Genomic DNA, 55563 nt, shown 5'->3' on the forward strand with positions numbered 1-55563 from the left:
CCGGACATAGCGGGCAGAATCCGTCGGACCAGTGACCCGAACGTATGGGCAGTGACCCCAAAACCACCCCCGGCCCCGGCAGGAACGTTTCTGCAAGCCCCACCCACAACGCGTACCCGGGAACGGCGCCCGGCCCGGACCTGGCTCCCCCGCTGCTGTTGGCCCGCGAGCGGAGCGAGCAGCAGCAACAAGCCACGGGCGTGTCATCCGGCATCGGTGGCGCCATGTAAGTAAGCCACCTACAGCTGCCGCCGGCCCGCAGCGACGCCTCGCCTCCCCCACCCACCGCCCGCCCTGCCCACCCCCGCTCCATGGGAAGGTAAAGTCCCTGTACAGCCGTACCAGTCCCAGTCCCAGTCCCCGTCCCCGTCCCGTACGCCGTTCCCGTCCCCGTACATCGTCCGTTCGTCCCAGGAGGCTCCCGGGTGGAGGTTCAGGAGACGCGAGTCCAGACCGACCGCGTGTTCACCATCCCCAACGTGCTGAGTATGGCGCGGCTCGTCGGTGTGCCGGTGTTTCTGTGGTTGGTGCTCTGGCCGAAGTTCGGGGGGCCGCACAACGACGGGTGGGCGATTCTGATCCTGATGGCGAGCGGGGTGAGCGACTACCTGGACGGGAAGCTCGCTCGGCGGTGGGGGCAGATCAGCCGTCTGGGTCAACTGCTCGATCCGCTCGCGGACCGGTTGTTCGTGCTGTCGACGATCGTCGGGCTGACCTGGCGGGGCATCATGCCTTGGTGGCTGACGGCGCTCCTGCTCGGTCGGGAGGTGTTCATCGCCTCGCTGCTGCCGGTGCTGAGGCGGCACGGGTACGGACCGCCCGGGGTGAATTTCCTGGGGAAGGCGGCTACGTTCAATCTGATGTACGCATTCCCGTTGCTTCTGCTCACTGAGAGGAGTGACTGGCTCGGGAGTGTGGCATTCATCATCGGATGGGCGTTCGTCTGGTGGGGTACGACGCTGTATTGGTGGGCAGGGATCCTGTACGCGGTTCAGACCCGTCGTCTGGTACGGACGGGCACCGCGGTCGACTGACCGCCGGGTGGCCCTTGGGCGCCCGCGCCGGGGTCGGCCGTCGGATGACAGCTCCGCCTAGGCCACAAGGAGGAACCACCCGACATGAAGGCCGTTGTGATGGCCGGAGGCGAGGGCACGCGCCTCCGCCCTATGACCTCGAGCATGCCCAAGCCCCTGCTTCCGGTCGTGAACCGACCGATCATGGAGCATGTGCTCCGTCTGCTGAAGCGACACGGGCTGACCGAGACCGTTGTGACTGTGCAATTCCTTGCTTCGCTCGTCCGGAACTATTTCGGGGACGGCGAAGAGCTCGGTATGACTCTTACCTATGCGAACGAGGAGACCCCGCTCGGGACCGCGGGAAGCGTCAAGAACGCGGAGGACGCGCTCAAGGACGATTCCTTCCTGGTGATCTCGGGTGACGCGCTCACCGACTTCGACCTGACCGAGCTGATGGAGTTCCACCGCTCGAAGGGCGCGCTGGTCACCGTCTGCCTGACCCGGGTCCCCAACCCGCTGGAGTTCGGCATCACCATCGTCGACGACGAGGGCCGGGTCGAGCGCTTCCTGGAGAAGCCGACCTGGGGCCAGGTGTTCTCGGACACGGTGAACACCGGCATCTACGTCATGGAGCCCGAGGTCTTCGACTACGTGGCCGCGGACACCTCCGTCGACTGGTCCGGGGACGTCTTCCCGCAGCTGCTCAAGGAGGGCAAGCCGATCTACGGCTTCGTCGCCGAGGGCTACTGGGAGGACGTCGGCACCCACGACAGTTATATGAAGGCCCAGGCCGACGTGCTCGAGGGCAAGGTCGACGTCGACATCGACGGTTTTGAGATCTCCCCCGGGGTCTGGGTGGCCGAGGGCGCCGAGGTGGATCCCGACGCGGTGCTGCGCGGGCCGCTCTACATCGGCGACTACGCCAAGGTCGAGGGCGGGGTCGAGCTGCGGGAGAACACCGTGCTCGGCAGCAATGTCGTGGTGAAGCGCGGAGCGTTCCTGCACCGGGCGATCGTGCACGACAACGTCTACATCGGGCCGCAGACCAATCTGCGTGGCTGCGTCATCGGCAAGAACACCGATGTGATGCGTGCGGCCCGGATCGACGACGGGGCGGTGATCGGGGACGAGTGCCTGATCGAGGAGGAGTCGATCATCGCGGGCAATGTCCGCGTGTACCCGTTCAAGACCATCGAGGCCGGCGCGGTCGTCAACACCTCGGTGATCTGGGAGTCCCGCGGCCAGGAGCACCTGTTCGGGGTGCGCGGCGTCTCCGGGATCATCAATGTCGAGATCACGCCGGAACTGGCGGTCCGGCTCGCCGGCGCCTATGCCACCACCCTCAAGAAGGGCGCGATGGTCACCATCGCGCGTGACCACTCCCGTGGTGCCCGTGCGCTCAAGCGCGCCATGATCTCGGCGCTGCAGGCCAGTGCCATCGATGTGCGCGACCTGGAGAACGTGCCGATGCCGGTGGCCCGGCAGCAGACGGCCCGAGGCAGTGCCGGCGGCATCATGCTGCGGACCACGCCCGGGGTGCCGGACTCGCTGGACATCCTCTTCTTCGACGAACGCGGTGCGGACCTCTCCCAGGCCGGCCAGCGCAAGCTCGACCGGGTCTACGCCCGGCAGGAGTACCGCCGGGCGTTCCCCGGTGAGATCGGCGACCTGACCTTCCCCGCCAGCGTCTTCGACTCCTACGCGGGAACGCTGCTGCGGGCCGTGGACACCAGCGGGGTGCCGGAGGCCGGGCTGAAGGTGGTCATCGACGCCGCGCACGGCAGCGCGGGCCTGGTCCTGCCCAGCATCCTGGGCCGGCTCGGCATCGAGGCGCTGACCGTCAACCAGGGCATGAACGAGGCCAGGCCGACCGAGACGGCCGAGGAGAGGCGGGCCGGGCTGGTGCGGCTCGGGGAGCTGGTGGCCTCGTCCAAGGCGGCCTTCGGGGTGCGGTTCGACCCGGTGGGCGAGCGGGTGTCCTTCGTGGACGAGCGCGGGCACCTGATCGAGGACGACCGGGCGCTGCTGGTGTTCCTGGACCTGGTGGCGGCCGAGGGCCGGAGCGGCAAGGTGGCGCTGCCGGTGACCACCACCAGGATCGCCGAGCAGGTCGCCGCCTACCACGGCACCCAGGTGCAGTGGACGACCACCTCGCCGGACGCGCTGACCAGCGCTTCCTCCGCGGAGGGCACGATCTTCGGCGGCGACGGCCGCGGCCGCTTCGTCATCCCCGAGTTCAGCGGGATCTTCGACGGCGCCGCAGCCTTCGTCCGGCTGGTCGGGCTGGTCGCCCGGACACAGCTGACGCTGAGCCAGATCGACGCCCGGATCCCCAAGGCGCATGTGCACCGCCGCGACCTGGCGACGCCGTGGTCCGCCAAGGGCATGGTGATGCGCTCGGTGGTGGAGGCGGCCGGGGACCGGCATGTCGACACCACGGACGGGGTCCGGGTGGTGGAGACCGACGGCCGCTGGACCATGGTCGTGCCCGATCCGGCCGAGGCGGTCACCCACCTGTGGGCGGAGGGTCCGGACGACGTCTCCACCCAGGCGCTGCTGGACGAGTGGAGCGCGGTGGTCGAAGCCACCGACCGCGACTGAGCGGACGCCGCGGCACCGGTCGCCCGACCCCTCGCGTGATTGTCACGATCGTGTGCCGGGTTGGCCGGGCGCGGCGCGAGTTGTGTCGGTGACTCCGACGCGACGTGCGACGATGTGGCCCATGTCGACGACAGGGGCGGATGGTGAACGGGCTGCGTATTCCACGGGAAACTGGAGTGCGCGCCCCGACGCGTCCATGTCCCTGCTCACCAATGTCATGGAGCACGCCCTCGACGACGGCTACGCGGATGCGGCCCGCCGCCGGGGCCGCTACGGCACCAGCCGGATGCCCGGGACGCTGCGCGGCAAGCTCGCCCTCGGCGGCGGGCTGCTGCTCGCGGCGCTGGTGCTGACGGTGGGGGCGGTGCAGGTCAGGGCCTCGGCGCCGGTGGCCGCCAAGGAGCGGCAGGAACTGATCGCGCGGGTGGTCACGGCTCAGGCCAACGCCGATCAGGTGCAGCAGGAGATCGACCGGGACCGGGCCCGGCAGAAGCAGCTCCAGCAGCAGGCGAAGTCGAACGGCACCGCCGCCGAGGACACCGCGCGGCTGCAGCTGTTGCAACTGGTCTCCGGCGCGGGCGCGGCCTACGGTCCCGGTATCCGGGTGGTCATGGACGACGCGGTCTCGGCCGGCACCGACGGCGGGAGCAATCCGCGTACGGCGGCCGGGTTCAGCGACACCGGGCGGGTCCGTGACCGGGACGTCCAGTTGGTGGTCAACGCGCTCTGGCAGTCCGGCGCGGAGGGCATCGCCATCAACGGCCAGCGGCTCACCGCCCTCTCGGCGATCCGGGCGGCCGGCGACGCGATACTGGTCGACAACCACCCCTTGGCCCTCCCCTATCAACTGGACGCGGTCGGGGGCGCGGGGCTGGCGGACGGATTCCGGCAGAACGTCGACGGCGGCGTCTACCTGGACCAGCTCAAGGCGGACTACGCCATCAGATTCAGCATCAGCAGTGAGGACCGGGTGGATCTGCCTGCGGCGGCCAGGAGCGGCCTGCAGTACGCGACCCCGTCCGGCAGGGGAGGAGCAACACCGTGATCGCCGTACTGGGCCTCGTCATCGGGGTCGTCGTCGGGCTGGTGGTCCAGCCGGGCATCCCGACGGGGCTGGTGCCGTACCTGCCCATCGCCATCGTGGCCGCGCTGGACGCCGTCTTCGGTGGGATCAGGGCCATGCTGGACGGCATTTTCGACGACAAGGTCTTCGTGGTGTCCTTCCTGTCGAACGTGGTGGTCGCGGCACTGATCGTGTTCCTGGGCGACCAGCTCGGGGTGGGGTCCCAGCTGTCCACCGGCGTGGTGGTGGTGCTCGGCATCCGGATCTTCTCCAATGCCGCGGCGATCAGACGGCATGTGTTCCGGGCTTAGCCCGGTGCTACGGCCGGGTAGGACGGATGGCAGGATGATCGGCGCAGGTCGGAAGCGGCGGGAGTGACAGGTGGGCCAGCACGAGGAAGCGTCGGGGGAGCAGCCCCCAACGCCGCTGCCGCCTGCCCGGGATCAGCAGGCGGAGGGGCCGGGCGACGATTCCGAGCGGTTGACCGGGCGTCAGCGGCTCGCTGCCGCGCTGTGGCCGCCGCGACTGTCCCGGGCCCAGGTCGTGGTCGCCCTGCTGCTGTTCTCGCTGGGGCTGGGCCTGGCCATCCAGGTGCGCTCCACCAATACCGAGTCGCAGCTGCGCGGCGCCCGCCAGGAGGACCTGGTGCGGGTGCTGGACGAGGTGGACGCCAAGCAGCAGCGGCTCCAGGACGACCGCCAGCAGCTGCAGGAGTCGCTGGCCACGCTGCAGAACAGCTCGCAGCAGGCCGCCGAGGCGCAGAAGCAGACCCGCACCAAGGAGCAGCAGCTGGGCGTGCTCGCGGGCACGGTCGCGGCGACCGGGCCGGGTATCGTCCTCACCGTCAACGACCCCGGCGGCAAGGTGCAAGCAGATATGCTGCTCAACACTTTGGAGGAGCTGCGCGCAGCGGGGGCGGAGGCGGTGCAGATCAACGATGTACGCGTGGTCGCCGGCACCTGGTTCTCCGACGCCGATCCTGGCACCGTCGTGACCGGCGGTACCAAGGTCACCCAGCCCTACCGCTTCACCGTCATCGGGAACTCGCACGACCTCGACGTCGCGCTGGGGATCCCCGGTGGTGTGATCCAGTCCGTCGACAAGCTGCAGGGGGCAAAAGCCACCGTCTCCGAGCAGAAGTCGCTGTCGGTGACGGCCTTGATCCCGTTGAGCACCCCTGGCTACGCTCACTCGGCGCAGCCATGAGGTTCCGGCGGGTCGCCCACGGCCCTGTCGACAGCAGTTCTCAACTATCGTCCATGATGGCTTCACCCTGCCCCTCGGGCAGGCTCGTGTCACGCAAGGGGAATCGTCCGTGAGTCTGTTCTCGAAGCTGTTCGGTCGTAAGTCCCCTCAGGGCGCGGTCGAGGCGCCCACCGCACGCCACCGGGCGGTGCCGGGCATGCGCGGCCCCGACGAGGGCGACTCGCTGGCGCCGGTCCAGGAGCGCCCGATGTACCGGGAGGACCAGCGACACGCCGGTTTCGGCGGTGGGGCGGGCATAGCACCGGGAGCGGTACCCTCAACCTCAGCTGGAGGGTTTGGTACCGATCCGTATGCGCAGGCTCAGACAGGCGATCCGCGACAGGAGGCCGCAGGGATGACGGTGTGCACCCGGTGTGGCAACAGCAACCCCGAGGCCAGCCGGTTCTGTTCCAACTGCGGCGCCCCACTGCGAGCCCGGGGTCAGGCGGAGGGACTGTCCGAGCAGACGTCCACCATCTCGATCTCGGGCCTGGAAGCCTATGACCCCGAGGTGACGTCCACGCAGGCCACACCGGTGATCTCGCCCGAGGCGCAGGCCGCCGTGGACGCGCTGCCACCGGGCTCGGCGCTGCTGGTGGTCCGTCGCGGGCCCAACTCGGGCAGCCGGTTCCTGCTGGACACCGAGCTGACGACGGCGGGCCGGCATCCGGAGAGCGACATCTTCCTGGACGACATCACCGTGTCCAGGCGCCATGTCGAGTTCCGCCGCACGCCCACCGGTTTCAGCGTGGCCGACGTCGGCAGCCTGAACGGCACCTACGTCAACCGCGAGCGCATCGACGAGGTGCCGCTGAGCACGGGTGACGAGGTCCAGATCGGCAAGTACCGGGTGGTCTTCTTCGAGAGCCGCCGGGGGTTCTGAGCAGGGGGATGTTCCGCCGGGACCGACTGCGGCCGGGCTCGGCGCACAACGGAGGAGCGATCCTGTGCAGGGCGACAACGGCACGTCCCAGATCGGTACGTCCCAGATCGGTACGTCTCAGACCGGCACGGCCCACGTCGGCGCAGTCGACCTCGGCACGGCCGAGGCCGGCAGGCAGTTGCTGAGCATCGGCGCGGTGCTCGGGGTGCTGCGTGACGAGTTCCCCGAGGTGACCATCTCCAAGATCCGCTTCCTGGAGGCGGAGCGCCTGGTCGAGCCGCAGCGGACGCCCTCGGGCTACCGCAAGTTCAGCCGTGCCGACGTCAGCAGGCTCGCGCAGGTGCTGCGGATGCAGCGGGACCACTACCTGCCGCTGCGGGTGATCAGGGAGCACCTTGACGCCCTGGACGCGGGCGAGGAGCCGCCGGCGCTGCCCGGCGCTGAGCAGCAGTACGCGATCGAGCCGTCGCCCCAGCCGGAGGTGTTCGTCCCCGGCCCCCGGCTGGGGCGGGCGGAGCTGCTGGCGGCGGCCGGCGTCGCCGAGCAGCAGCTGGCCGACTGGGAGTCGTACGGACTGGTGGTGGCGACCCCCGAGGGCGGCTACGACCCCGAGATGCTGCAGGTCGCCCGGTTGGTGGCGGAGCTGGGCCGGTTCGGCCTGGAGCCGCGGCACCTGCGCGCCGTCAAGGCGGCGGCCGACCGGGAGGTCGGGCTGGTCGAACAGGTGGTCGCGCCGCTGCGCAGGCACCGGAACCCGCAGACCCGGGCCCATGCCGCCGCACTGGCCCGCGAGCTCGCGACCCTGTCGGTGCGGCTGCACGCCGCCCTGGTCCAGGCCGGACTGCGGGCCCGCCCCGGAGCCTGAGCGGGCTCCGGGCGGGCTCCGGGCGGGCTCCGGGCGGGCCCCGAGTGGGCCCTGAGCGGGCTCCGAGCACCCCTCCGAAACCAATCAGAACTGGAGTATCGGGGCGGTGCGCCCTAGGGTTGCGAGTGTGAACGAGCTAGACGTCGTGGGTGTCAGGGTGGAGATGCCGTCGAACCAGCCGATCGTGCTGCTGCGCGAGGTCGGGGGCGACCGGTACCTCCCCATCTGGATCGGACCGGGGGAGGCCACGGCCATCGCCTTCGCGCAGCAGGGGATGACCCCGGTGCGCCCGCTCACGCACGACCTCTTCCGCAATGTGCTGGAGGCCGTCGGCCAGCAGCTCACCGAGGTGCGGATCACCGACCTCCGCGAGGGGGTCTTCTACGCCGAACTGGTCTTCGCGAGCGGCGTGGAGGTCAGCGCGCGTCCCTCGGACGCCATAGCGCTGGCGCTGCGCACCGGCGCACCGATCTACGGCAGCGACGGCGTGCTGGACGAGGCGGGGATCGCCATTCCGGACGAGCAGGAGGACGAGGTCGAACGGTTCCGGGAGTTCCTGGACCAGATCTCGCCGGAGGACTTCGGCAGCAGCAGTCAGTAGCGCCGCGCCGGTGCCGCCGGTGGGCAAGGGAACCCCCCTACCCCCGGCCAGGACACGCCAAACCACTCATCGGGGCGACATCACCCGCCGTGCCCAGCGTGGCGATCGTTGACGCACGTCGGCCAACTGCCTACCGTCGGTTGTGGACGTCCGGGGTGCACCACCTTGCCCCTGAGCGGCGGATCCGGAGGACAAGTGGAACGGAGGGCCGTGTGAGCAGCACCGGCGACGGCACGGCCGCAGGTGGTTCCTGCCCCCTCCATCCGACGCGGCATGCCCTGCAGCGGTCGATGCGGGCGGCGCGAAGCGGATGGGAGGCCCTTCCGGCCGTCGTCCCGCAGCAGGGCGGTGCCGGGCCCGACGGTCCGGGCCACGCGGCGGACGGACCCGCGGAAGCGACGGATCCGTTCTCCGAACTGGTCGGCTACCGCGGCCCCACCGCCTGCGCGGCGGCCGGCATCACCTACCGCCAGTTGGACTACTGGGCCAGGACCGGGCTGGTCGAGCCCAGCGTCCGGGCCGCGCAGGGGTCGGGCACCCAGCGGCTCTACGGGTTCCGGGACGTGCTGCTGCTCAAGGTGGTCAAGCGGCTGCTGGACGCCGGGGTCTCGCTGCAGAGCATCCGCGCCGCGGTGGAGCACCTGCGGACCTGCGGGATCGCCGACCTGTCCGGGATCACGCTGATGAGCGACGGGGCCTCGGTCTACCAGTGCACCTCGCCGAACCAGCTGGTGGAGCTGCTCCAGGGCGGCCAGGGCGTCTTCGGCATCGCCCTGGGCGCGGTCTGGCGCGAGCTGGAGGGCTCGCTGGGCCGGCTGCACGGCGAACGCGCCGACACCGGAGAGACGCTGGTCGGCTTCGACCCCGGCGACGAGCTGGCACGACGCCGCAACCGCGCGGGCTGACCACGCGTCCGCAGTGATCAGAGCCCTGGGGAGGGGCTCGGAGAGCTGTGGGGTGGCGGATGGTACGGGGACGGTTGCGCTCGTTGGCGCGGGTGCTGCGGACCCGGCGCGGACAGCGCTGGGCCTTCCGGGTCGTGGCGGCGTCGGCGCTGCTGGCGCTGCTGCCGTCGGCCTGGCTCTACGTCGAGGAGGGGCAGCGGCTGCGTACCGTCGCCGACGCGCCGTCCGAGCCGGTCGCGGTGGTCTTCGGGGCGGGGCTGGACCAGGGCGTGCCCTCGCCCTACCTGGCCCACCGGCTGGACGCCGCGCTGGCCCTCTACCGGGCCGGGAAGGTGCGGGCGGTGCTGGTCACCGGCGACAACGGGCGCACCGAGTACGACGAGCCCGACGCGATGCGGACCTACCTGGTGCAGCACGGGGTCCCGGCCGACCGGGTGGTCCGTGACTACGCGGGCTTCGACACCTGGGACTCCTGCAGCCGGGCCCACCGGATCTTCGGGGTGGACCGGGCCCTCCTGGTCACCCAGGGCTTCCACATCCGCCGCGCGCTGGGGATGTGCCGTGCGGCGGGGATCGACGCCTACGGGATCGCGGTGGACGAGCGGCGGGACGCTACCTGGTACTACGGCGGGTTCCGCGAGTTGCCCGCGGCGGGGGAGGCCGTGCTGGACGCGGTGCTTCAGCCAGACCCTTCGCTGCTCGGACCGAAGGTGAGCACGTTGGCTCGGTGGCGCTGAGTTTTCGGGTGCGGACCGCAGGTGGCTTGTCGCGCAGTTCCCCGCGCCCCTGGGGTGCTGCACTTTCTCGCAGTGGGTCAGTTGCAGCCACCAGGGGCGCGGGGAACTGCGCGAACAACCAGGCACACGCCGCAGCCAAGAGCCCACGGAACCCCGCGTTGTCAGTGCTGTCGGCGACGATGGGAGCATGCGGTCCGTGCCGACGATCCTGCACCTCGACATGGACGCCTTCTTCGCGGCGGTGGAGCAGGCGTCCAAGCCGAGCCTGCGCGGGAAGCCGGTGGTGGTCGGCGGCCTCGGGGGGCGGGGGGTCGTCGCCACCGCCTCCTACGAGGCGCGGGTGTTCGGGGTGCACTCGGCGATGCCGATGGCGCAGGCACGGCGGCGGGCGCCCAACGCCGCGTACCTCATCCCCAGGTTCGAGCTCTACCGCCAGGTCAGCGATCTGGTGATGGGCCTGCTGCGGGAGCTGTCCCCGCTGGTGGAGCCGCTGAGCCTGGACGAGGCCTTCGTCGACCTGGAGGCCGGTCCCTACGGCGAGCTGCTGCGCGAGGGGTCGGTGGCCGAGGGCGTGGAACTGGTCCGGGCGCTGGGGGAGGACCTGCGCGCGGACATCCTGGCGGCGGTCGGCCTGACCGCCTCGGTCGGGCTCTCCGGCACCAAGTTCCTGGCGAAGATCGCCTCCGAGCAGGCCAAGCCGGACGGACTGGTGCTGATCGAGCCGGGCCATGAGCGGGAGGTGCTCGACCCACTGCCGGTGCGGGCGCTGCCGGGGGTCGGGCCGGCGACGGCGGAGACGCTGCGCAGGCTCGGGCTGATCCAGGTCTCCCAGGTCGCGGCCACGCCCGAGGACGAACTGGTGCGGCTGCTGGGCCGGGCGCACGGGGCCGGCGTGTACGCGCTGGCGCAGGGGCGGGACGAGCGCGCGGTGGTGGCCGAGCGGGACGCCAAGTCGGTGTCGGTGGAGGACACCTTCGAGGTGGACCTCGGCGACCGGGAGCTGATCCGCGCGGAGCTGGACCGGCTGGCCGACCGCTGCGTCCGGCGGTTGCGTGCGGCGGCGCGGTCCGGGCGGACCGTGGTGATCAAGGTTCGGCGGTTCGACTTCACCACGCTGACCCGCTCCGAGACGCTGCCGGCGCCCACCGACGATCCGCTGGTGATCTCCGCGATCGCCCGACGGTTGCTGGAGGCGGTCGAACTCACCGGGGGAGTAAGGCTGTTGGGCGTCGGAGTGACCGGGCTCGCCGACTTCACCCAGGAGGACCTGTTCGCCCAGGCGGAGCGGGAGGCCGCAGGGGCGGCGGACAGCACGGACGAGGACTCGGGTTCGGAGGCGGCAGGCGAGGGGGAGGCCGCCTACGGCGGACCTGACGGGCCCCGGGTATTCCACCCGGGTTCACGTGGCGGTGTCGGCACGCTGCTCACCGTGCGGCGCTGGATGCCGGGTCAGGATGTCCGGCACGCCGAACTCGGCCACGGCTGGGTCCAGGGCAGCGGGGTGGGCCGGGTGACGGTGCGTTTCGAGACGCCCTGGAGCGAGCGGGGGCCGGTTCGCACGTTCGCGGTCGACGACCCGGAACTGGAGCGGGCCGACCCGCTGCCACTGGTGCGCGGGTCGGCCCTCACCGGGGAGAATGTCGTGGAGATCGCCGGGGACTGAGCGGGTGTCAGGCGCCGATGGCGTGGCCCGGGAGATCCGGACGGCCGGGCGGAGGCGTGGACGGAGCCGCGGTCGGGGCCTGGCCCGATGACAGCTGGTCGGCGGGCTGGCCGGTGCCCGGCACCGGGGTCGGGCCGGCCGGCCGGGTGCTGTCCTGCACCTGGATGTGCTCCCGGTGCAGCTCGTCCCGGACGATCTCCTCCTCGGTGAACCGCTCGGTCACCAGCCGGATCCGCTCGACCGGGACGACCGCCTTGCGGACCACGACCCGCTGCTCGTGGAGGGTGACCTCCTCGGTGCTCTCGGTGATCTCCTGCTCCGTCAGCTGGGCGCGCTCCTCGGCGCCGACCGGGACCCGCTCGACCCTGATCCGCTCGCGGATCACCGGGACCCGGCGCTCCACCTGCTCGGCCGTGACGTACTTGCGCAGCCGGGCCTTGCCGAGGACGCGCCACTCCGTGGAGATGTCCAGCCGCTCCTCGCGGCAGACGAACTCGATCGGCTCGGGGACCCCCGCCTGGGCGGCCTGCGTCGCGGCCGTCGCGGTGCCCGGCAGCGGATCGGTGAGCGGGTCCGTGTGGTCGCTCTTCGTCAGTGACGGGGCCGGCTCGGCCGGTGCTGACGTCCGTGCCGCGGTGGTCGGCGGGACGGAGGCGGTCTGGGCCGGCGGCGGCGCCATGAACGCGGCGGTGCGGCTGGTGCCGGCGGTGGGGGTGGAGCCGGTCGCCGTCGTGGTGGCCGTGGTGGCCGCGGCGGCGGTGGTGGTCACCACCGGCATGGCCTGCGTGGCGGCGGGTCCGGCGGGCGGTACGACCGGAGCGGCCGGAGCGGTGGGGGGCGCGGCCGGAGTGGCGGGGGTGGCGGCGGACGAGGCCGCGTCCTTCGCGCTGCCGCTGCCCGAGCCGTTGCCGCCGCTCGGGACCTCCAAGCCGTAGTAGCGGTAGAGCTGGAGCTCCTGCTCCGGCGAGAGGTGCTGGCCCACGCCGAAGTCCGGGGAGTCCTTCACCTGGGACTTGTCGTAGGGGATCCGCAGTTCGTCGCTGACGAACTCGCTGGTGGCCAGCGGCACGAAGGCGTCCCGGCCGAACAGCCCGGTACGGACCGCGGCCCACTCCGGCTTGCCCGTCGCGTCGTCGAGGTACACCTCGTCCACGGTGCCGATCTTGTCGCCGTTGCGGTCAACGGCCTTGTGGCCGATCAGGTCCCTGGGGTCGATCTCGGTCTGCACGGGCGCGTCCACTCCTCGCGGCGGAAAAGATCACAATGCGGTCAACTCATACGAAAAGGCATAAAGATCGATTTGTCGAATGGCCACGGCGATTGCGGGTGTGTCACTGCTCCATTCGATGCACCCGGGGGTCACGCTGGTACTCTGACGGCGACCGGTCGAGTGCGCGCGGGAGAGACCGTGCACCGCTGCGGCGCCGAAGGAGCAACTCCTCCCCGGAAACTCTCAGGCATCCGTACCGCGCGCGCGAGGTCACTCTGGAAAGCGGGGCCCGTCCGTGAGGGTCCACACCGACGGTGAAAACCGGCCGACACCGGCCGGTGAAGCTCTCAGGTTCCATGACAGAGGGGGAGGTCGTCCCGGCACGCCCACCGTGCCAACCGGGTCCGACCAGGAGGCTCCCCCGCCATGACGTCCCCCTTCCACGAGCGGCCCTTCGAGCAGCGCCATATCGGTCCCGACGCCGACGCGCAGGCCAAGATGCTGGCCCAGGTCGGTTACAGCAGCCTGGACGAGCTCACCGTCGCCGCCGTCCCCGCGGCGATCCGCAGCCTGGAGGCGCTGGACCTGCCCGACGCCCGCTCCGAGGCCGAGGTGCTGGCCGAGCTGCGGGCGCTGGCCGGACGCAACCAGGTGCTGCGCCCCATGATCGGCCTGGGTTACCACGGCACCTTCACCCCGCCGGTGATCCTGCGCAACGTCCTGGAGAACCCCTCCTGGTACACCGCCTACACCCCCTACCAGCCGGAGATCTCCCAGGGCCGGCTGGAGGCACTGATCAACTTCCAGACCGTGGTGTCCGACCTCACCGGGCTGCCAACCTCGGGCGCCTCGCTGCTGGACGAGAGCACCGCCGCCGCCGAGGCTGTTGCGCTGGCCCGCCGGGTCGGGAAGGTCAAGGGCGGCGTCTTCGTCATCGACGCGGACACCCTGCCGCAGACGATCGCGGTGATCCGGACCCGCTGCGAGCCCACCGGTGTCGAGACCGTGGTCGCCGACCTCTCCGCCGGCATCCCGGCGGAGATCGCCGAGCGCGGCGTCTTCGGCGTGCTGCTGCAGTACCCGGGCGCCTCCGGGGCCGTGCGCGACCTGGCGCCCGTGATCGAGCAGGCCCACGGGCTGGGCGCGGTCGTCGCCGTCGCCGCCGACCTGCTGGCGCTGACCCTGCTCACGTCGCCCGGCTCGGCGGGCTCCGACATCGCCATCGGCACCACCCAGCGCTTCGGTGTCCCGATGGGCTTCGGCGGTCCGCACGCGGGCTACATGTCGGTGCGCGCCGAGTACGCCCGCAGCCTGCCCGGACGCCTGGTCGGCGTCTCCGTCGACGCCGACGGCAACCGCGCCTACCGGCTGGCGCTGCAGACCCGCGAGCAGCACATCCGCCGCGAGAAGGCCACCAGCAACATCTGCACCGCGCAGGTGCTGCTCGCCGTGATGGCGTCGATGTACGCGGTCTACCACGGCCCGGACGGGCTGAAAGAGATCGCGCTGCGCACCCACCGCTACGCCGCGGCCCTGGCCCAGGGGCTGAGGCAGGGCGGGGTGGAGATCCTGCACGGCGCGTTCTTCGACACCGTCACCGCCCGAGTGCCCGGCCGGGCCGACCAGGTCGTCGACTCGGCCCGACTGGCCGGAGTCAACGTGCGCCAGGTCGACGCCGACACCGTCGGCATCAGCTGCGATGAAACCACCACGGTCGCTGATCTGGTCGCGGTCTGGCGGGCCTTCGGCGTCTCGGCGACGGCGGGTGACCTGGAGGCGTTGAACACGGCAGCGGGCGACGTGCTGCCGGATTCGCTGCTGCGCTCCGACGACTACCTGACCCACCCGGTCTTCCACGGCCACCGCTCCGAGACCGGCATGCTGCGCTACCTGCGCAAGCTCGCCGACAAGGACTACGCGCTGGACCGGGGCATGATCCCACTGGGCTCCTGCACCATGAAGCTCAACGCCACCACCGAGATGGAGGCGATCACCTGGCCGGAGTTCGCCGACGTCCACCCCTTCGCGCCCGAGCAGCAGGCCGCTGGATACCTGACGCTGATCCACGAGCTGGAGGACCGGCTCGCCGAGCTCACCGGCTACGACAAGGTCAGCCTGCAGCCCAACGCCGGATCGCAGGGCGAACTGGCCGGGCTGCTCGCGGTCCGGGCCTACCACCGGGCCAACGGCGACACCGGCCGTGACGTCTGCCTGATCCCGTCCTCCGCGCACGGCACCAACGCCGCCAGCGCGGTGATGGCCGGGATGCGGGTGGTGGTCGTGAAGACCCTGGTCGACGGGGACGTGGACATCGAGGACCTGAACGCCAAGATCGAGCAGCACCGGGACCGGCTCGCGGTGCTGATGGTCACCTACCCGTCCACCCACGGCGTGTTCGAGGAGAACATCACCGACATCTGCGCCGCCGTGCACGACGCCGGCGGGCAGGTGTACGTCGACGGCGCCAACCTCAACGCCATGGTCGGCCTGGCCAAGCCGGGACGGTTCGGCGGCGACGTCTCGCACCTGAACCTGCACAAGACCTTCTGCATCCCGCACGGCGGCGGCGGCCCCGGCGTCGGCCCGGTCGCGGTGCGCTCGCACCTGGCGCCGTACCTGCCGAACCACCCGCTGCAGCCCTCGGCGGGGCCGGAGACCGGCGTGGGACCGATCTCGGCGGCACCCTGGGGCTCGGCGGCGATCCTGCCGATCTCCTGGTCGTACGTCCGGCTGATGGGCGGCGAGGGTCTGAAGCGGGCCACCCAGGTCGCGGTGCTGAGCGCCAACTACATCGCCAAGCGGCTCGCGCCGTACTACCCGGTGCTCTACACCGGCCCGGCCGGGCTGGTCGCCCACGAGTGCATCATCGACCTGCGGCCGCTGGCCAAGGCCGCGGGCGTGAGCGTGGACGACGTCGCCAAGCGACTGATCGACTACGGCTTCCACGCCCCGACGATGTCGTTCCCGGTGGCCGGGACGCTGATGATCGAGCCCACCGAGAGCGAGGACCTGGACGAGATCGACCGCTTCTGCGAGGCGATGATCGCGATTCGCGGGGAGATCGACAGGGTCGGCGCGGGCGAGTGGCCCGCCGGCGACAACCCGCTGGCCAACGCCCCGCACACGGCCGCGGTGCTGGCCGCGGGGGAGTGGGAGCACCCGTACACCCGTCAGGAGGCGGTCTTCCCGGGCGGGTTGAACCCGGCGGAGAAGTACTGGCCGCCGGTGCGGAGGATCGACGGGGCGTTCGGCGATCGCAATCTGGTCTGTTCCTGCCCGCCCCTTGAGGACTACGAGGGATAGAGCAGACCTAAGGGGCGCGAGGAACTGCGCGACCAGCCGTGCACCGAGGTGCACCCGCTGGCGAACAGCTCCCCGCGCCCCTTTCTGCGTTCTATGCTGCGGCGAGAGTGCGGTGGGGGGCGATCACCCGACCATCAGGGAGGATCTCGCCGGTGTCCTCGAAGAGGAGGACCCCGTTGCACAGCAGGCTCCACCCCTGCTCGGGGTAGCTGGCCACGACGACGGCGGCCTCGCGGTCGGTGGAGTCGGCCGACGGGCAGTCAGGACGGTGCTGGCACATAGCTCGTACCCTCGATTCGCAGTTGCTTGTCACCGCGCGGTCCGCCTCAAGAGGTGTGAACCGCCTGCTTCCCGGGTAGAAGCTGAAGCCGCCCGCGCTGGTTCCCAGTGTCGACGGACGAGGACAGTCTCGCAGCCATTTGGTGACATGCGTCACCGGACTCGGGTACGGACCACCCTTTCGGACGTCGGGGCACACCGAAGTGACCATGCTGGGCATGGTCACTTCGGGTGAGACAGCAGTGACGCCGGTACTCAGGTGGTCACGGTGAGCAACTTTCCGCCGCCGAGGGAGAGCAGCGAGAGCAGTTCGTCCGCGTCGTGCGGCAGGTGCGCGGTGATCCCCAGGGGGGCGGGGGCCAGCGGGATCAGTACGTCGGCGCTCTGCGCCCGGTCGAGTACCGGGTGCAGCCAGAGCGCCGTCATGTAGTGGCCGGGCACGGAGAGCAACCGGGGCAGGAACACGGTCTGTGACGCAGCTGTGTGCTTCCTGGCCTGTCTCAGGGCGCGCAGGGTGGCCAGCGGGTAGGGGCCGCCGGCGAAGTGCGAGAAGCCGTGCCCCGCCTCGGTGGAACGGGTCTCGGCCGCCGCGACCACCTCGTCGCCGTCCATGACCAGGAACCGCCAGCCGGTGCGCCTGGTCTCGGCCAGGGCGGCGCTGCTCGCCGTGGCGGCCGTCGCGGTCGCCGGATCGAGGAGGTGGACCGGGAGCGCGTGGGAGGCCACCGGCACGCCGCCGCGGCGGCGTCCGGCGGTGGTGTGCAGCGCGCGGACCGCGGTCGGGGAGTCGAGGGCGGCGCGGACGGCTCGCAGGGCGGCGGCGGGAGGCTGGGGCATCGTCAGTGGCATGAGGGATCGCCTCTCAAGGCAGAGACAGGCGGAGCGGAGACGTACAGCGAAGCCTTCGGTGCGAGGGGAGGGCACCGGGCTCCGGGGGAGCTCAGACGCTGATGCGGTTGATCGATCGGGTGCTCGATGCGGACGAGCGGTCGGACGAGTTTGCGGTCAGAGGCATTCGCACTCACCCGTGGGGGCGAGTCTATACGAACGGATGCGCGCCGTGACTCTTCTACTACCCACCGTATGGGGCCGCAAGGCAGGTTTGAGGACGTTCGTATACACAACGTGAGGTTGGCACATGCCCCGTCAGCGGGCTATCGATCTCCAGGCTGGGCATGATGCCTGCGCCGACGCCGACCGAGGAGGACATCGCGTATGGGGGAGAAGGTCGCCGCCGCAGGCTCCGATCTGGCGGACCGCCAGCTCTACCGCAGGAAGCTCCGACAGTGCCTGGAGGCACTGGAACTGATGCTGGGTGAGCGGCGCTTCGACCGTCCCAGAGCGGTGATGGGCCTGGAGATCGAGCTCAACCTCGCGGACGAGTCCGGGCATCCGGCGATGCTGAACGAGCAGGTGCTGGCGGCCATCGCCAGCGGCGACTTCCAGACCGAGCTGGGCCGGTTCAACATCGAGGTCAACATCGCCCCGCACCGGCTCGGCGGCCGGGTGCTGGAGACCCTCCGGGAGGAGATCGACACCGGGCTGCGCTACGCCGACCGGAAGGCTGCGGAGGTGGGCGCGCGGATCGTCACCGTGGGCATCCTGCCCACCCTGACCAGCGACCACGCGGTGCTGGACAACATGTCCAGGGGCGACCGCTACCAGCTGCTCAACGACCGCATCCTGGCCGCCAGGGGCGAGGACATCGCCCTGGACATCGACGGGGTGGAGCGGATGCGGGTGGACTCGATCTCGATCGTGGCCGAAGCCGCCTGTACCTCGCTGCAGCTGCACCTCCAGGTCACCCCGGACCGCTTCGCCGCGGTCTGGAACGCCGCCCAGGCCCTGGCCGGACCCCAGGTCGCGCTGGGCGCGAACTCGCCGTTCCTGTTCGAGCGGGAGCTCTGGCGGGAGACCCGGCCGATCCTCTTCGAACAAGCCTGCGACACCCGTCCGGCGGAGCTCAAGGTCCAGGGCGTACGGCCGATCACCTGGTTCGGCGAGCGCTGGATCGACTCGCCGATGGACCTGTTCGAGGAGAACCTGCGCTACTTCCCCTCGCTGCTGCCCATCTGCGACGACGAGGACCCGTTGAAGGTGCTGGCGGCCGGCGGCATCCCGGGGCTGCGCGAGCTGAGACTGCACAACGGCACCATCTACCGCTGGAACCGCCCCGTCTACGACGTCGCCGACGGAGTACCTCATCTGCGGGTGGAGAACCGGGCCCTCCCGGCCGGACCGACCGTGGTGGACACCCTCGCCAATGCGGCCTTCTACTACGGACTCGTACGTGCTCTGGCGGACCAGCCGCGGCCGGTCTGGAACCGGCTGCCCTTCGCGCTGGCCGCGGAGAACTTCCACCAGGCGGCCAGACACGGCCTGGACGCCTCGCTGTGGTGGCCGCGCGGAGGGCGCTTCGGGGCGCGCGGGCCGGCCGTGCGGGCCGGGGGCGGGGTCTCCAGGGTGCCGGTGCGGGACCTGGTCCGCGACGAGCTGCTGCCGCTGGCCAGGCAGGGGCTGGACGCCTGGGGCCTGGAACCGGTCGACCGGGACCGCTACCTGGGGATCGTCGAGGACCGCTGCCGGACCGGGATGAACGGAGCTGCGTGGCAGAGCGCCGTCTTCCACGACCTGCGCGACCAGGGCGGGCTCGACCGCCGGTCCGCGCTGGAGCGGATGACGGTGCGCTACATGGAGCTGATGCGGCTGGGCGAGCCGGTGCACACCTGGCCGGTGCGCTGACGGCGGCAGGCCCAGGCTGCTGTGCGATGATCGTCCGATCCGACCGTCCAGCCTGCCAGCGCCCGCGTGGGAGACGACACCTCGTGACCACTCCGTTTCGCCTCGTAGAGCGTGCCCGCATGAGGATCACCGGCTGGGGGTCGCGCGGGAGTACGGGGGGGCGCCCCCCGGGAGGTTGGAGTACCACTGACACCCTTCCCGCGCCGGTCCTACTGACTCGCCGGCTGATCGGTGTGGAACTGCTCATCGTGCTCGGCCTGTCGCTGGGCGCCAGCGGGGTCAGCGCGCTGATCAGCTTCATCGGGTCGCTGACCGCGCCGGCCGCGCTGAACACCCAGACCGCGACCCTCAACGGCTCGCTCGCGCCGGGTCGGCCCTGGCTGGACCTCAGCTGGCAGCTGTTCGACATCGTCACCCCGCTGGTGCCCGTGGTGCTGGTCGGCTACCTGCTGCTGCGTGAGGGCGCGTCACTCCGCAACCTCGGCTTCGACCTCACCCGGCCCGGCTGGGACTTCGGCCGCGGTGTGCTGATCGCCGCCGGCATCGGCGGTTCGGGACTGCTGCTCTACCTGGGCGCGCACGCGGCCGGCTTCAACCTCACCGTGGTGCCCAGCTCGCTGCCGGACGTCTGGTGGCGGATCCCGGTGCTCATCCTCTCCGCCGCGCAGAACGCGGTGGTGGAGGAGGTGATCGTGGTCGGATACATGATCCGCAGGCTGTCCATGCTGGGCTGGTCCTGGCCCGCGATCGTCGCCGCGAGCGCGCTGCTGCGCGGGTCGTACCACCTGTACCAGGGGGTGGGCGGCTTCCTCGGGAACGTGGTGATGGGCGTGATCTTCTGCCTGCTCTACCAGCGCTGGCGGCGGGTCGCGCCGCTGGCGATCGCGCACACGCTGATCGACACGGTGGCGTTTGTCGGGTACGTGCTGCTGGCCGGGCATGTGAGCTGGCTGCCGACCTGACCGGGTGCCGCGGTACGTGTTCGGCACCTGTTCGCTGAGGGCTCAGCACGGTCCCGGGCCGAGCTCTTGGCCAGGCCCTGTAATCATGTAATGGTGATTTCATGACTGGTAGCGGCAGGACCGGGGAGTCGGTGGCGGCGTGGTTCGCCGAGCGACTGCCCGAGGGGCTGTTCGAGGAGACGCCGGAGATCCAGGCCGACCGTGAGGAGATCACGGTGGTCGGCCGGATTCCGGCTGGGGAGTCCGCGGAGCGGGCGGTGGCGGAGTTCCGGGAGCGGACCCGGGGCGAGCGGATGGCGGTGGCCAAGCAGGCCGAGCGGCGCTACGGGCGCAAGGTGTCCTGGGGTGTGCTGCACGGGGACGAGCGGGTGATGTTCACCCACCTCGCCGTCCCGGCGATGACCCGGCTGCGGCAGCCCGAGCGGCAGGTGCTGGACACCCTGGTCGCGGCGGGCGTCGCCCGCAGCCGCAGCGACGCGCTGGCCTGGTGCGTCCGCCAGGTCGGCGACAACGCCGACGCCTGGCTCGGCGACCTGCGCGAGGCGCTGCGGCATGTCCGGGACGTGCGCGAGCAGGGACCTGACACGGCGCCGCCGGCTGACGCCACACCGGAGTGACGGAGGCCGACTCGCCGTCGGAAGCGCCGTCAGCCCTCGGTCGAGGACGCTGACGGCGCTTCCGTAGGTATCCGGCGTCAAGCTTCGACCTGCAATGTCATGTGATCGTCAAGAATTCTTAACCCACGAGACCTATCCATGGCTGCATCTACGCGCGAATACTCCAAGTCTACGCGCGGATACTCCCGTCCGACGCGTCGTCAACTCCAAACGGAGGATGCACTCATGACGGGTGTTCGTAAGGATCGGCGGCTGGTCGCTGTGTTCGCCGCAGCCATCACGATCGGTGCCGGGCTGGTGGGCGTCACCGCCATCGCCCCCACGGCGCACGCGGCCACCAAGTACAACGTGCTGTTCGACGACGGCCACGCGGAGACCGCAGGCAACGCCGACTGGATCATCAGCACCAGCATGCCCGACCCGCTGGCTGAGAACGCCAACCCGTCCGTCGAGAGCGACTGGACCGGCGCCCTCTCCAGCTGGGGCGTCGCCCTGCAGAAGACCGGTTCGTACAGCCTGAAGACCACCAAGAGCGCGCTCAGCTACGGCACCAGCGCCAGCCTGGACCTGAGCAACTTCAACGCCGTCGTCATCGACGAGCCGAACACGCTGTTCACCGCCGCGGAGAAGACCGCGCTGATGAACTTCGTGAAGAACGGCGGCGGCCTGTTCCTGATCTCCGACCACACCGGCAGTGACCGCAACAACGACGGCTACGACTCCCCGGCCATCATCAACGACCTGATGACCAACAACACCGTCGACAGCAACGACCCCTTCGGCTTCTCCGTCGACCTGCTGAACATCGTCAAGGACGTCCCGAAAGCCATCACCGACAGCACCGACCCCGTGCTGAACGGCAGCTTCGGCACGGTGAAGAGCAGCAACATCTACAACGGCACCACCGAGACGCTGAAGCCGGCCGACAACTCCTCGGTCAAGGGCCTGCTCTACCGCACCGGCTACAGCGGCAACACCGGCGCGTTCTTCACCACCAGCACCTTCGGCTCGGGGAAGGTCGCCATCTGGGGCGACAGCTCCGCAGCCGACGACGGGACCGGGGAGTCGGGCAAGTCCCTCCACGACGGGTGGAACGACACCGCCGGCACCAACCCCGCTCTTGCCTTGAACGCCACCGCCTGGCTCGCGGGCGCGAGCGGCACCACCTCCACCAGCTCGCCCACTGCCTCCGCGAGTGCGTCGGCCAGTGCTTCCGCCAGTGCTTCGGCGAGTGCCTCCGCCAGTGCCTCGGCCAGCCCCACCGCCACCGCCACGGCGACCGGCAGTTGCACCTCCAGCCAGCTGCTCGGCAACTCCGGCTTCGAGACCGGCTCCGCCTCGCCGTGGGTCGTGAACGACAGCAGCAGCATCTACAGCGGCACCTCGGAGCCCGCGCGCACCGGTAGTTACGACGCCTGGCTCGACGGCTACGGCACCACCACCACCGACACCCTCGCCCAGTCGGTGACCCTGCCGAGCGGCTGCTCCAGCTACGCGTTCAGCTTCTACCTGCACATCGACACCGCGGAGACCACCACCAGCACGGCCTACGACACCCTGAAGGTCCAGGTGCTGAACAGCTCGGGCACGGTGCTGTCCACGCTGGCCACCTACTCCAACCTGGACGCCGCCTCCGGGTACACCCAGCACAGCTTCAGCCTGGCCTCGTACGCCGGACAGACCGTCACCCTGAAGTTCACCGGAGCCGAGGACAGCGTCGACCAGACCTCGTTCGTCGTGGACGACACCGCGCTGAACGTCGGCTGATCACCGTCGTCCTGACTCCCCGCGGGCGCGGGCTGTGCCACTCCGTGGCCGGCCCGCGCCCTGCGGCCTGCTGAGGCTCCGTCAGACGGGATCCGAGGGTCCGCCCGGGGAGATCAGACCGGTCTCGTAGGCGAGGACCACCGCCTGGACCCGGTCGCGCAGCCCGAGTTTGGAGAGGATCCGGGCCACATGGGTCTTCACCGTGGTCGCGCTGAGGGTGAGCCGGTCGGCGAGCTCGGCGTTGCTGAGGCCGGTGGCCAGCAGCCGCAGCACCTCCAGCTCACGGGGCGTCAGCTCGGAGAGGTCGCGGTGCACGGTGGACTTGGCCTCGTCCCGGGGTGCGAAGCGCTCGATCAGCCGGCGGGTGATGGTCGGGGCGAGCAGGGCGTCGCCGGAGCGGACCAGGCGGACCGAGGCGACCAGGTGCTCCGGGGTGACGTCCTTGAGCAGGAAGCCGCTGGCGCCGGCGGTCAGCGCCGCATAGACGTAGTGGTCCAGGTCGTAGGTGGTGAGGATGAGGACCCTGGTTCCGTCCGCGCCGCCCGCCATGATCTGCCGGGTGGCCTCCAGGCCGTCCAGCTCGGGCATCCTGATGTCCATGAGGACCACGTCGGGCCGGGTACGCCGGACCGCGGCGACGGCGTCGGCTCCGTTGACGGCCTCGGCGACCACCTCGATGCCGTCGGCGGCCAGGATCATCCCGAAGCCGGTGCGGACCAGCGCCTGGTCGTCGGCGATGACGGCGCGCAGGGGCGGTTGGGTCACGCGGTGCTCCTCATACTCTCTGCCTCATACGGTCTGCCTCATGCTGTGTTCCAGGGGGATGCGGGCCTGGACCCGGTAGCCGCCGCTGATCGTACGCCCGGCGTCCAGCGTTCCGCCGTAGACGGCGAGCCGTTCGCGCAGGCCGAGCAGGCCGCGGCTGTTGCCGGTCAGGGACTGGAATCCCGGAGTGCCGCCGGTGTCGACGACCTCGATCTCCAGCAGTCCGCCGGAGTGGCCGACGGTGACCGAGGAGGATGCGCCGACCGCGTGCTTGATGGTGTTGGTCAGTGCCTCCTGGACCACCCGATAGGCCGTCAGATCGATGCCTGACATGAGTGGTTCGGTCGGCAGCGACACCGAGACGGCGACCGGGATCCCGGCCGAGCGGACCCGGTCGACCAGGGCCGGGAGTTGGCCGAGGCCCGGCTGCGGCACCAGCTCGTCCGCCGAAGGGCGGCCGTCGCCGAGGCTCTTCTGCGGGCCGGTTCCCGAGGCCGCCAACAGGCCCATGACGTGCCGGAGTTCGGCCATCGCCGCCCTGCCGCCGGCCTCGACGGCGAGCATCGCCTCCTTGGCCAGCTCCGGCGAAGTGTCCAGGACCGTTCGGGCCGCGCCGGCCTGAATCACCATCACGCTGACGTTGTGGGTGACCACATCGTGCAGTTCGCCGGCGATCCGGGAGCGCTCCTCCTCGACGGCCTGGCGCATCGCCGCCTCCTGGGCCTGCTGGATCTCGGCGGTCCGGAGCTGGGTGGCGGCCACCCGCATGCGCCAGAGCCGGGTGGTTCCGCCGAGCAGGCCGAGGACCAGCATGAGGATGAGCACCGGCGGCACGGCCGTGGCGGCGCTCTTGAACATGGTGGTGGTCAGCAGTGCCGCCAGCGTGAAACTCCCCAGCACCGGGACCAGGTTGCGGCTGTGCAGGACGGCGGCGCAGATGGCGATGCCGCTGATCAGCAGGGTGACCGCGACCGGCAGGAAGTTGTCGGCGCGCAGAGCGATCAGCACCACCCAGAAGGTGGCGAGCGGGAACCGCCGCCGCGCCGCCAGGGCCAGGCCGGCCGCAGCGCCGGTGAGGTACTGATGCCAGTCCGGGCTGGCCGGGACGGCCGTCAGGTCCGATGCCGGCGGCGGGACCGGAGCCGTGGGCGCAGTGGGGTACGCCGGCTCGACCCCCTGCCAGGCGATCACGCTGTGGCGCATGGAGAGCAGCACGAGGACGGCGACCAGGACCGCGAACACCGCGTCGGCCCATTGGGACCAGCGCGGCAGCCGGACGGCCTGCCCCTCGGGACGCAGCACGGTGCGCAGATATCGGCGCAGGTCACGCCCTCCTACGAGTTCCATTCAGCCTCTCCTTGCGAAGTCCGTGCGCCGGAGGCCGCCGACCACGTATTCACGTGGGGGTACGGGGGGTCGCCCCCCGGGGAATTGGAGCATGGCGTCATTCTGCGGCAGTTCTGGCTGCGGGCGCATCCATCTGGCTGATCATTCCGGCCGCCGCGCGGAGTACATCGCAGGGATGACCCCCGGCCGGGGTCGTCCGTGCGGCCGAGGAAAGGTCGCTTCGACGGCCGATGCGGCCCAACAGGCCACGCTCCTAACGTCGTTGCTGCCGGGGGACAGCCGCGGCGACGACAGCTGGACGAGATGACAGGGACGGGCCGGGGCATGGCGAATGTGATCGAACTGGAGGGCGTGGTCAAGCGCTACGACAACGCCGGTGCACCGGCGTTGGGGCCGGTGACACTGACTGTCGCCGAGGGAGAGGCGGTGGCGGTGACCGGTCCATCGGGGAGCGGCAAGTCGACCCTGCTGAACCTGGTCGCGGGGCTGGACCGGCCGAACGAGGGCCGGGTGTCCGTCGGCGGACTGCAGATCGACGGACTCGGCGAGAAGGCGCTGGCGCGCTTCCGGCGCGAGCGGATCGGGATGGTGTTCCAGTTCTTCAACCTGCTGGACGACCTGACGGTGCTGGACAACATTTTGCTGCCGGCCCAACTCGCGGGCAGCGCACGGGGGAAGGCGGCCACCAGGGCGGCCGAGCTGATGGGGGTGCTGGGCATCACCAGGCACGCCGACGCCTATCCGGGGCGGCTGTCCGGCGGGGAGCGGCAGCGGGTCGCGGTGGCGCGGGCGCTGATCAACCGCCCGGCCCTGCTGCTCGCGGACGAGCCCACCGGGGCGCTCGACACCGCGTCGGGGCACGAGGTACGGCAGTTGCTGGTCGATCTGCACCGCAGCGGCCAGACCGTCGTCCTGGTCACCCATGATCTGGTTCTCGCCGAGGCCTGCGCCGAGCGGACGATCCAGCTGGTGGACGGGCATGTCGCGGTGGACCGCAGCAAGAACGCGGAGGTCGTCCGATGAGTGACAGCACCGGGCGTATGAAGTGGGGCCGTCACAAGGGCGGCAGCGGTGGACGGATCCGGCTGGGCCGGGTCGGCCGGCGGCGGGTGCAGACCGTCGTGATGACGCTGTCGGTGCTGATGGCGGTGGCCTCCGCGGTGGTGGCCGGGTCGCTGATGGCGGGTGCGTCCGCGCCGTTCGACACTGCCTTCGCGCGGCAGCACGGCTCACAGCTGACCGCGCAGTTCGACGAGAGCAGGACGACGTCCGAACAGATCGCGGCCACCGGGCGATTGGCCGGGGTCACCGCGAGCTCGGGCCCGTACCAGGTGGTGCAGATCGACCCGCCCGGTCCCGGTGGCGCCGACCTCCAACAGGCCGAGACCATCGTCGGGCGGCCCACGGCCGGTGGCGGCGTCGATGACATCACCCTGCGGTCAGGGCGTTGGGCGACCGGGCCGGGGGAGATCGTGCTCTCCACCAACGCGAACTCGGTGGGTCCCGACACCAAGGTCGGCAGCACCATGAAGGCCTCCAGCGCGGCCGGGAGCCCGACCCTGACCATCGTCGGTCTCGCCTCGTCGGTCACCGACAGCGCGGACGGCTGGGTGGTTCCGGGCGAGATCGACGCACTGCGGACCTCCGGTGCAGCGGCCGGCGCGCAGATGCTCTACCGCTTCAGCTCCGCGGCGACCACCGCCGAGCTGAACGCCGACCGGGCCGCGATCGCGGCCGCTCTGCCCAAGGGCGCGATGGTGAGCGCTCAGTCCTACCTGGACGTGAAGCTGGCGGCCGACGAGAACTCCGCACTGTTCGTGCCGGTGATGCTGGCCTTCGGCGTGCTCGGCCTGCTGATGTCCGTGATCATCATCGCCAGTGTGGTCAGCGGGGCGGTCGGCGCGCAGATCCGCAGGATCGGCATCCTGAAGTCGATCGGCCTGACACCGGGTCAGGTGGTCCGGGCGTATCTGGCGCAGGCGCTGATCCCTTCGGCCGTCGGCGCACTCCTGGGCGTCCTGCTCGGCAATCTGCTGGCGATGCCGCTGATGGGCGACGCCGCGCAGATGTACGGCAGCGGCTCGTCCGGGGTCACCTGGTGGATCGACCTGGCGGTGCCGGCCGCGGCGCTGGTCCTGGTCGCCCTCGCGGCGCTGGTTCCCGCCCTGCGGGCGGGCCGGCTGCGCACCGTCGAGGCGCTCGCGGTGGGGCGCGCGCCCCGTACCGGCCGGGGCCGGTGGGCGCAGCGGCTCGCGGCCCGGCTGCCGCTGCCCAGGGCCGTGACCCTCGGGCTGGCCTCGCCCTTCGCCCGTCCGGTCCGCTCGGCGGCGCTGCTGGCCGCGGTGGTGTTCGGCACCACGGCGGCGACCTTCGCGATCGGGCTGACCTCCTCCGCGAGCGCGGTGACCAGCGCAAGGCACCCCCAGCAGTCGATCCCGGTGTCGGTGTTCATCGGCGGTGGCGGAGGGCCGGTGCCCCAGGGCGTCGCCGCGTCCCCCGCGGACCCGGCGAAGGTGCGTGCGACCATCCAGGCCCAGCCGGGCACGGCCGGGACCATCGGGCAGAGCCAGGGCCTCGTCAGCGTGGCCGGGGGCACCGGGACGATCCGGGTGCGCCTGTACCAGGGGCCGTCCGGGGCCGAGGCCTTCGCCCTCATCTCCGGCCGCTGGTTCGACGGTCCGGGGGAGATCGTGGTGCCGACGCACTTCCTCGCCACCACCGGTACCCGGGTCGGCGACACCGTCACCCTGGTCGACCAGGGCGTCAAGGTGCCGGTACGGATCGTCGGCGAGGACTTCGACCCGGGCAACGCCGGGCTGACCATCAATACCGACATGGCCACGCTGGCCGGGGCCCAGCCCGGGCTGCACCCGGACTTCTACGACGTGGTGCTCAAGCCGGGCACCGATGTCGCGGGTTACGTCACGGCACTGCGCACCGCGCTGCAGTCGACCGACGCCCAGGTCGAGGCCACCCAGGCGGGGCACCTGAACCCCACCGTGGTCGCCTTCGACGCCATGTCGGTGCTGCTGACCCTGATGCTGGTCTCGGTCGCCGGGCTCGGGGTGCTCAACTCGGTGGTCCTGGACACCCGGGAACGCGTTCACGACCTGGGGGTCTGCAAGGCGGTCGGGATGACGCCGGGGCAGACCGTGGCCCAGGTGCTGTCCTCGGTGGCCGGGGCCGGGCTGGTCGGTGCGGCCATCGGCGTCCCGGCCGGGCTCGCGCTGCACGACTTCATCATCCCGCTGGTGATGCGGGCGGCGGGCAGCGGCACCCCGGCGCAGGTTCAGGACGTCTACGGGCTGCTGGAGCTGGTCCTGCTCGGGGTGGGCGGGGTGGCGGTCGCGGTCTGCGGGGCGATGCTGCCGGCCGGCTGGGCGGCGAAGGCGCGGACGGCCACGGCGCTGCGGACCGAGTAGCCCCGGTCACCGGTCGCTGAAGATCTTGAGATTCGGCCTTGCCGAACGACTACTACCGATATATCGTTGAGGCATCGAGACCACTCGATACAAGTCGTTCATGAAAGGACGAAGATCATGCGTTCAGGAATTCCATTCGAAGGCGCGCAGCCCGAAGGCCGACCCGGCCGGGGCGGGCGCGGAGAACACGGTCACCGGGGGCGCGGTCCGCGCGCCGAGTTCCGGCAGGCGTTCGGCGGGTTCGGCCCGCCCCCCGGAGGGCCCGGCTTCGGCCCGGGACCGTTCGGACCCGGCTTCGGTCCCTTCCGGGGCGGAGGCCCCGGTGGGCGCGGCGGCCGTCATGGCGGCCGGGCCCGGCGCGGCGACGTCCGCGCATCGCTGCTGGCCCTGCTGAAGGACCGGCCGATGCACGGCTACGAGATGATCCGCGAGATCGCGGAGCGCTCGGGCGGCAGCTGGAAGCCCAGCCCCGGATCGGTCTACCCCACCCTCCAGATGCTGGAGGAGGAGGGACTGATCAGCAGTGAGGAGACCGGCGGCAAGAAGCTGTTCCAGCTCACCGACACCGGCCGGGCCGAGGCCGACAACGGCCCCGAGGCCCCGTGGGAAGAGGCCGGGCAGGGCGAGCACTGGCAGATCGTCAGGGAGTTCGGCCAGGCCGGCGGCGCGGTGCAGGACGCACTGCGGCAGGTGGTGCTCACCGGCAGCCCCGAGCAGCGCACCAAGGCGCTCGCGGTGCTGGCCGACGCCCGCAAGAAGCTCTATCTGATCCTCGCCGAGGAGGCGTGACCCGGTGACCGTCCCCGTCAGACCAGGGGGCGGATCGGGGGCTCGCGCAACAGCCGGTCCACATGGGATCGGCGCAGACCCTGGCCCGGGTCGACCGGAAGCAGTAACCGGTCGGCCCGGGCCTCGCTGTCCCGCAGCACGGCGTCCGGGATGAGGTCGTCCACCCAGGCGAAGGGCCGGCCCGCGGCATGCCGCACGATCGGCAGCCAGTCGCCGCCCGGCCGGCGTCCCACCGGAACGAACGGCAGCTCGGGAAGGTGCAGCAGCGGCGCGATGCAGAGATTGGCGTAGGCCTCCCAGGTACTGGCCCAGACGAGCTGGTAGACCTCGGAGAGCTCGCGGAGCCAGGCGCCGTGCCGGGCGGATATCAGCACCGTGCTGCCCTGGATCCGGTAGATCGTGAAGTCGCCCTCGGGGCGCGGGCAGACGGGGTTGAGCACGCCGTCCACGTCCAGGTACAGCAGCGGCTTGTCGGTACGGGCCGCTCGGTGGCGCGCGGATCCGGCGGCTGCGGATCCGGCGGTGAGGCGCGGCGCTGGTAAGGGATCGATGGAGGGCTCCGGGAACGGCGGCGGCGCGGTACGGGTGTGACCGTTGTGGTGTCCGACGTGTCGCGGACGGCCGTGGTTGCGGTCGATCGGGGGCGCGGGGTGTTGCCGCACGCCCGGTCGTGCAACCGTGCGCCGGATGGCGAATGGCGGCGCAAGGGGTAGCGCACCTGTGGAACACGGCAGTTGGGGACGGCCCTGGGGGAGCGGGCGACGCCTGCGGGCGGCCCGGGAAAGGGGAGTGGACGGTGGGACGATCGTATCTGTGGGTTGACTGTTGCTCACGCTGCGCAGCAGACTTCGACGTGGCGACCGGCTGCCGGCCGCTGCTCATCTGCCCCGTCCCTGCTGACGATGTGGTGGACCACGTGTTCCCTGACCTCCATGGCGCCGAAGATCTCCGCGGCGCCGAACGCGGGCGCCGACGCCCTGAACCGGCGGGTGCGCTCGCGCCCGTCCTGGCGCGCGCCCGCCGCCGGGCCGTCCGTGCCGGTGACGTCGAGATCGACAGCGGGCATCTGCTGCACGCCCTGCTCGAATGCGACGAGCAGGTGCTCGGCCTGGCCGCTCCGCTGCCCACCCAGGCAACGCGGCTGATGGGGTATCTGGCCCAGCGCAGCATCGGCTTCGGGCGCGACTGGCTGCAGGGGGAGGGGGAGAGCGCGGACGACGGCGTCGGCATACCCAGGCAGCGATTCGCGCTGCCGCCAGGACTGAGTGATGCCGCGGAGGCCGCCGTCGACCGGGCCCAGGTCGCCGCGCTGCTGCGGGACGCCGCGGAGGCGGACCCGCTGGACCTGCTCGCCGAACTCGCCTCCGACCCGGACAGCCGGGCCGCGAAGATGCTCAAGGGCGCGGGCGCGGACCCGTCCGCGGTGGCCGACCGGGCACGGCAGCGCTGAACGCTTCTGGGGGCGGGGTGGATCCGGGGGTTGGGGTGAACGGGGCGGGACGAAGGGGGACGGGTGTGGCGAGACCCGGGAGCGGTATCCATCTCCCGGGCCTCTGGTGATGCCACCCAATTGCTGGCGCCAGCACATTTAAGAGTTGCGGATCATTTTCAAATCGCCGTGTTCTGCCTTTGAACTACCTCTGCACGCTGGAGCAGGGGGCCGGACTTGAACCGGCATCCGACGATGGTCGTCCGCACTCGTTCGATCTGGCGCTCGGCGGCGAATGCTGAATCTGGAGCGAGAGTCTGAGATTGATCACGGCTGCCTCTGCCAGCTTGGGCTACCCCGGCCTGCTGGTGCCGGGGGGAGGAGTCGAACCTCCACTGGACCGCGTCGGTCACGACAAGCTTCAGGTTCAGCTTGCGCTCCTCGCGCACCCCGCCCGAAGACGGGGGGACTGTGGGGCTACCCGAAGAGGTAGCCGAACACCCTGCCACCGACGCGCTGGTCGGTGACCTCCGCGCCGTTGGCCTCCTCGCGGGCGTACTTCACCGCCTGCTGCAGCTTCTCCACCCGCTCCAGCAGGTCGTTGACCCGCTTGGCCGGCAGGGCTCCGGAGAACTTGACGGTGGTCCAGTAGCCGACGGCGACGTCCTCCGTGTAGACCTCGACCTGCGCCGGGTGCTTCTCGGTGGCTTCGGCCTTCACATGGTTCCGCATCACCTTGCGGGTGCGGATGGTCCGGGTCGGCTCGGTGCGCCAGGAGTCCGTCGACTCGTCCCGCGACCAGGCCTCCGAGGCGTCCAGCACCGGCAGCTTCTTCACGAAGGTGTGCAGATCCACCAACTGCTTCTCCAGGAACAGCAGATAGCTGACCGGCGCGCCGTCGACGATGACGTTGCCGTCGACCACCACGTCGGCCTTGGCCGTGCAGTTGGCCCAGTCCTTCGTCGCGGTGACGTCGAAGAGGCGGGTCAGCGTGGCGGCGGTGGACCTGAGCACGTCCTCGGCCTTGACCTGGACCCGGGTCGACTCGGGCGGGAACTGGTCGCCCTCCTCGTCCTTGGGCTGGTAGGTCCGGGAGATGCCGGCCAGCAGCGCGGTCTTCTGGACGTCGTGATGCGCCTGGGTGAGGTCGGCGAAGGACTTGGACTTGACGCCCTTCTCCACCGCGATGATCTGATTGAGCTTGGTCACGGGTCGAACGCTAGCACGGAGATCGCGTGGGGCAGTTGGGATTTATCGGGCTTCCGGGCGGCCTGGCATCATCGGTCGCGCATCAACTTCGAGAGGACGTCCGACCATGGACTCTGCCGACGTGACGGTCGGTTATCGGCGCTCGACGGGATCGCGGCGCGGCGAGGCTCGGCGCCGGGACCTGCTCGACCGGGTCACCGACGACCTCGCGGTGAACGGTCTGGTGGACTTCTCGCTGCGCCGCGCCGCACGGTCGGCCGGCACCACCCACAAGGTGCTGCTCTACTACTTCGACGGGGTGGAGGACCTGCTCAAGCAGGCGGTCTTCCAACTGCGCGGACGGCTGATCGACAACGCGCTGGCCGGCACCGGGAATTCGGACCGGCAGACGCTGGTCGGCCGGGTGCGTGCCATCTGGCCGGTCCTCATGGGGGAGGACAACGGGCTGCGGCGGGTTCTCGACCAGGCCATCGGCCTGGCGATGTACGACCCGCTGCGCTACGCGGAACTCGGGCGGGGCGCGACCACGCAGTATCTGCCCTCGCTGCTGTCCATCTGCCCGGAGGGCTGGTCCGACCAACGGAAACTAGAGGTCGCGGAGATGATCCTGGCGACCCTGCGCGGTTTCGTCATGGACCGCGCGACCGGCAACGGGGACATGGCGGGGGCCGACGCGGGGTTCGAGGCCCTGGTCCGCGCGCTGGAACGGGAGGAGGCGGCGGGCACGTAGCTGTCTCGCCGTCGCCGTCACGCGGTCGGCACGCCCAGGGTCAGAAAGGCGAAACCGAGGACACCGCGGTGGCCGCGCAGCCAGTTGGCCCGGTGCTCGTCCAACTGCGAACGCACCTTGTCGACTTCGGGGTGGTCGCCGTTGGCGAGCAGCCACTCCTCGGAACCCGCCATGAATCCGGACTCGAACTCCTCCCACTCGTTGCGGGTGGCGGTCTCGACCCGCAGCGGGCGGAAGCCGGCGCTGACGGCCAGGTCGACGAGATCCGGAAGGTACAGGCAGGCGTCCTCGGTGATGCCCGGCCACATCTTCGCGAGCTGCTCGGCGGTGGGGGGCCGTTCCCAGATCTCGGCGGCGAACAGCAGCCGTCCACCGGGGTTCACCAGCGGACGGAGAGCGTCGAGCGCATCGGACACGGTGCCGAAGACGTGATAGGCGCCCGAGTTGAGGACCAGGTCCGCCGCGGTGGTGGGATGGTCGGCGGCCGACGCCTCGACGAAGGTCACCCGATCGGCGAGTCCCCGTCGGGCGGCGTTGGCACGCCCGCGTTCCAGATCCGGGCCGTGCGTGTCGATCCCGACGCCGTGCGCCCCGGGCACGGCCTCCAGCACGCGCAGGAGCAACTCGCCCCAGCCGCAGCCGAGATCGAGCACGGTGGCGGGTCGCCCCGCGGCGAGGTCGCCGACGAGCCGGTCCGCGCGCCCGCCGGACAGGGGCGAGTTGAAGGTGAGACGGCTGCCGGAGCCGAAGCCGGAGGGATTGGTCATGGACGGACCGTAGTGATCCCGACCGGTTCGAGCGAGTGGATTTCTCGGCGGCGGCCGGGCTAGCTGACGCTGAAGCCGTGCTTGCTGCCGAGCGTGGTCAGGCTGGCCTGTCCGGGGATGCCGTTGGCGTCGGCGCCGCTGAAACCGAGGCGGCGCTGCCAGGCGGCGTAGGCGGTCACGGTGTCGGTGCCGAAGGAGCCGTCGACCCGCTGGGCGGGGAGCAGCCCCTCGGACTCCAGGGCCTGCTCGACCGGGAGCACGTCGGCGCGGTGGGCGGCGCTGCCCTGCGGGGCGGGTCCGTCGCGGTGGGCGGAGTCGATGACGTTGGCGAGGCTGACGGTGACCGCCGGGCCCGACGGGCCGGACCAGCGCCAGGACGCGACCGCCGTGCCGCCCCGGTAGTCGTGCGGATCGGCGGTCGGCGGGCACTGCCCGTCCGGGAAGCGCGGTGCGAAGTAGCCGGTCACATACGTGCTGGTGCGTGCGTGCGCGTGGCTCCAGACGCCGTTGCCCTGACCGTTGTCGACGGCGCCGCTCTGGATGCTGTTGCCGCCCTTGGTGTAGACGTTCGCCGCGTCGAAGCCGACGACGATCTCGGTGTGCGCGCCGTCGCCGAAGTCGACCTCGGCCCCGACGCTGGGGTACTCCGACCACTGGCCGTTCGCCTTGGCGTGCGCGGCGATCGCGGAGACGTTGTCGACCTTCGGTACGATCGCGTCCAGGCCCACGTCATGGAACATGTCCCAGTCGAAGATCGCACACCAGCTCACGCCGTCCTCGCCGTACTCCTGCCCGAACCGGGTCCGGTTGTCCCAGCCCTCGCCGCTCACCCAGGTCTCGTACACCCGCTCCGGGATGGACATGACGTGGTCGGTGAGCTGCTTCCACTGCGGTGTGGTCATGCTGGGGGCCTCCCGGTCGGGTACGACGAGCCGGGTGACATCATCGCCGCCCTGGCATGGGCAGCGTTTCGAAGTCCGGCTCGGCCGGCCAGGAGCGACCCGCACATGATCGGTAATTGCACCGACCGTTGCGGGTACTGATCCACTTTTGATCAGTGGCGTCCGAGAGGTGTGCGGCCGTCGCTCATGAGGTGGTTCGGTGCTCCTCGGCGGCGAGGCCGAGCAGGTCGTCGACCGACCACTGGTCGCCCGCGTGCTTGCCGTACTTGCAGGCGGCGATCCGTCCGTCGCCCGTGATCAGGAAGTCGGCGGGCAGGCCGAGGCGGCCGCCGGAGGGTCGGGCGGCGGGGAGGTGTCCTCGGCGGCGCAGGACCGCCCACAGTCCATGGGCCACGGCGCTCACCAGGATCGGCCAGACCCGGGGATCGAGCAGCGCACGGGGTGCGGACTCGACGCCGAACTCGCGGTACAACCGCTTCCCAGGGTCGCCGACGACGGCGAATGGCAGGTCGGCGACGTGCGGGAGCAACGCCGGCGCGCCGGCGTGGAAGACGGCCACCTCGCGTATCCCGGCTGCCCGGATCTCCTCGTGGCGCACCGCGATCGAGCGCAGGTGCAGATTGCAGATCGGGCAGCCGGCGAAGCGCCGGAACTGCAGATGCGTCAGCCGCTCGTCGGCGTCCGGCAGGTTGACGCGCTCGCCGGTGACGGTGTCGAGCGAGCGCCCGGTGATGACGTCCCCCGGCTGGAACTTCCTGTCCGTGGTGCCCTTGACTCCCATCGACATGGTGCCGCCCCCTCATAGGTGTATGGCGTACGCTTACGACGCTATGCGCGTATGTTGTACGCTGTCAAGCCATGCCGCGCCCCCGCTCTTTGACGCACGACCAGATCGCCGCCGCCGCACTCGCGGTCATCGACCGGGACGGACTGGCAGGCCTGTCGATGCGCGCGGTCGGCAGCGAGCTGCAGATGAGCACGATGGCGCTCTACCGCTACGTCCAGGACCGCGAGCAGTTGGAGGGCCTGGTGGTGGCCGGCGTCCTCGCCGCCGCCGAGCTCGCCACCCCGCCGGAGGCGCCCTGGACCGAGCGGCTCACGCTGCTGGTCGAACGGGTCCGCGCGGCCGTCGCCGCACACCCCTCGGTGGTGCCGCTGCTCCTGCTGCACCGGCATGACTCCATGGCCTCGCTGGCCTGGGGCGAGGCCATGCTGGGCGTCCTGACGGAGGCGGGCTTCTCCGGAGCGCAGCGGGTGGTCGCATTCCGCTGCATGCTCAGCTACCTGATCGGTGCGATCCAGGTCGAGCACTTCGGACCGCTGTCGGGGACGGGCACCGTCGCGATCGCCCAGCTGCCCTCGGCGGACTACCCGCACCTGGCCGCCACCGCCCGCGACGCCCGCTCCGTCCCTCCGGAGCAGGAGTTCGGGCAGGGCTTCGCCATCCTGCTCCGGGGGCTGGAGAGGCAGCCCCCGGACGAGGCATTCCCGTGCGGGAGCGGAGCGGCCAGGTGAGGATCACCGCCGCCTATCGCCTGATCTTGGCCTGACCGCCCGGCCTCACTTCAGGTGCCGGCCGAAGAACCGGTCTCCGTCCTCCACCTCGAACCACGGGGTACCGACGTGCCCGCCCAGATTGGCGTGCAACGTCTTCTCCTTGCTGCCGAAGGCGTCGAACAGGTCCAGGGCCCGTTCCCGGGGGTTCCCTTCGTCGTCCCACTGCAGCAGGAACAGCAGCGGAACGGTGAGCTGCCGGGCCTCCTCGCGCTGGGCGATGGGCACGTAACCCCCGGCGAAGAGACCGGCGGCCGCGATGCGCGGTTCGACCACCGCAAGGCGGATGCCGACGGCGGTCCACCCCGAGTACCCGACCGGGCCGCCGATCTCGGGCAGCGAAAGGAGGGCGTCCAGGGTGGTCCGCCATTCCGGGACCGCCTTTTCCACCAGCGGGCCGATGAAGGACTCGAAGATCCCATCGACCGGCTCGCCGGCCTGCATCGCCCGGCGGAGGTCGGCGCGCGCCTGCTCGTCGACGGCGGAACGGGGCCGGTCGCCGCACCCGGGAGCGTCGATGGTGGCCACCGCGTAGCCGTACGCCGCGGAGTGCCGGGCCCGGGCCACCAGTCGGGCCTCCCCCTTGGGCAGGCCGTTGTTGTGGGCCATCAGGATCAGCGGGGTGGGTTCAGCCCCGGAAGACCCAGCAGAGCCTGGTGTCCACAGGGTGCCGGGGATCTCGCCGAGGGTGAATTCGCGTTCGAGGACGCCGTCGTCGAAACGCTGCTCAGAAGTGAATCGCATGGTCGTGCCTTTCGGGAGTGCTCATGAACGGCGCTCCCGGACGACCTATCGCCCGACCATGACCCCGGAGGGGAGCACCCATGTCGATACTGCGTTCACGGGTACCACCTCCTCGTTCTCTCGCACGGCCTCCGGCAAGGTATCAGCAGTCGCCGTGGCCCGCCAACGGGTTTTCGCGGTCACACCTAGTTACGCGGCGTGACTGGTTGCTGGGTCGCGAGGAACTGCGCGCCGTCGGATGATCGGATCATGGACGACGTGAGCGGTCGTACCGCGAAGGTGTGGATCAAGGATGAGGTCGAAGGTGAGGCCGATCCGAAGCATGTCGTGATGCAGGTCTACGACCCCCGGAAGCACGCTCTGAGCGCCGAGGTCGTGGTCCGGACCAGGCGTGACGTCATCGCTGTCGCGGACGAGTACGGGGTTCGGCTGGACCAGGTGCGGTTCCTCGGCGACAGCGCGGTGACCGTGGAGGAGAACTCAGGTCCGGCGCGCAGCTGACCCGTGCCGTCGCCCGTCCGGCCGTAGCGCGGACCCGCGCTGTTCCCCGGTGTCCGGAGAGTGACCTTCACCCAGGAGCGGGAGGCCGCAGTGGACCGCGAAGAGCTTCGAGCGCTGTTGGAGGCCGAGGGCATCCGGCGCAACGCCTACTGCCTGGACGGCGGCCTCCCTGACAACGCCTACTGCCTGGACCGCGACGGCGCCGACTGGATCGCCTACCACTGGGGCCGCGGCAGCTGCTCCTGGCTCCGCCGCTTCCGGGACGAGTCACCGGCCTGCGAGTATCTGCTGGGCCTGCTCCGCGAGGACGCCCGTGCCCGAGAGGCGCCTCGCGCCCGCTGACGGCGGTGTCCCGGCCCGGGACGGGGCTCTACCCGCGCTCCATCACCCGCTTGAGCGCGATGAGATCGGCGAACACGGCATCCGCATCGCGCTTGAAGTCCTCGTCGCTCGTCCCCGGCTGGCGGCGAAGCGTGAACACCACCTCGCACCCGGTGCCGTTCACGGTCACCCGCATCGGGTTGTGGAAGGTCTCGCCCGAGGCCAGGGTGACGTCGTGATCGAGTACGCCGAACTCGTTTCTGGCGGCAAAGGCCACCACGACCCGCCCCATGGGCGACTCCACGATCCATTGCCCGTCGACCAATTCGACGGAGCTGCCCAGCCCGGGAGCCCATGCGGGCAGATTGGACGGGTCCGAGGCGTAGTCGTAGACCTCTTGGGCGGGCCGGTCGATGTGCGTGCTGATGTGCAGTGAATCCGAGGCCGTGGTGTCCATGGCAGCGACGTTATCGGGCCGCTGCCGACACCGTCTTGAACGAATCGGTCACGTCGGCCCTCCGTAGCGCTGACAGGAATCGAACCTGCAACCGACGGTCCCTCAGACCGCCCCCTCTGCCAGTTGGGGCACAGCGCCATGTCATGCGTAGCGTCGGTGCGATTCGAACGCACACTGGACCGGTCCTGAACCGGCTCCCTCTGCCGTTGGGGTACGACGCCTTGGTGCAATGACCGTGCGCTGCCGAGGAATCGAACCTCGCAAGCCCGAAGGCGCAGGGGTTACAACCCCACTCGTGTCCCAGCACTCAACGCTTGGTGGCGGGTACGGGATTCGAACCCGTGACCTAGGGCTTATGAGGCCCCCGCGCTGCCGACTGCGCCAACCCGCTCACTCATCGTAGGAAGCGAGCGATCCGAGAGCCAACGAATTAACGGCCGTGCAGTCCCAGAATTCGTGGTCCAGCACGGCCGATCTGTTCACCTTGCTTGTGCTGGGTTCTGTTCCCACGGCCACTTCGCGTTGAGGCCACTTTCGAGCAAACTCACCATGCTGAAAGCGGCATCGGTCAGGCCGCCGAAGGTGTGCCGGTTCCGACCACCTGACGGGGCGTGACCCGCCTGGTAGCCGGCCAGGTTCCAGGTGTACATCGGCACGGTCTCGGGGATGGAGTGGCTGATCCCGACAGGGTCCGCCCCCGCCTGCTCGTCGGTGACGATGACCACCCGGTCATGCCCCTTGAAGGTCACGCGCAACGCTGCAGCCGTATCGGTGCCGCCGCCGAGGAACCAGCCGCCGTCCTTCCACCGCTTCACCGCGCTGAGCACCGACTCGCCCTTCGCCAGGGGGAAGTCCTTGACCTTCGCACCGGGTTTGTCGTTGACGTAGTACTGCGCCGACGAGAACGAGACGACGTCCGCGTCCTGGCAGCGTCGGCCCAGGGCTATGCCGAACAGGGCCGCGGCGTCCCAACGCATCAGCGTGCCGTCCTTGGAGAACCCGGCGTGCATGGAGGAACTGGTGTCCACCAGAATCAGCGTGCGGCCGTCCAACTGGGAAATGTTGGCGAGCGACGCGGTCAGGGCCTGCTCCAGCGGCCACGCCCAGCGCAGCGAAGGAGCCGCGTTGTAGGCGGAGTAGAACCGCATGGGCAGTTGCCGGGAACGGGCGACCTGCTCCGGGTCGGCGAGCTTCGCCGCGACGTCGGCGGCCACCGCGTCGGACACCCCGGCCTGGTCGAAGTTCCGCAGGTTGCGGGTCAGTGCCATCAGCCCCATGGACGGAATCATCGCTTCCCAGGCCTGGGCGTCCATCGGTCCCTGGAGCCAGCCCGCAAGGGCCTCCCAGGTGACGCCGGCGTCGGCGAGGAACTCGACCCCCTGGACCTGGGTGAGGACGGCCCGTCGCTCCTCGACGGGCAGCGCGAACAGTTCCTCGCGGGCGCGGACGATCCTGAGCTGTGCGGGAATGTCGTTGCCGCGGCCGTGGCGGCGGTCGATGGCGTGCTTGAACAGGTCGTGCTGGTAGGGCTTGGCAGGGGCGGCGTGGACGAGTTCGAGGACGTCGCCGAAGCGGTATCCCTTGCTGGGTGTGTCGTACTTGAGCAGCGCCCGCTCGGTGTAGAGCCGACGGACGGCGTCGGCGATGCCGCGCTTGACCGGCTTGGGCAGGTTGCGCCCGTAGCGTGCGGTCCAGTAGGCGAGGAGCTCGCCGGGCTCGTCGGCGCGCTGCAGGACGGCGTCGATGACCTGCCGGGACGCGCCCGGCCGGTCCGCGTCGAGGCGGGCCTTGGTGAACTCGGCGGCGCCGACCAGCGAGGCGGTGCGCATGTTGCCGTCACCACGGAGCCAGCGGAGCAGACCATCGGTCCACACGGGGTCCTCGACCGCGAGGTGTCGGACGAGTTGGGTGTAGCGGTCGTCGCGGTCACCGCCCCTCTCGTAGAAGGTGTCGGTGCCCACGAAATTGGCGACCGCGAGAAGGAACAGCTCGGACTTCGCGTCACGGAGGTATCCAGTGCCGCCCTCGAAGGTTTCGACGGTCTGCCCAGTGGTGCCCACGGGCGAGGTGCCGGAAGGCGCGGCGGTACGGGTGTTGAAGCGAGACATGGAAGAGCCCCTCACACGGAGGGGAAGACGTGCCGTGGGGGTGCCCGAGGTCAAAAGTCGGCGACGGTGGGTCTTTTCACAGCGTCGGGCCGCACATGTGCGGTGGCCTCGGCTCCAAGGAGTATCCGTTGCCTGCGCACCGGGCACCCCCGATGCAGGTCCTCCCGAGATCAAGGTCGACACCGGTCGGTTTCGTTGGAGGAAGGAACCGGGGTCGTCGCACCGGGAGGTGCAGATGAAGTTGTACGTCCAGAGGTCAGAGTCGGTGGAGGTGACAATGCGCTCTGGCCACTGAGCCACACCGACCCGAAGTCGATGACGGGATTCGAACCCGCGACCTCACCATGGAAAGTGGAAGTAACCCCCGCCTTCGCACCTGGACGCCGCCCACGGTACCGGACTTGGGGCACAGCACGGCACTGGATTATCCGCGGGTCAGTGGTTGCCCGCGCAGCAGGGACCGCGGTCGGAGCGACCGCTGCTAAAGGCCGTACTTGGAGCCATCGACGACCTCGGCTGCGGGCGGCGGGGTGATTTTGACGCCAGCGCTGTACTCCATGTTCATCAGCCCTGGCTCGGTGGCCGTGCCGGTGGCACGTACGACCTCGTGCGGCTTTGCAGTGGTGACGCTCAGGACCGACTTGTCGGACGTGTCGGTGAGGGCGATCACCTGGACACCGTTGACCGTGCTGAGCCCGCCCTTGGTGTAGGTGTCCGTCTCCTTCTTGACGGACTTGGCGAAGCTGTCCAGGTCGCAGAAACTGGCGACGCTGGACAGGGAGGAGCCGCTCGTCTTCGTCTTGACGTACTTGCCGCTGAGGGTCTTTGTGGCTGCACTGCTGCCCATGCTCTTCAGGAAGGTGGCGTCCATTTTGAGCCAGACCGTCTTACCCAGGACCACCATCGCAATGGTGCCCTGGCTGCCCTCGCCCACAGTCCCGGTGCATCCGACGCCGCGGACGATGGTCAGATCCATCCTCATCTGCTGGCCGGAGTCCGTCATCGTGCCCTGCAACCGTAGTGTCGGCACCGTCTTGAGCGTGGCATCCGCGGCATTGACGATCTGCGTCCCGGTCATCCCGTCGAAGGGATCCACGGATGCGGACGCAGCCGCCGATGCCGAGGAGGAGGCACTGCTTGTTGCGGTAGCGGCACCGGCGGTCGCGGCACCCTTTCCGCCACAGGCAGCGGTGCCGGCGACTATTGCGCTGCAGAGCAGGACAGAAGCGGCTATCTGGTGACGATGGTCCACGAATTGACTCCTGAAGCAGGCGCGGTGGGACTGAAGAGTACGCGCATGATGGCACACAGGAAGATCATCGCCAAATCACATATACACCCGGCCCCAGGTCTGGACGGGGCATCAGATCTGTCAGCCCATGGACTCCAGGGTGCGGCCCTTGGTCTCCTTGATGCAGAAGTAGACGAAGGGGATGGAGAGCAGGGCGAAGCAGGCGTAGATGACGTAGGTCGCCGACAGGTTCCAGTCGGACATGGTCGGGAAGCTGACGGTGATGGCCCAGTTGGCGATCCACTGGGCCGCTGCGGCGACGGAGAGGGCGAGGGCGCGGATCTTGTTGGGGAACATCTCGCCGAGCAGGACCCAGACCACGACGCCCCAGGAGAAGGCGAAGCAGAGGACGAAGACATGGGCCGCGACCAGGGCGACGGTGGCCTGGGTGTTGGGGAGGGTGGCCGTGGTGCCGGTGCCGTGGCGGTAGGAGAAGGCCCAGGCCGCCAGGCCGAGGGCGACGGCCATGCCGGCGGAGCCGGCCAGGGCGAGCGGGCGGCGGCCGATGCGGTCGACCAGGGCGATGGCGATGACCGTGCCGACGATGTTGACCAGCGAGGTGGACACGCTGATCAGCAGCGAGTTGCTGGCGTTGATGCCGACCGACTGCCACAGCAGCGAGGAGTAGTAGAAGATCACGTTGATGCCGACGAACTGCTGGAACACCGAGGCGCCGATGCCGATCCAGACGATGGTCTGGAGCCCGGCCCGGCCGCCCAGCAGGTCGCTCAGGGTGGCCTTGTGCTCGGAGGCCATGACCTGCTGAATTTCCGCGATCCGGGCGTCCGGGTCGCTGCCCTCGCCCTCGACGTCGAGGAGCACCTGGCGGGCCCGGTCCATCCGGCCGACGGAGATCAGGAAGCGCGGGGACTCGGGGATGGCATAGGACATCAGGAAGTAGATCAGCGCAGGGACGGTCTCCACGCCGAGCATCCACTGCCAGGCCTGGATCCCGGCGATGTGGTCGTTGGGGCTGCCGCCGGCGCCCTGGTTGAGGGCGTAGTTGACCAGCTGGGAGATGAAGATGCCGAGCACGATCGCGCCCTGCTGGAAGGAGGCGAGCCGTCCGCGCACGGCGGGCGGGGCGACCTCGGCGATGTAGGCGGGGGCGATGACGGAGGCCATGCCGATGGCGATGCCGCCGACCACGCGCCAGACGCCGAGGGTGAAGATGTTGGGCGGGAACATCGAGCCGGCGCCGCTGATGGCGAAGAGGACCGCGGCGATCTGCATGACCCGGATGCGGCCGATCCGGTCGGCGAGCCAGCCCGCGCCCATGGCTCCCGCGGCCGAACCCAGCAGCGCGGAGGAGACCACCAGCGCGGTCTCGCCGCTGCCCACGCTGAAGTGCTTCTGGATGCCGGTGACGGCGCCGCTGATGACGGAGCTGTCGTAACCGAAGAGGAATCCACCCATCGCGGCGGCCGCGGCGATGAAGATGACGTGACCGAGGCTGCCCTCGCCGGAGGCTGACTGCTGAGATGTCGCTGAACTGGTCAGTGGAGGCTCCCGGGAGTGCGACGGGCCGCAGCGGAGGCCGCGTCCCCGAACTGATGGTCCGTCCGACCAGCCTAGGAACGCGGGCCGAAGGGGGACGGATGGCAGGCCGTTCCGTGGGCCGTCCGGGTGGATGCCTGCCCCGGACGGCCCATGGCATTGGGGAGTCGGCGGATCAGTGTTCGATCGGGCAGGTCTCCGGGTCGGTGAGCTGAGCTTCGGCGAGCCGGGCTTCGGTGAGCCGGGCTTCGCGGCGCCGCAGCAGTTGGGTGCGGGCGCCGGGGTCGCCGGGGCGGTCGCGCAGCAGCAGTTCCTCGGCGACGGCGGCCTGGAAGTCGGTGGACTTCTTGTCGTCGTACTTGAACTTGGGCCGCACCTCCTCGATGTGCAGCCGCAGCCCCCGGATCGCGGACAGCATCCGTCCGAACGGCGGCTCGCCGGGGACGATCGGCCGGTGCGGCACGTCCGGTTGGAAGTGGGCGGTCTGACGGTCCAGCAGGGCGGCCTTGGCGACCGGGTCGTCGACCGGTTCGGCGGTGCAAACCAGGTGGACGGAGGCGTAGTAGGTGGTCGGGACGCCGTCCTCGGGCGGGGTGTCGGCGGGGGCGCGCCACGGGCCGGGGACGAAGGCGTAGTCGTCGGTGACGGCCAGGGTGAGCCGGGGGTTGGCCTCGATGGCGGCCCAGACCGGGTTGGGCCGGGCCAGGTGCAGCAGGACCTCGTTGCCGCCCCCGTAGACGAACTGGGTGGGCACCAGGACGGGCGCGGCGCCGTCCGGGCCGTTGGCGGCGAGGACGCCGAAGTCGCGGGCGGACAGCCAGGCGCGCCACTCGTCGTCGCTGCCGCGGTCCCAGGGGTTGATCAGCATGGTCGAGACACCTCGCGTCGCGGTCGATTGCGGTCGACAGAAGTTATGCACTAGTGCATAATGTTCTTTGTGCTAGGAGATTATCGGATCACGGGACGCCGGGCCACTGAGATCGCGGCCGACATCGAGCACGCCGTCGGCTCCGGCGCGCTGGAACCGGGGACGGCCCTGCCTCCGCTCCGCGACCTGGCCGCCGAGCTGGGCGTCAACCCCAACACCGTGGCCGCCGCCTACCGGCTGCTGCGGGACCGGGGTGTGATCGAGACCGCCGGGCGGCGCGGCAGCCGGATCCGCTCCCGGCCCTCGCTCACCCCCCGCGACGCCTCCCGGCTGGCGGTGCCCGCGGGCACCCGCAATCTCGCCGACGGCAACCCCGACACCGCACTGCTCCCCGGCCTGGAGGCCGCGGTGCGCGAGGCCGCGCTCGCCGATGCGACCGATCCGGTGCTGTACGGGGGACCGGCCATCGACCCCCGGCTGCGCGCCCTGGCCGAGGCATCCTTCGCCGCCGACGGCATTCCGGCCGCCCCGGTCGGCGTCGCCTCGGGATCGCTGGACGCCATCGAACGGATCTTCCTGGCCCGGCTGCGCCCCGGTGACGCGGTCGCGGTCGAGGACCCGGGCTGGGGCAGCCTGCTCGATCTGCTGCCCGCCCTCGGCCTCAAGGCCGTGCCGGTCGCCGTCGACGACGAGGGGCCGGTCGCCGCCGACGTCGCCAGGGCGCTGGACGAGGGCGTCCGCGCGCTGGTGGTCACCGACCGCGCCCAGAACCCCACCGGGGCCGCGGTCAGCGCCGAACGCGCCGCGGTGCTGCGCGGGCTGCTGGCGGACCACCCTGGGGTGCTGCTGGTCGAGGACGACCACGGCCACGGCATCGTCGACCTGCCCTTCCACCCCCTCTGCGTCGGCCCGGACGGCGAACCCACCACCGCGACCTGGGCGGTGCTGCGCTCCGCGGCCAAGTCGCTGGGGCCCGACCTTCGGGTGGCCGTCCTCACCGGCGACCCGGAGACCATGGACCGGGTACGCGGCCGTCAGCGGCTCGGCGCGGGCTGGGTCAGCCATCTGCTGCAGCGCACCGTCGCGGCGCTGTGGCAGGCGGAGGACACCGCCCCCGCGGCGGCCTCCTACCGGGTCCGGCGGGACGCGCTGCTCCGGGCGCTGGCGGAGCGCGGGGTGCGGGCGCACGGCCGCAGCGGCCTGAACGTCTGGATCCCGGTGCCCGACGAGACCGCCGCTGTCGCCGGGCTGATCCAGCGCGGGTGGGCGGTGGCGCCAGGTTCGCGGTTCCGGCTGGGCTCGCCACCCGGCGTACGGCTGACGGTCTCGCCGCTGACGGAGGATGAGATGCCGCGGCTGGCCGAGGACATCGCCGCGGTGCTGCGGGGGAGGGACGGCGACGTCCGGGGGGTGTGAACCACCCGGCCCCCGGCCCCCAGCCCCCAGGCTCGCTTCGACGACGGGTCAGCCGATGAGCAGGCCCTTCGCCCTGGCGTGCTGCAGCCAGTCCGCGTACCCGGCGGTCATCAGGTCGTACAGCTGCTCGTCGGTGAGGTTCGCCGGGTCCTGGACGCAGAAGAAGTCGGCGTTGTCGATGTAGCGGTGGGGCAGGTCGTCCAGCTCCTCCAGGAAGCGGAAGGTGCCGTCGCCCCAGTTGGCGGCCATCGCCGAGAACCGGCGGGCGAAGCGCGACTGCTTGCCGGGCGGCGGCGCCGCCTGGGCGACCTGCGGTGCGTCGACCGACTTGGAGGACCGCCCGATCCCCATGAACTGCCAGAACAGCGGCTCGTAGCTGGAGGAGAGGACATGGGCCTTGGTGGCGGCCTCGCTGGTGGTGTGACCGTCCGTCACGAACATCACATAGACCGGCTGGCGGTCCGAGATCGGCTTGTGGCGCAGGTCGGCCGAGCCGAAGTACTGCTGGCGGATCAGCTCCATGGCGGCGGCGTAGTCGGTGCCGCCCTCCAGGCGCCACTGCTGGAGCATCCGGTCCGTCCAGCCCTGGTAGCTGTCCATGCCGACGCTGCCCGCCTCATGGCCGCGGGCCCCGAAGAGGAACACGTCGACCTCGGCGTTGTCGTCGAAGCGCAGCCCCAGCGCCAGCACCCGCTCGACCAGTGACTGCACTTTGCCGGAGCGGTAGAGGCCGCCCATCGAGCCGGAGATGTCCAGGCACAGGGCGACCCGGGCGGTGTGCTCGGACAGGCCGCGCTTCTCCAGGCTGACCGCGGCGCGCTTGGTGAGGTCGAGCAGGTTGCGGTCGCCGCGGTCGGCGAGCTGCTTCTCCAGGTTGATGAGCTTCTGCTTCTTGAGGCTGATGGCAGCGCCGCCCGGCGCGGACGACCCCGCGGGCACGGGCGATGGGGGCGCGGGCTGCTGGTACCGCGGCTGCTGCTGGTACTGGGGCGGGGGCGGGCCGAAACCGACGGGCGGCTGCGGAGCCGGGGGGTGGTAGGGCTGCGGGGCGGGCGGTCGGTAGGGCTGCGGGGCCGCGGCGGGGGCCGGCTGTGCGTCGCCCTCGACGGAGATGCCGAAGTCGGTGGCCAGCCCTTCGAGGCCGGAGGCGTAGCCCTGGCCCACCGCGCGGAACTTCCACTCCCCGGCCCGCCGGTAGAACTCGCCGAACAGGAACGCCGTCTCGCTGCTCGCGCCCTCGATGTCGAACTCGGCGACGCTCGCGCCGTCCTGGGTCATGACCCGCAGTCGCAGCCCCGGCACCTGGCCGAAGGTGCCGCCGTCGGCCGAGGCGCCCACCACGATGCGGTCGACCGCGGGCTCGACCGCCGCCAGGTCCAGCAGCACGGCGTCCATCATCTCGCCCGGCTGCGGCCGCTTGCCCTCGTGCCGAACCGCGCCGGAGGCGTGCAGGGGCTGGTTGTAGAAGACGAAGTCGGCGTCCGAACGGACCTTGCCGGAGCTGTCGAGCAGCAGCGCGGACACATCGACGTCCGGTGCGGGCGCATCGGTGCGCCAGCTCACCACCGCGTGCAGGGCGGTCGTCGGTACGGGGCAGTTCGAGCCCTTGCGCATCGAGGTCATAGGGACATCCTGCCTCGTGCGGCCCGTCTGACAAGGCATCCGTACCGATCCGTGACGCCCTCGCACCGGTGTCGCGAAGGTGTCGCGTCGGCTTCGCGTCAGCCGGTCGTCCCCACGGGTGAGGGGCGGCGACCGCGATGGTCGCCGCCCCTCACCGGTACGCGCGTGGCCTCAGCCGCTCTTGCGGCGGAAGTCGCGCTGTCCGCCGGACTTGCCGTGGGCTCCGTGGATCTTGGACGTCTCGGAGCTGCCGCCGGCCGCGGCGGAGTCGGCGTGCTGGCCGCTCTTGCGGGCCAGCGCCTCGCGGAACTTGCGCTTCACATCCTCTGCCGCGTCGTTCGAGCCGGTCGCAGTCTGCTGCTCGGACGCGGCATCGGTCTCAGCCTCCGGCGCTGTCGCGTCGCCGGGGGTCTTGTCGGCCACTGCGTCTTCAGCCATGGGGGCCTCCTATCGTGGATCAGGCACAGCCGGTTCGGGTGCGTGCCCAGTCTGGCACGGGACGGCGGCCCGGTTTGATCAATTGCCGGCGACCGGGGCCCCGGGGCCGGCAGCGCCGCCGGTGGCAGCGCCGACGGCGGCGTCCAGGCGGTCGGTGAGGCGCTGCAGCATTCCCTGCAGGACCTGGAGTTCGGCCGGGTCCAGGCCCACGCTCGCGGCGCAGGCTCGGAGGGCCCGCTGGGCGTCCGTCGACAGGGTGGCCCCCTTGCCGGTGAGCTTGACGTCGACGGAGCGCTCGTCCTGGGTGCTTCGGGTGCGCTGGACCAGTCCGGCCGTCTCCAGCCGCTTCAGCAGCGGCGACAGGGTGCCGGAGTCCAGGCGCAGCAGTTCGCCGATACGTTTGACCGGGAGTTCTCCGTGCTCGGTCAGGGCCAGGAGCACCAGGTACTGCGGGTAGGTGATCCCGTGCTCCCGTAGGGCGTCGCGGTAGAGGTCGCCGAAGGCTCGGGAGGCGGTCTGCAGGGCGAAGCAGACGTGGTGCTCCAGGCGGAGCAGGTCGTCAGCGGTTGCGGTGGGCTGCGTCGGCATGTCTCAAGGGTACTACTTAGTTGTGCACAATTGAATTGTGTGTGATGCTTATGGAACAGGGAACGCCGGAGAGCAAGCCATGAGGAGACTTTGATGGACGCCATCTACACCGCCGCAGCCACCGCCAACGGACGCGAGGGCCGCGCCGTGAGTTCCGACGGGCAGCTCGACCTCACCCTGGCCATGCCGCCCGCGCTGGGTGGCGACGGCAAGGGCACCAACCCCGAGCAGCTGTTCGCGGCCGGCTATGCGGCCTGTTTCGCCAGCGCCCTCGGTCTGATCGGCCGTCAGGCCAAGGTCGACACCAGCGAGGCCTCGGTGACCGCCGAGGTCAGCATCGGCAGCAACGGCCAGGGCGGCTTCGGCCTGGCCGTGGTCCTGCGGGTCGAGCTGCCCGAGGCACTCCAGGGCGAGACCGGCAAGAGCCTGGTCGAGCAGGCCCACCAGGTCTGCCCGTACTCCAACGCGACCCGCGGCAACATCCCGGTCGAGCTGATAGTCGAGTAGTCCGCGCGGGACGACGCATTGCACAGCACCGCACTGCACCGTCAGGCGGTCACCGAGTACCTTTCGGCCCAGTAGGGCCGGAGATCCGGTGGCCGCCTGACGGCGTTTCGGTACCGCGTCATGGCAACAGGTCGTCGGGGGTGCGTTCCTCGGCATCCGCGAAGCGGCGCAGCAACTGGAGAAGTTGGCTGCGCTCGGCGGGCTGCAGGCAGGTCAGCAGGGCGTTGCCCGCCGTGTCGGCGCGGCTGCGGACCTCGGCCAGGGCGGCGAGCCCGGCCTCAGTGGCCTGGATCGCGTGGGCGCGGCGGTCGGTCGGGTGTGGCTGGCGCACCGCCAGCCCACGCGCCTCCAACTCGTCGATGGTGCGCACCATCGTGGACTTGTCACTGCCCAGTAGGACGATCAGATCACGCTGGGTCACCGGCCCGACCCGGGCCAGTTGCAGCAGGACCCCCGCATGGCGGTTGTCGATGCCGAGTGGCTGGAGCTGCCGGCCGAACTCCCGGGCAGCCCTGCGGTGTGCGCGGCGCAACAGCAGGCCTACGGAGGCAGCCTCGGAGAGCTGATCCTCGGCTTCGGGGTGGGAGTTGGCGTCCATGGAGCAGAAGTATATGCTCCAATCGGGATAGTTTCAGAAGGGACTATCTCGGTGGGGACTTAACTCTGTGCGGGGAGGACGAGCATGGCTCAGGGCAGGCCGGGGGTGCGCGTGGGGGCGCACCGGGTACTCAGGGGAGCGGTGTTGCTTGCCGGGCTGCTGGCTTTCGGGCAGCCGGTGCTCGCGGGCGGCTTCCTGCAGGGGCACTACCCGTTGCTGAAGGCCCACGAGATCGCCGCGATGATCCTGGCGACGGTGGTGCTGGTGTCGCTGGTGGCCGCGCTGCTCATATGGCGCCCGGGCGGCGGTCCGGGGGCGCCCGCCCGCGACCAGCTGATCACCCTGGTTGTCATCGCGGTGCAGATGATGCTCGGGTTCAGCCGGGAGCTGATCATCCATGTCCCGCTCGGGGTCGGGGTGGTGATCATGGTGATGAAGAACGCCGAGTCGGTCTGGAGGCTGCCGCTGCGGGCCCCGTCCGCCGCAGCCCCGGACGCCTCCGGGCTGGCGTCGCCCGCCGAGGTGGACGCGTGAACCGGCCCGCGCTGAGTCGCCGCCGCTTCCTCGGCATCGGCGCCGCCGCCGTCCTGGGTTCCGGCGCGGTCGCGGCCGGATCACCTTACCTGGGCAGATTGCTGACACAGGGTCAACCGGGACTGCTGCTGCGCAGTGCGGCTCCGCTGCCGCGCCCCTACCAGGTGCCGCTGCCGCGGCCGCAGGTCCTTGCGCCAGTCCGTACCGACGCCACCGCCGATTACTACGAGATCACCCAACGGCCCGCGCTGCTGCGGATCCTGCCGGGGCTGGACACCCAGGCCTGGACCTACCAGGGCAGCTATCCCGGCCCAACGCTGGTCTCCCGGTCCGGACGGCGGACGGTGGTGACCCACCGCAACCAGCTGCCGCACCCGACTGTGGTGCATCTGCACGGCGGCCACACTCCCGCCGAGAGCGACGGCTACCCGACCCAACTGGTGCACCCGGCCGGTGTCGCCGCGACCTCGGGCATGGCCGGAATGCCGAGCTGGGACGGCATGGCGGGCATGGCCGCGATGGACAGCGGCGACGGCGGCACGCAGCGCACCTACACCTATCCGGTGGAGCAGCGGGCCGCCACGCTCTGGTACCACGACCACCGGATGGGGTTCACCGGCCCCAACGTGTGGCGCGGCCTGGCCGGGTTCCACCTGGTCACGGATGACGAGGAGGCCGCGCTGCCGCTCCCGCACGGCGAACGGGACCTGCCGCTGCTGATCAGCGACCGATCCTTCGCCGCGGACGGCTCCTTCGCCTACCCGGCGCTGGATGCCGCGCAGACGATGTCCGGTGTCACCGCCCCCTACCTGGACGGGGTGCTCGGCGACACGGTGCTGGTGAACGGCGCGCCCTGGCCGGTGCTGGACGCCGACCGGGCCCGCTACCGGCTGCGGATCCTCAACGCCTCCAACGCCCGCCGCTACCGGCTCGCGCTGGACCCGCAACCGCCGGGCGGCGGCGGGCTGGTGCAGATCGGCAGCGACGGCGGGCTGCTGGCGGCGCCGGTCGCGCATGACAACATCGATGTCGCCCCGGCGGAACGCTTCGACGTCATCGTCGACTTCTCCCGCTATCCGGCCGGGACCAAGGTACGGCTGGTCAACGGGCTCGGCAGCGGCGGCACCGCCGAGGTGATGCGCTTCGACCTGGGCGGCGGCAGCGTCACCGACGACTCCCGCATTCCCGCGAAGCTCTCCGCGGTCGCCGCGCTGGACCCGGCCAGAGCTGCGGCCACTCGTTCCTTCCTGTTCCAGAAGTCGGCCGGCGGCTGGGCCGTCAACGGTCAGGAGTACCGGCCGGGGCGTTCGCTGGCCACGCCCCGGCTCGGCACCACTGAGGTCTGGCGCTTCATCAGCGACTTCCACCACCCGGTCCACCTGCACCTCAACCACTTCCAGGTGGTGTCGCGCAACGGCGCGGCCCCCGGCCCCTTCGACGGCGGCTGGAAGGACACCGTGGATGTGCAACCGGCCGAGGCGGTCGAGATCGCGGTGCGCTTCGAGGACTACGCGGGCCGCTTCATGCTGCACTGCCACAACCTGGAGCACGAGGACATGGCGATGATGGCCGACTTCACGACGCGCTGAGCCTGGTCAGGAGGTCCGCGCCCACCGCGCGGACCTCCTGCAGCAGGACGGCCAGATCCGGTTCGGACACGGCCGGGTTGATCAGGCAGGCGCGGACGGCCTCGTGGCCGTTCAGCAGCGTGCCGGTGACGAAGGTGCGGCCGCGCTCCTGGACCGCCGCCGAAAGCGCCCCGTTGACCTGCTCCAGCAGCTCGTCGGACACCCCGTCAGGGGCGTAGCGGAAGGCGGCGATGGAGCTCTCCACCGCTGCCATCAGCTCCAACTCGGGTTCGGCGTCCACCAGTTCGCCGAGGCGTCGGGCCATCGCCGTGCAGTGGGCGACGTCGCGGGCGATGCCCTCGCGTCCGGAGGCGGCGATGGTCGCCCAGACCTTGAGCGAGCGGAACGGGCGGGTCTGCTCGATGCCGTACTCGGAGAACCAGCCCAGGCCGTCGGCGTTCTCGTCCCTCAGGTAGGAGGGGACCAGGCTGAAGGTGCCGCGCAGCTCCACCGGGTCGCGCACCAGCACGCAGCCGCAGTCGACCGGGACGCCCAGCCACTTGTGCGGGTCCAGGGCCAGCGAGTCGGCGCGGTCGAGGCCGGTGTAGCGGTCGGCGATCACCGGGTCCAGCACACCGAACGCGCCGTAGGCGCCGTCGACGTGCAGCCACAGCCCCTCTTCCGCGCAGACGTCGGCGACGGCCGCCAGGTCGTCCACCGCGCCGGTGTTGACCGTCCCGGCGGAGGCGACGGCGAGGAACGGGTGCAGCCCGGCGGCGCGGTCGGCCTTGACCTGCAGGCGCAGGGCGGCCGGGTCGAGGTGACCGGCCGCATCAGTGGCGACGGTGCGCAGGTTGCGGCTGCCCAGGCCCAGCAGCTCGGCGGCCTTGCGCACGCAGGAGTGGGTCTCCGCGCTGACGTAGCCGACCAGCGGCGGCAGCGCCGCCAGCCCCTCCTCGCGGACGTTCACGCCCAGCCGCCCCGCGGCCCGGTTGCGGGCGGTGCCCAGCGCCACGATCGTCGCCATGGACGCGCCGGAGGTCAGCAGCCCCGCGCCGGGCGGATGCGGGAACCCGGCGAGCTCGGCGATCCAGCGCACCACGGTGCGCTCCAGATGGACGTCGACGTGGTCGCCGCCGGCCGAGCTGGGGTTCATCGCGGCGGCGGCCAGCGTCGCCAGCACCCCGGCCGGCGCCGGGGCGGCGTTCACCCACCCGAAGAACCGGGGGTGCCCGTTCCCCATCGGAAACGGCAGCACGTCCGCGCCGATGTCCGCGACCAGCTCGTCCAGAGCCCGGCCGCCCTCCGGCAGCGGCAGCGTCAGCACCCGCTCGCGGACGGCCGGGTCCATCGCCTGCCAGACCGGACCCTCGGAGAGTCCGCGCAGGTAGTCGGCCAGCAGGTCCACGGCGGCGTGCCCCGCCGTACGGAAGTCGTTCATGTCGACGATCGTACGGGGAGGGAGACCGCCGTCGATTGTTTGGGGGAGGCGGGGCGTCTTCGCCGGTTGATTGCGGCAGCTGTAGGTGGCTTACATGGCGGGTTCGTTGCCGCCCTCCGCCGTCCGTGGCTTGTTGCTGTTGCTCGCTGCGCTCGCGGGCTAACTGCGGGAGGGGGCGACCCTGCTGGGCGCCGTAGGCCCGTGCGGGGGGCGTGCGGGCTGGCCAGGGGGCGCGCGGCGGTCGGCGCGGTCCGTTTTGGGGTCACTCGACCTACTTTGGGGTCACTGACTCGACGACATAACGGACATACGCGGCAGGATTTGTCGGACGAGTGACCCCAAAGTAGGTCGAGTGACCCCAAATGCATAGGACATCTACCTGGAGAATCGTTTCTTCAGGCACCACCGACCGCCCTGCCGCCCGGCAACGGCGCGCCGCCCGCACCCCTCCCCGGCCTTGTCGCTGCGAGGCGGAGCCGAGCAACAGCAACAAGCCACGGACGGCGGTGGGCGGCAACGGTGGCGCCATGTAAGTTTTTATGGCCCTGCGGGCCGCTTCGTGTGGATGAAACTGGGTGGTGCGGGTGGCCGCCGGGTCGGGTTGGTGGTTGGCCTGACAGCGGGGTGCGGTGGGCGGGACAGTGGTGGGGTGGGCTGTCTGCGGACGCCGGTTCGCTTTGATCCGTTCGTGGGCGTATGTAAGTTTGGTGCTCGAACCCCTTGTCGGGTACTCCCGGTTGCCGCCTCGTGCGCGTGTCTCAGCTTCCCGGTTCTGAGCGGGGTTCGGCAGGCAGCGCACGCCCCAGTGTCCAGGGGGCGGGTGCCGCGGGCCGGGTCGGCGAACCCCCGGCCCGCGGAGGCGTTCCCGTGTGGAGGGACGGTGTGCGGTGGAACTGACGTATCCCCGGTGCGCGGCGATCGACGTGGCCAAGAAGGAGATCGCGGTGTGCGTGCGCTTCCCCGGCCAGGAGCCGGGCGGGCGCGGCCAGGAGATCCGCAAGTACTCCACGTTCTACGGGGTGCTCAAGGAGATGTGCGCCTGGCTGCGGGAGACCGGGGTCACCATCGTGGCGATGGAGTCCACCGGGATCTACTCCAACCCGGTCTTCCACGCCCTGGTGGAGTTCGGCGACTTCGAGGTCCTCAAGTGCAATGCCGCGCACGTGAAGAACGTGCCCGGCCGCAAGACCGACGCCGCCGACGCGCAGTGGCTGTGCGAACTGCTGGAATGCGGACTGCTCAAAGGCTCCTACCTGCCCACCCCGGAGACCGCCCGGGCCAGGGACTACACCCGCTACCGGGCCAGGCTGGTCAGCTCGCGCACCAGCGAGACCCAGCGGCTGCACAAGACCCTGGAGGACGCCGGGATCAAGCTCGACTCGGTGGCCTCCGACGTGCTGGGCGTCTCCGGGCGCGCGATGGTCCAGGGCCTGATCGACGGCGAGCGTCGCGGCGCGGTCCTGTCCGAACTCGCACGCGGGGTGCTGCGCAAGAAGATCCCGGACCTGTCGATGGCCCTGTCCGGGCGCTTCAGCGAGCACCACGCCGGACTGTGCCGCCTGCACCTGAAGCACATCGACCAGCTGAACGAGCTGATCACCGAGACCGAGGCGCAGATCGAGGCGCTGATGCTCCCTTTCCAGCACTCCCGCGAGTTGCTGATGACCATCCCGGGAATCGGTAGCCACGCGGCAGCGGTGATCCTGTCCGAGATCGGCCAGGACATGTCGTTCTTCCCCACCGCGGACCACCTGGCCTCGTGGGCCGGACTCGCACCGGCCAACAACGAGTCCGGCGGCCACCGCCGCCCGGCCGGCACCCGCAAGGGCAACCAGCACCTGCGCAACCTGCTGGTCGAGAGCGCCTGGACGGTCGCCCGCACCAAAACCAGACCCGGCGCCCGGTTCCACCGCCTGGTACGACGCTTCGGCGGGGCCCGCAACCCCCGCGCGAAGAAGAAGGCCGCCATCGCCGTGGCCCACACCCTGCTCCTGATCATCTACTACGTCCTGGACCGGCAGGTCCCCTACACCGACCTGGGCCCCGACTTCTACACCCGGCACGAGGACCCCGAGCACTACAAGGACAAGCTCGTCGCCCGCCTGAAAAAGCTCGGCTACGACGCCACCCTCACCCCCGCCACCACCTGAAAGGAAACCGCCACCACCCACCCGGCTCCGCCGGGCGCTGCCGCACGCCTACCGAACGCCCAGTTTCGTCTCAGCCACCCACAGCTGCCGCAAACAGCCGGCTACGCCGTCCCGCCTCCCCCATCACCCCCGGTCACAGCGCCCCCCGCACCTCCCCCAGACGTTCGAGCTGTTCCCGCTGGCCCGGGAGGCCGAGGGCGCCGAGGCGGCAGACCAGGTGGCGGGCGCCCTCGGCGGTGTAGCGGGACAGGTGGGCGGCGACCGTGGCGGCTGGGCCGGTGACCAGGGACTGGATGGTCTCCAGTTCCTCCAGGGGCAGGCCGTAGTTGGCTCGGGCGAAGGCGTCGAGAGCTGAACGGCCGCGCTCGGCGTCGTCGTCGATCAGGACGGTGACGTAGACGGCCGGGGTGATCGCCTCGGCGGTGCGGCCGGCTGCTTCGGCGGCGGTGCGTACCGCGTTCAGACCGGATCCGTAGGCGGCGGGGTCGGGTGGGTAGGGGAGCCAGCCGTCGTAGAGGCGGCCGGTGCGGGCCAGGGCGGTGGGGGCGGCGGCGCCGAGCCAGATCGGGGGACCGCCCGGGCGGTGCGGAGCGGTGCTCTGCGGCAGGTCGTCGAAGTGCAGCAGCTCGCCGTGGAAGGAGGACGGGGCGTCGGGCGACCAGAGCTGCCGCCACAGCGCCACGGTGTCGTCCAGCCGGGCGAAGCGGCGCTCCCAGGGGACCTCGGACAGCTCGTGCAGGGGCTTGCCGAAGCGTCCGGGGAAGCCTGCGCCGACGCCCAGCACCAGCCGTCCGCCGGACAGGGCGTCGACCGAGGCGAGTGTCTGGGCGGCCTGGACCGGTCGGCGCAGCACCGGCAGCAGCGCGCCGGTGCCCAGGGTGACCCGTTCGGTGGTCGCGGCCAGGGCGGCCAGCATGGTGAGCGGCTCGATCCTGGGGCTGAGCAGTGAGTCGTTGACCCACACCGAGTCCAGGCCCAGCCGTTCGGCCCGGACGGCGAAGTCGATGAGCGTACGGGCGTCGGTTCCCGGCTCCCAGCTGCTGGTTCCGGTCGGCAGGAGTACGCCCAGTTGTGTGGTGTGCTTCATGCCCCGGACTCTGCCCGCGGCGGTGAATCGCGGCAATTCCCTTGAGGGAATCGCGGAGTGGGGTCCGGTGGCATAGAACGGGAGGGTGGACTTCCCCCAGGCGCTGCGCGCGTACCGGAGCCGGTCCCGGCTCAGCCAGCTGGAGTTGGCCGTCCGTGCCGGAACTTCGCAGCGCTATGTCAGCTTTGTGGAGAGCGGCCGCTCGCAGGCCGGGCGCGGGATGGTGGTGCGGCTGGGCGAGGCGCTCGCGCTGCCGCTGCGGGAGCGCAACAGCCTGCTGGCGCTGGCCGGGTTCGCCCCTGTCTACCCGGAGACCCCTTGGGAGGAGGAGGGGTTGGAGCCGGTGCGGTCGGCGATCGGGCACATCCTCGACGGTCATCTGCCGTTCCCCGCCGTGGTGGTGGAGCGGCACGGCGACCTGGTCGCCGAGAACGCGGCCTTCGCGCTGGTGCG

Annotated in this window: 52 protein-coding genes, 4 tRNA genes and 1 riboswitch (1 of these 57 only partly in view); of the genes, 30 read left to right on the plus strand and 26 right to left on the minus strand. The window is 70.8% G+C overall.

The window, feature by feature from the left end:
* Nucleotides 1-425: 425 nt before the first annotated feature.
* From ABH941_RS33700 to ABH941_RS33750, 11 genes are all read left to right on the plus strand, one after another.
* Nucleotides 426-1034 (plus strand): CDP-alcohol phosphatidyltransferase family protein, encoded by a 609-nt coding sequence (locus ABH941_RS33700; RefSeq protein WP_370133444.1) that lies wholly within the window; start codon nucleotides 426-428, stop codon nucleotides 1032-1034.
* Nucleotides 1035-1118: 84 nt separating this feature from the next.
* The gene (locus tag ABH941_RS33705) at nucleotides 1119-3617 is read left to right on the plus strand and encodes a sugar phosphate nucleotidyltransferase (RefSeq protein WP_370133445.1); all 2499 of its coding nucleotides are present in this window, start codon (nucleotides 1119-1121) and stop codon (nucleotides 3615-3617) included.
* A gap of 196 nt (nucleotides 3618-3813) precedes the next feature.
* A complete protein-coding gene (locus ABH941_RS33710) occupies nucleotides 3814-4662 on the plus strand; it encodes a DUF881 domain-containing protein (RefSeq protein WP_370133446.1) in 849 nt (282 codons plus the stop codon).
* On the plus strand, nucleotides 4659-4991 hold the full coding sequence (locus tag ABH941_RS33715) for a small basic family protein (protein WP_134009260.1): 333 nt from the start codon (nucleotides 4659-4661) through the stop codon (nucleotides 4989-4991). Before ABH941_RS33710 ends, ABH941_RS33715 begins: the two co-directional genes overlap by 4 nt.
* Before the next feature lie 70 nt (nucleotides 4992-5061).
* Nucleotides 5062-5886, plus strand: a complete 825-nt coding sequence (locus ABH941_RS33720; RefSeq protein WP_370133448.1) for a DUF881 domain-containing protein — start codon at nucleotides 5062-5064, stop codon at nucleotides 5884-5886.
* 394 nt (nucleotides 5887-6280) lie between these two features.
* Nucleotides 6281-6808, plus strand: a complete 528-nt coding sequence (locus ABH941_RS33725; protein WP_370133450.1) for an FHA domain-containing protein — start codon at nucleotides 6281-6283, stop codon at nucleotides 6806-6808.
* Between the two features lie 106 nt (nucleotides 6809-6914).
* A complete protein-coding gene (locus ABH941_RS33730) occupies nucleotides 6915-7673 on the plus strand; it encodes a MerR family transcriptional regulator (protein WP_370133687.1) in 759 nt (252 codons plus the stop codon).
* Nucleotides 7674-7800: 127 nt separating this feature from the next.
* On the plus strand, nucleotides 7801-8274 hold the full coding sequence (locus ABH941_RS33735; RefSeq protein WP_030266489.1) for a bifunctional nuclease family protein: 474 nt from the start codon (nucleotides 7801-7803) through the stop codon (nucleotides 8272-8274).
* 212 nt (nucleotides 8275-8486) lie between these two features.
* Entirely contained in the window at nucleotides 8487-9179 is a 693-nt protein-coding gene (locus ABH941_RS33740; protein ID WP_370133451.1) for a MerR family transcriptional regulator, read from the plus strand.
* A gap of 59 nt (nucleotides 9180-9238) precedes the next feature.
* Nucleotides 9239-9916 (plus strand): vancomycin high temperature exclusion protein, encoded by a 678-nt coding sequence (locus tag ABH941_RS33745; protein WP_370133453.1) that lies wholly within the window; start codon nucleotides 9239-9241, stop codon nucleotides 9914-9916.
* 187 nt (nucleotides 9917-10103) lie between these two features.
* Nucleotides 10104-11579 (plus strand): DNA polymerase IV, encoded by a 1476-nt coding sequence (locus ABH941_RS33750; protein WP_370133455.1) that lies wholly within the window; start codon nucleotides 10104-10106, stop codon nucleotides 11577-11579.
* 7 nt (nucleotides 11580-11586) lie between these two features.
* Here ABH941_RS33750 and ABH941_RS33755 read toward each other — a convergent pair whose 3' ends face one another.
* Entirely contained in the window at nucleotides 11587-12807 is a 1221-nt protein-coding gene (locus tag ABH941_RS33755; RefSeq protein WP_370133456.1) for a PRC and DUF2382 domain-containing protein, read from the minus strand.
* A gap of 159 nt (nucleotides 12808-12966) precedes the next feature.
* Nucleotides 12967-13058, plus strand: a riboswitch (glycine riboswitch).
* Nucleotides 13059-13215: 157 nt separating this feature from the next.
* Here ABH941_RS33755 and gcvP point away from each other — a divergent pair.
* On the plus strand, nucleotides 13216-16092 hold the full coding sequence (gcvP, locus tag ABH941_RS33760) for an aminomethyl-transferring glycine dehydrogenase (RefSeq protein ID WP_370133458.1): 2877 nt from the start codon (nucleotides 13216-13218) through the stop codon (nucleotides 16090-16092).
* A gap of 91 nt (nucleotides 16093-16183) precedes the next feature.
* On the opposite strand, the gene ABH941_RS33765 is transcribed toward gcvP, so the two are convergent.
* Together ABH941_RS33765 and ABH941_RS33770 are read right to left on the minus strand one after the other, a co-directional pair.
* A complete protein-coding gene (locus ABH941_RS33765) occupies nucleotides 16184-16372 on the minus strand; it encodes a DUF5999 family protein (RefSeq protein WP_370133459.1) in 189 nt (62 codons plus the stop codon).
* Between the two features lie 254 nt (nucleotides 16373-16626).
* Nucleotides 16627-17208 (minus strand): hypothetical protein, encoded by a 582-nt coding sequence (locus tag ABH941_RS33770; RefSeq protein WP_370133460.1) that lies wholly within the window; start codon nucleotides 17206-17208, stop codon nucleotides 16627-16629.
* 378 nt (nucleotides 17209-17586) lie between these two features.
* Between ABH941_RS33770 and ABH941_RS33775 the strand changes: the two genes are divergently transcribed.
* The 4 genes from ABH941_RS33775 (at nucleotide 17587) to ABH941_RS33790 (ending at nucleotide 22459) form a co-directional block, all read left to right on the plus strand.
* Nucleotides 17587-19113, plus strand: coding sequence for a glutamate--cysteine ligase (locus tag ABH941_RS33775; RefSeq protein ID WP_370133462.1), 1527 nt, complete (start codon nucleotides 17587-17589; stop codon nucleotides 19111-19113).
* Between the two features lie 233 nt (nucleotides 19114-19346).
* Complete coding sequence (locus tag ABH941_RS33780) at nucleotides 19347-20075, plus strand: CPBP family intramembrane glutamic endopeptidase (RefSeq protein ID WP_370133464.1); 729 nt, start codon at nucleotides 19347-19349, stop codon at nucleotides 20073-20075.
* 101 nt (nucleotides 20076-20176) lie between these two features.
* Nucleotides 20177-20692, plus strand: coding sequence for a hypothetical protein (locus ABH941_RS33785; RefSeq protein WP_370133465.1), 516 nt, complete (start codon nucleotides 20177-20179; stop codon nucleotides 20690-20692).
* 225 nt (nucleotides 20693-20917) lie between these two features.
* The gene (locus ABH941_RS33790) at nucleotides 20918-22459 is read left to right on the plus strand and encodes a hydrolase (RefSeq protein ID WP_370133466.1); all 1542 of its coding nucleotides are present in this window, start codon (nucleotides 20918-20920) and stop codon (nucleotides 22457-22459) included.
* Between the two features lie 81 nt (nucleotides 22460-22540).
* Here the strand turns inward: ABH941_RS33790 and ABH941_RS33795 are convergent, their stop codons facing one another.
* Nucleotides 22541-23224: a response regulator gene (locus tag ABH941_RS33795; protein ID WP_370133467.1), complete on the minus strand. Its 684-nt coding sequence runs from the start codon at nucleotides 23222-23224 to the stop codon at nucleotides 22541-22543.
* Between the two features lie 24 nt (nucleotides 23225-23248).
* Nucleotides 23249-24571 carry a sensor histidine kinase gene (locus ABH941_RS33800; protein WP_370133469.1) on the minus strand — a complete coding sequence of 441 codons (1323 nt, stop codon included), beginning with the start codon at nucleotides 24569-24571 and terminating at the stop codon, nucleotides 23249-23251.
* A 324-nt stretch (nucleotides 24572-24895) separates the two neighbouring features.
* Between ABH941_RS33800 and ABH941_RS33805 the strand changes: the two genes are divergently transcribed.
* From ABH941_RS33805 to ABH941_RS33815, 3 genes are all read left to right on the plus strand, one after another.
* Nucleotides 24896-25594 carry an ABC transporter ATP-binding protein gene (locus ABH941_RS33805; RefSeq protein WP_370133471.1) on the plus strand — a complete coding sequence of 233 codons (699 nt, stop codon included), beginning with the start codon at nucleotides 24896-24898 and terminating at the stop codon, nucleotides 25592-25594.
* The gene (locus ABH941_RS33810) at nucleotides 25591-27993 is read left to right on the plus strand and encodes an FtsX-like permease family protein (RefSeq protein WP_370133472.1); all 2403 of its coding nucleotides are present in this window, start codon (nucleotides 25591-25593) and stop codon (nucleotides 27991-27993) included. Before ABH941_RS33805 ends, ABH941_RS33810 begins: the two co-directional genes overlap by 4 nt.
* A 117-nt stretch (nucleotides 27994-28110) precedes the next feature.
* Complete coding sequence (locus ABH941_RS33815; RefSeq protein WP_370133474.1) at nucleotides 28111-28782, plus strand: helix-turn-helix transcriptional regulator; 672 nt, start codon at nucleotides 28111-28113, stop codon at nucleotides 28780-28782.
* 17 nt (nucleotides 28783-28799) lie between these two features.
* On the opposite strand, the gene ABH941_RS33820 is transcribed toward ABH941_RS33815, so the two are convergent.
* Entirely contained in the window at nucleotides 28800-29444 is a 645-nt protein-coding gene (locus tag ABH941_RS33820; protein ID WP_370133475.1) for an HAD domain-containing protein, read from the minus strand.
* Between the two features lie 254 nt (nucleotides 29445-29698).
* Here ABH941_RS33820 and ABH941_RS33825 point away from each other — a divergent pair, with 254 nt between their 5' ends.
* Nucleotides 29699-30232, plus strand: a complete 534-nt coding sequence (locus ABH941_RS33825) for a Clp protease N-terminal domain-containing protein (protein WP_370133477.1) — start codon at nucleotides 29699-29701, stop codon at nucleotides 30230-30232.
* Between the two features lie 345 nt (nucleotides 30233-30577).
* Here ABH941_RS33825 and ABH941_RS33830 read toward each other — a convergent pair.
* Both ABH941_RS33830 and ABH941_RS33835 read right to left on the minus strand, forming a co-directional pair.
* A tRNA-OTHER gene (locus tag ABH941_RS33830) sits at nucleotides 30578-30666 on the minus strand.
* Nucleotides 30667-30688: 22 nt separating this feature from the next.
* Nucleotides 30689-31420: a hypothetical protein gene (locus ABH941_RS33835; RefSeq protein ID WP_370133479.1), complete on the minus strand. Its 732-nt coding sequence runs from the start codon at nucleotides 31418-31420 to the stop codon at nucleotides 30689-30691.
* A gap of 106 nt (nucleotides 31421-31526) precedes the next feature.
* Here ABH941_RS33835 and ABH941_RS33840 point away from each other — a divergent pair, with 106 nt between their 5' ends.
* Complete coding sequence (locus ABH941_RS33840; RefSeq protein ID WP_370133480.1) at nucleotides 31527-32150, plus strand: TetR/AcrR family transcriptional regulator; 624 nt, start codon at nucleotides 31527-31529, stop codon at nucleotides 32148-32150.
* A gap of 17 nt (nucleotides 32151-32167) precedes the next feature.
* Here the strand turns inward: ABH941_RS33840 and ABH941_RS33845 are convergent, their stop codons facing one another.
* From ABH941_RS33845 to ABH941_RS33855, 3 genes are all read right to left on the minus strand, one after another.
* Nucleotides 32168-32917: a cyclopropane-fatty-acyl-phospholipid synthase family protein gene (locus tag ABH941_RS33845; protein ID WP_370133482.1), complete on the minus strand. Its 750-nt coding sequence runs from the start codon at nucleotides 32915-32917 to the stop codon at nucleotides 32168-32170.
* 59 nt (nucleotides 32918-32976) lie between these two features.
* Nucleotides 32977-33819: a hypothetical protein gene (locus tag ABH941_RS33850; RefSeq protein ID WP_370133483.1), complete on the minus strand. Its 843-nt coding sequence runs from the start codon at nucleotides 33817-33819 to the stop codon at nucleotides 32977-32979.
* A 184-nt stretch (nucleotides 33820-34003) separates the two neighbouring features.
* Nucleotides 34004-34606, minus strand: a complete 603-nt coding sequence (locus ABH941_RS33855) for a peroxiredoxin-like family protein (protein ID WP_370133484.1) — start codon at nucleotides 34604-34606, stop codon at nucleotides 34004-34006.
* A 71-nt stretch (nucleotides 34607-34677) separates the two neighbouring features.
* Here ABH941_RS33855 and ABH941_RS33860 point away from each other — a divergent pair, with 71 nt between their 5' ends.
* Nucleotides 34678-35334 (plus strand): TetR/AcrR family transcriptional regulator, encoded by a 657-nt coding sequence (locus tag ABH941_RS33860; protein WP_370133485.1) that lies wholly within the window; start codon nucleotides 34678-34680, stop codon nucleotides 35332-35334.
* Nucleotides 35335-35379: 45 nt separating this feature from the next.
* On the opposite strand, the gene ABH941_RS33865 is transcribed toward ABH941_RS33860, so the two are convergent.
* On the minus strand, nucleotides 35380-36117 hold the full coding sequence (locus ABH941_RS33865; protein WP_370133486.1) for a dienelactone hydrolase family protein: 738 nt from the start codon (nucleotides 36115-36117) through the stop codon (nucleotides 35380-35382).
* A gap of 249 nt (nucleotides 36118-36366) precedes the next feature.
* Between ABH941_RS33865 and ABH941_RS33870 the strand changes: the two genes are divergently transcribed.
* The gene (locus ABH941_RS33870) at nucleotides 36367-36618 is read left to right on the plus strand and encodes a hypothetical protein (RefSeq protein ID WP_370133487.1); all 252 of its coding nucleotides are present in this window, start codon (nucleotides 36367-36369) and stop codon (nucleotides 36616-36618) included.
* A 60-nt stretch (nucleotides 36619-36678) separates the two neighbouring features.
* Complete coding sequence (locus tag ABH941_RS33875) at nucleotides 36679-36960, plus strand: hypothetical protein (RefSeq protein ID WP_370133489.1); 282 nt, start codon at nucleotides 36679-36681, stop codon at nucleotides 36958-36960.
* A 28-nt stretch (nucleotides 36961-36988) separates the two neighbouring features.
* Here ABH941_RS33875 and ABH941_RS33880 read toward each other — a convergent pair whose 3' ends face one another.
* The 8 genes from ABH941_RS33880 to ABH941_RS33915 form a co-directional block, all read right to left on the minus strand.
* Nucleotides 36989-37396 carry an SRPBCC family protein gene (locus ABH941_RS33880; protein WP_370133491.1) on the minus strand — a complete coding sequence of 136 codons (408 nt, stop codon included), beginning with the start codon at nucleotides 37394-37396 and terminating at the stop codon, nucleotides 36989-36991.
* Nucleotides 37397-37460: 64 nt separating this feature from the next.
* A tRNA-Leu gene (locus ABH941_RS33885) sits at nucleotides 37461-37534 on the minus strand.
* A 10-nt stretch (nucleotides 37535-37544) separates the two neighbouring features.
* Nucleotides 37545-37617 (minus strand) — tRNA-Leu (locus ABH941_RS33890).
* A 94-nt stretch (nucleotides 37618-37711) separates the two neighbouring features.
* Nucleotides 37712-37787: transfer RNA gene (locus ABH941_RS33895), tRNA-Met, on the minus strand.
* Between the two features lie 88 nt (nucleotides 37788-37875).
* The gene (locus tag ABH941_RS33900) at nucleotides 37876-39504 is read right to left on the minus strand and encodes a TROVE domain-containing protein (RefSeq protein WP_370133493.1); all 1629 of its coding nucleotides are present in this window, start codon (nucleotides 39502-39504) and stop codon (nucleotides 37876-37878) included.
* Between the two features lie 481 nt (nucleotides 39505-39985).
* Nucleotides 39986-40582 (minus strand): hypothetical protein, encoded by a 597-nt coding sequence (locus tag ABH941_RS33905; protein WP_370133495.1) that lies wholly within the window; start codon nucleotides 40580-40582, stop codon nucleotides 39986-39988.
* Nucleotides 40583-40876: 294 nt separating this feature from the next.
* The gene (locus ABH941_RS33910; RefSeq protein WP_370133690.1) at nucleotides 40877-42295 is read right to left on the minus strand and encodes a sugar porter family MFS transporter; all 1419 of its coding nucleotides are present in this window, start codon (nucleotides 42293-42295) and stop codon (nucleotides 40877-40879) included.
* Between the two features lie 172 nt (nucleotides 42296-42467).
* The gene (locus tag ABH941_RS33915) at nucleotides 42468-43160 is read right to left on the minus strand and encodes an FMN-binding negative transcriptional regulator (protein WP_370133497.1); all 693 of its coding nucleotides are present in this window, start codon (nucleotides 43158-43160) and stop codon (nucleotides 42468-42470) included.
* Nucleotides 43161-43229: 69 nt separating this feature from the next.
* Here ABH941_RS33915 and ABH941_RS33920 point away from each other — a divergent pair, with 69 nt between their 5' ends.
* Entirely contained in the window at nucleotides 43230-44576 is a 1347-nt protein-coding gene (locus ABH941_RS33920) for an aminotransferase class I/II-fold pyridoxal phosphate-dependent enzyme (RefSeq protein WP_370133499.1), read from the plus strand.
* A gap of 48 nt (nucleotides 44577-44624) precedes the next feature.
* On the opposite strand, the gene ABH941_RS33925 is transcribed toward ABH941_RS33920, so the two are convergent.
* The 3 genes from ABH941_RS33925 to ABH941_RS33935 all read right to left on the minus strand — a co-directional run bounded on the left by ABH941_RS33925 (nucleotide 44625) and on the right by ABH941_RS33935 (nucleotide 47225).
* Nucleotides 44625-46199, minus strand: coding sequence for a VWA domain-containing protein (locus ABH941_RS33925; protein ID WP_370133500.1), 1575 nt, complete (start codon nucleotides 46197-46199; stop codon nucleotides 44625-44627).
* Nucleotides 46200-46370: 171 nt separating this feature from the next.
* Nucleotides 46371-46637 carry a DUF5302 domain-containing protein gene (locus tag ABH941_RS33930; RefSeq protein ID WP_370133501.1) on the minus strand — a complete coding sequence of 89 codons (267 nt, stop codon included), beginning with the start codon at nucleotides 46635-46637 and terminating at the stop codon, nucleotides 46371-46373.
* Nucleotides 46638-46715: 78 nt separating this feature from the next.
* Entirely contained in the window at nucleotides 46716-47225 is a 510-nt protein-coding gene (locus tag ABH941_RS33935) for a MarR family winged helix-turn-helix transcriptional regulator (protein WP_370133503.1), read from the minus strand.
* Between the two features lie 93 nt (nucleotides 47226-47318).
* Here ABH941_RS33935 and ABH941_RS33940 point away from each other — a divergent pair, with 93 nt between their 5' ends.
* Complete coding sequence (locus tag ABH941_RS33940; RefSeq protein ID WP_134009202.1) at nucleotides 47319-47732, plus strand: organic hydroperoxide resistance protein; 414 nt, start codon at nucleotides 47319-47321, stop codon at nucleotides 47730-47732.
* Between the two features lie 118 nt (nucleotides 47733-47850).
* Here the strand turns inward: ABH941_RS33940 and ABH941_RS33945 are convergent, their stop codons facing one another.
* Entirely contained in the window at nucleotides 47851-48330 is a 480-nt protein-coding gene (locus ABH941_RS33945) for a MarR family winged helix-turn-helix transcriptional regulator (protein WP_370133505.1), read from the minus strand.
* 84 nt (nucleotides 48331-48414) lie between these two features.
* On the opposite strand from ABH941_RS33945, the gene ABH941_RS33950 reads away from it, so the two are divergent.
* The gene (locus ABH941_RS33950) at nucleotides 48415-48864 is read left to right on the plus strand and encodes a hypothetical protein (RefSeq protein WP_370133507.1); all 450 of its coding nucleotides are present in this window, start codon (nucleotides 48415-48417) and stop codon (nucleotides 48862-48864) included.
* Nucleotides 48861-50453, plus strand: coding sequence for a multicopper oxidase family protein (locus ABH941_RS33955; protein ID WP_370133509.1), 1593 nt, complete (start codon nucleotides 48861-48863; stop codon nucleotides 50451-50453). The genes ABH941_RS33950 and ABH941_RS33955 overlap by 4 nt, the downstream gene beginning before the upstream one ends.
* Here ABH941_RS33955 and ABH941_RS33960 read toward each other — a convergent pair.
* Nucleotides 50440-51873, minus strand: a complete 1434-nt coding sequence (locus ABH941_RS33960; protein WP_370133510.1) for an aspartate aminotransferase family protein — start codon at nucleotides 51871-51873, stop codon at nucleotides 50440-50442. The two genes, ABH941_RS33955 and ABH941_RS33960, sit on opposite strands and share 14 nt — an antisense overlap.
* Nucleotides 51874-52760: 887 nt before the next feature.
* Here ABH941_RS33960 and ABH941_RS33965 point away from each other — a divergent pair.
* Nucleotides 52761-54023, plus strand: a complete 1263-nt coding sequence (locus ABH941_RS33965) for an IS110 family transposase (RefSeq protein WP_370133512.1) — start codon at nucleotides 52761-52763, stop codon at nucleotides 54021-54023.
* Nucleotides 54024-54156: 133 nt separating this feature from the next.
* Here the strand turns inward: ABH941_RS33965 and ABH941_RS33970 are convergent, their stop codons facing one another.
* A complete protein-coding gene (locus ABH941_RS33970) occupies nucleotides 54157-55110 on the minus strand; it encodes an LLM class flavin-dependent oxidoreductase (RefSeq protein WP_370133513.1) in 954 nt (317 codons plus the stop codon).
* Between the two features lie 85 nt (nucleotides 55111-55195).
* Between ABH941_RS33970 and ABH941_RS33975 the strand changes: the two genes are divergently transcribed.
* Nucleotides 55196-55563, plus strand: the 5' end (the start) of a protein-coding gene (locus ABH941_RS33975; protein ID WP_370133514.1) for a helix-turn-helix domain-containing protein. The gene runs 439 nt beyond the window's last position; the window shows 368 of its 807 coding nt (coding positions 1-368); it begins with the start codon at nucleotides 55196-55198; its stop codon lies off the right edge, out of view.

Source organism: Streptacidiphilus sp. EB103A (genome assembly GCF_041261405.1).
In the GTDB taxonomy this organism is placed as follows: Bacteria; Actinomycetota; Actinomycetes; order Streptomycetales; family Streptomycetaceae; genus Streptacidiphilus.

What these genes read in the sequence shown, in the direction of transcription:
- ABH941_RS33705 (WP_370133445.1), top strand. Translation starts at nt 1,119, where the DNA reads ATGAAGGCCGTTGTGATGGCCGGAGGCGAGGGCACGCGCCTCCGCCCT.
- ABH941_RS33800 (WP_370133469.1), bottom strand. Translation starts at nt 24,571, where the DNA reads ATGGAACTCGTAGGAGGGCGTGACCTGCGCCGATATCTGCGCACCGTG.
- ABH941_RS33960 (WP_370133510.1), bottom strand. Translation starts at nt 51,873, where the DNA reads ATGAACGACTTCCGTACGGCGGGGCACGCCGCCGTGGACCTGCTGGCC.
- ABH941_RS33950 (WP_370133507.1), top strand. Translation starts at nt 48,415, where the DNA reads ATGGCTCAGGGCAGGCCGGGGGTGCGCGTGGGGGCGCACCGGGTACTC.
- ABH941_RS33925 (WP_370133500.1), bottom strand. Translation starts at nt 46,199, where the DNA reads ATGACCTCGATGCGCAAGGGCTCGAACTGCCCCGTACCGACGACCGCC.
- ABH941_RS33815 (WP_370133474.1), top strand. Translation starts at nt 28,111, where the DNA reads ATGCGTTCAGGAATTCCATTCGAAGGCGCGCAGCCCGAAGGCCGACCC.
- ABH941_RS33805 (WP_370133471.1), top strand. Translation starts at nt 24,896, where the DNA reads ATGGCGAATGTGATCGAACTGGAGGGCGTGGTCAAGCGCTACGACAAC.
- ABH941_RS33750 (WP_370133455.1), top strand. Translation starts at nt 10,104, where the DNA reads ATGCGGTCCGTGCCGACGATCCTGCACCTCGACATGGACGCCTTCTTC.
- ABH941_RS33935 (WP_370133503.1), bottom strand. Translation starts at nt 47,225, where the DNA reads ATGCCGACGCAGCCCACCGCAACCGCTGACGACCTGCTCCGCCTGGAG.
- ABH941_RS33710 (WP_370133446.1), top strand. Translation starts at nt 3,814, where the DNA reads ATGTCCCTGCTCACCAATGTCATGGAGCACGCCCTCGACGACGGCTAC.
- ABH941_RS33860 (WP_370133485.1), top strand. Translation starts at nt 34,678, where the DNA reads ATGCCGCGCCCCCGCTCTTTGACGCACGACCAGATCGCCGCCGCCGCA.
- ABH941_RS33855 (WP_370133484.1), bottom strand. Translation starts at nt 34,606, where the DNA reads ATGTCGATGGGAGTCAAGGGCACCACGGACAGGAAGTTCCAGCCGGGG.
- ABH941_RS33850 (WP_370133483.1), bottom strand. Translation starts at nt 33,819, where the DNA reads ATGACCACACCGCAGTGGAAGCAGCTCACCGACCACGTCATGTCCATC.
- ABH941_RS33745 (WP_370133453.1), top strand. Translation starts at nt 9,239, where the DNA reads ATGGTACGGGGACGGTTGCGCTCGTTGGCGCGGGTGCTGCGGACCCGG.
- gcvP (WP_370133458.1), top strand. Translation starts at nt 13,216, where the DNA reads ATGACGTCCCCCTTCCACGAGCGGCCCTTCGAGCAGCGCCATATCGGT.
- ABH941_RS33810 (WP_370133472.1), top strand. Translation starts at nt 25,591, where the DNA reads ATGAGTGACAGCACCGGGCGTATGAAGTGGGGCCGTCACAAGGGCGGC.
- ABH941_RS33930 (WP_370133501.1), bottom strand. Translation starts at nt 46,637, where the DNA reads ATGGCTGAAGACGCAGTGGCCGACAAGACCCCCGGCGACGCGACAGCG.
- ABH941_RS33775 (WP_370133462.1), top strand. Translation starts at nt 17,587, where the DNA reads ATGGGGGAGAAGGTCGCCGCCGCAGGCTCCGATCTGGCGGACCGCCAG.
- ABH941_RS33945 (WP_370133505.1), bottom strand. Translation starts at nt 48,330, where the DNA reads ATGGACGCCAACTCCCACCCCGAAGCCGAGGATCAGCTCTCCGAGGCT.
- ABH941_RS33970 (WP_370133513.1), bottom strand. Translation starts at nt 55,110, where the DNA reads ATGAAGCACACCACACAACTGGGCGTACTCCTGCCGACCGGAACCAGC.
- ABH941_RS33870 (WP_370133487.1), top strand. Translation starts at nt 36,367, where the DNA reads ATGGACGACGTGAGCGGTCGTACCGCGAAGGTGTGGATCAAGGATGAG.
- ABH941_RS33725 (WP_370133450.1), top strand. Translation starts at nt 6,281, where the DNA reads ATGACGGTGTGCACCCGGTGTGGCAACAGCAACCCCGAGGCCAGCCGG.
- ABH941_RS33770 (WP_370133460.1), bottom strand. Translation starts at nt 17,208, where the DNA reads ATGCCCCAGCCTCCCGCCGCCGCCCTGCGAGCCGTCCGCGCCGCCCTC.
- ABH941_RS33915 (WP_370133497.1), bottom strand. Translation starts at nt 43,160, where the DNA reads ATGCTGATCAACCCCTGGGACCGCGGCAGCGACGACGAGTGGCGCGCC.
- ABH941_RS33790 (WP_370133466.1), top strand. Translation starts at nt 20,918, where the DNA reads ATGACGGGTGTTCGTAAGGATCGGCGGCTGGTCGCTGTGTTCGCCGCA.
- ABH941_RS33905 (WP_370133495.1), bottom strand. Translation starts at nt 40,582, where the DNA reads ATGACCGGGACGCAGATCGTCAATGCCGCGGATGCCACGCTCAAGACG.
- ABH941_RS33900 (WP_370133493.1), bottom strand. Translation starts at nt 39,504, where the DNA reads ATGTCTCGCTTCAACACCCGTACCGCCGCGCCTTCCGGCACCTCGCCC.
- ABH941_RS33840 (WP_370133480.1), top strand. Translation starts at nt 31,527, where the DNA reads ATGGACTCTGCCGACGTGACGGTCGGTTATCGGCGCTCGACGGGATCG.
- ABH941_RS33845 (WP_370133482.1), bottom strand. Translation starts at nt 32,917, where the DNA reads ATGACCAATCCCTCCGGCTTCGGCTCCGGCAGCCGTCTCACCTTCAAC.
- ABH941_RS33865 (WP_370133486.1), bottom strand. Translation starts at nt 36,117, where the DNA reads ATGCGATTCACTTCTGAGCAGCGTTTCGACGACGGCGTCCTCGAACGC.
- ABH941_RS33785 (WP_370133465.1), top strand. Translation starts at nt 20,177, where the DNA reads ATGACTGGTAGCGGCAGGACCGGGGAGTCGGTGGCGGCGTGGTTCGCC.
- ABH941_RS33765 (WP_370133459.1), bottom strand. Translation starts at nt 16,372, where the DNA reads ATGTGCCAGCACCGTCCTGACTGCCCGTCGGCCGACTCCACCGACCGC.
- ABH941_RS33940 (WP_134009202.1), top strand. Translation starts at nt 47,319, where the DNA reads ATGGACGCCATCTACACCGCCGCAGCCACCGCCAACGGACGCGAGGGC.
- ABH941_RS33880 (WP_370133491.1), bottom strand. Translation starts at nt 37,396, where the DNA reads ATGGACACCACGGCCTCGGATTCACTGCACATCAGCACGCACATCGAC.